We start from the raw sequence: 54,261 nt of genomic DNA, 5'->3' as shown, positions 1-54,261 counted from the left end.
GCGCCTATTCGGAGACGCTGCTCGCAGAGCTTAAAATGTTGAAGGATCGGCTGGCGCCGGGCGTGAAGCTGTCGCGCCTGCACTGGGGGGGCGGCACGCCGACCCTGATGCCCGCCGACATGATGCGCCGCGTCGCTGAGGCCGTCTTCGAGGCGGTGCCGATGGGCGAAGGCGCTGAATTCTCGGTCGAAATCGACCCCAACGAGATCGACGACGCGCGCATGGACGCGCTCGCGCAATCGGGGATGAACCGCGCCTCGATCGGGGTGCAGGATTTCGATCCGCAGATCCAGGAAGTGATCGGTCGCGACCAGAGCTATGAAATCACCAAGCGTGCGGTCGATATGATTCGCACCCGCGGTGTCGAAAGCCTGAACGCCGACATCCTCTATGGCCTGCCCTTCCAGGATAACGCCCGGATCGCGGAATCGGTGCAAAAGCTGCTGTCGCTCGGTCCAGATCGCGTGGCGCTTTACGGCTATGCGCATGTGCCGTGGATGGCGCGGCGCCAGACGCTGATCCCGTCCGAGCACCTACCGACCCCGCAAGAGCGCCTCGACCTGTTCGAGACCGCGCGCAAGCTCTTCGTCGCCGACGGCTATGACGAGATCGGGATCGACCACTTCGCCCTGCCAACCGACGGGCTGTCGAAAGCGCAAAAGGCCGGCAAGCTGCGCCGCAACTTTCAGGGCTATACCGACGACCTCGCCGAAGCGCTGGTCGGTATGGGTGCCAGCTCGATCTCGCGCTTCCCGCAAGGCTTTACGCAGAACAACCCCTCGACCGGCGCCCATACCGGGGCAATCCGCGCGGGGAAATTCTCGACCTCGAAGGGCCATGTCTTCACGCAAGACGACAAGATGCGTTCGCGGCTGATCGAAGCGCTGATGTGCGACTTCAAGGTCTCGACCGATGAGCTCGTGCGCGATTACGGTGCCGATCCGGTCCAGCTGGCCAAGGAGTTCGGCGCCTGCGCCGAAAAGTTCGAGGATTGCGTGCGCGTCACCACCTCGGGCCTCGAAATCCCCGAAAAGGGCCGCCCGCTTACCCGCATGATCGCGCGTCATTTCGACGCCTACGACCTGTCGAAAGCCGGACACAGCTCGGCCATCTGAGCCCGCGACAAAGCGCAATGAATATATCCCCGTCGGACGCCTCCGGCGGGGATATTTATTGGCAAAATGAAAACAGTGTTGCGCCCCCGCTGGCTGCGCATCCGGCTCACCAGAGGGGCGCGCCTTCACTTTGCACGGTCATCGGCGTCCCCGCCTGTTCCGCCCGCCCAGAGTGCACGCGCGTGGTTAAAGAAATCTGAAGCCCCTTCATTTTGCCACAAAATATCCTCGGGGGTGAATTGGCGCAGCCAAGAGGGGGCGGAAAGCCCCCGGCTCCGTCACCGCCCCGCGGTTTCGACGAAGTCGATCAGGCGTGGCAGGCAGAGGCTGTGCAGGTCGTAGCCTTCGACAATGGCCTGACGCGCGGCGGCCCGCAGTGGGGCGAATTGCTCGGGCGCTGCGAGCGCCTCGGTGAGCGCGCGCGACCAGCCGGGGATGTCGAAAAAATCGACCAGCCAGCCGTTCTCGCCGTCGCGGATCACTTCACGCACCGGCGCGGTATCAGAGGCCACGATCATGCAGCCCGCCGCCATCGCCTCCAGCAGCGACCAGCTCAGCACGAAGGGATAGGTCAGGTAGGCGTGGCAGCGCGAAACCTGCAGGAGCGACAGGAAGGTCTCGTAAGGCACGCGGCCAAGGAAATGGACGCGGGTCGGGTCGATCCGGTCGCCTTGCTCCTCAAGGAATTTCTGTTTCCAGCTCACGCCGTCCTTCGGGGCGCCGCCGTAGCTTTGGCCCTCAGCGCCGACGATCACCACATGCGCCTTGGGGCGCGCGGAAAGCACGTCGGGCAGGGCGCGCATCAGGATGTGATAGCCGCGGTAGGGTTCGAGCGAACGGCTGACAAAGCTTAGCACCTCGTCGCCCGGAGCGAAGACCAGATCCGTGCCCGGGATCGCCAGCCGCGCCGCGGGGTTCGGACAGACACGGGTGGTGTCGATGCCGTCATGGCAGACGGTGATCTTGGCGCGCAGCTCGGGCTGGAAGGTCGCGGCCTGGAACTCGGTCGGCGCGAGCGCGGCATCGGCCTGCACCATCGACTGGATCAGATGCGCCGAGCGCGCGGTGGTCAGTATCCGGCTGTCGAAATCGGGGCGGCGGAATTCCGGGTCGAAATCGGTGTCGAGACCGGTCGTGCGATACATCATCTCGGCATAGATCAGCAGCCGCGCCTCGGGCCAGATCTCCTTGAGGAACAACGTCTCGCCCCAGCCGGAATGGCCGACGATCACGTCGGGCACATAGCCCTTTTCGTCGCGCAGCTGGCGGGCGGCGCGGGCGGCGCGCAGGCCACGCTCGGCGACCTCGGCATACATGAAGGTCAGGCGCGAACTCATCTCGACCGGCTCGGGGCTGCGGTATCTTATCACCGGCACCGGAGAGGGGCGGTTATTCGTCTCGGTCGTCAGCGCCAGAACCTCGTGGCCGCGCCGTTGCAGCGCCGGAGCCAGATGCGGGAACTGGCCGGGAAAGTTCTGATGGACGAAGAGGATCTTCACCCCAAAGCCTCCGAGCGCGCGTACTGCGGGCCGAGCGCGGCGGTGATCAATTCGCGCGTGTAATCGCTTTGCGGGGCCTCGAAGACCTGCGCGGCGGGGCCTGCCTCGACGACATCGCCGCGCTTCATCACCAGCACCTTGTGGGCGAGCGCGCGCACCACGCGCAGGTCGTGGCTGATGAACAGATAGGCCAGCCCATAGCGGCGCTGCAGCGTGCGCAGAAGGTCCACGATCTGCACCTGCACCGTCATGTCGAGCGCCGAGGTGGGTTCGTCCAGAACCACCACCTTGGGCCGCAAAATCATCGCGCGGGCAATGGCGATGCGCTGGCGCTGGCCGCCGGAGAACTCATGCGGGTAGCGGTGCATCGCGGTGGGGTCGAGCCCGACTTCTTCCATGATTTCCGCCACCATCTCGCGCCGGTCACGACCGGGTTCTACGCCGTGCACGGTGAGCCCCTCGGCGATGATCTGCTCGATCGTCATCCGCGGCGAGAGGCTGCCGAACGGGTCCTGAAACACGATCTGCATGTCGCGGCGCAGCCGGCGCAGATCGCGCGCACCCCAGCCCGAAATATCCTGCCCGAGATAGCTGATCGGGCCCTCGGACGCGATCAGCCGCATGATCGCGAGCGCCAGCGTCGTCTTGCCGGAGCCACTTTCACCAACGATGCCGAGCGTCTCGCCCGCGCGCACCGACAGGGTCGCGCCGTTCACCGCCTTGATATGGCCGACGGTGCGGCGCAGGAGCCCGCGCTGCACCGGGAACCAGACACGCAGATCGCGGGTTTCCACCAGCGTCTCGGCTCCCTCGGGCACCGGATCGGCCAGCCCTTTCGGCTCCGCCGCCAGGAGCTTGCGGGTATAGGGATGCTGCGGATTGGCAAAGATCTCTTCGACCGCGCCCTGCTCGACGATCTCGCCGTTTTGCATCACGCAGACCCGGTCGGCGATGCGCCGCACGATGCCCAGATCGTGGCTGATGAACAGCAAAGACATGTTCTCCGAGCGCTTCAGATCGGCCAGCAGGTCAAGGATCTGCGCCTGAATGGTCACATCCAGCGCAGTTGTCGGCTCGTCCGCGATCAAAAGCTCTGGCCCGTTCGCCAGCGCCATCGCGATCATCACGCGCTGGCGCTGCCCGCCCGAAAGCTGGTGCGGATAATCCGCGAGCCGGGTCTCGGGGTTCTGGATGCCGACCTTGGTCAGCAGCTCCAGACAGCGCGCGCGCGCAGCTTCGCCCTTGAGGCCCTGATGGACCGCAAGGCTTTCACCGATCTGGCGCTCGATCGTGTGCAAGGGGTTCAGGGACGTCATCGGCTCCTGAAAGATGAAGCTGATGTCATTGCCTCGCACCGCGCGCAGCGTGTCGTCCGAGGCGCCGACCATCTCGCGCCCCTCATAGCGGATCGAGCCCGAAAGCTGCGCATTCGGGCCGAGCAGAGACACGCTCGACAACGCCGTGACCGACTTGCCCGAGCCGCTTTCGCCCACCAGCGCCACGGTCTCGCCGCGCGCGATGGCGAAGGAGACGCCCTTGACCGCCTCGATCAGCTTGCCGTCCTGCCGGAACGCGACGCGCAGGTTTTCGACCTCGAGAACCGGGCTCATTTGAAGACCTTTCTCGGATCGAAGGCGTCACGGATACCCTCGAAGATGAAGACCAGAAGCGACAGCATCAGGGCAAAGGTGAAAAATGCGGTAAAGGCGAGCCAGGGCGCGTGCAGGTGTTGCTTGCCCTGCAGCGCCAGCTCGCCAAGGCTCGGCGCGGAGCTGGGCAGGCCGTAGCCGAGGTAGTCGAGCGAGGCCAGCATCGAGATTGTGCCAGTGATGACGAAGGGCAGCATCGTCAGCGTCGCCACCATCGCATTGGGCAGGATGTGGCGGAACATGATGACCCGGTCGCCCACACCCAGCGCGCGCGCGGCGCGGACATATTCGAAATTGCGCGCGCGCAGGAACTCGGCGCGCACCACGCCCGTCAGCGCCGGCCAGCCGAACAGGATCGCGACGAACACCAGAAGCCAGAAGCTGCGCCCGAGGATCGCAAAGAGGATGATGATGACGTAAAGCGAGGGCGTCGACGACCAGATCTCCAGCGCGCGCTGAAAGATGATGTCGGTACGCCCACCGAAATAGCCCTGCACCGCGCCCGCCGCGATCCCGATCAGCGAGCCGACGACGGTGACGATCAGCGTGAACAGGATCGAGGTGCGGAAGCCATAGATCACGCGCGCCAGCACGTCGCGCGCGGTGTCGTCGGTGCCCAGCCAGTGATCGCCATCGGGCGCCGAAGGGGCGGTGCCGACGTTGTTGATCGTGCGGTAGTGATAGGGGATCGGCGGCCAGAGCATCCAGCCGGTCTCGACCGGTTCGCCCTCGACCGTTCCCGCGGCGCGGGCCTCGGCGATGAAGCCCTCGGGGTCGTCCCAGCAGGCCTCGGCACCGCCGGTCACGATCAGGCATTGCACCGCCTCGTCGCGATAGACCGCCTCGGTGCGGAAATCGCCCCCGAACTCGGTCTCGGGATAGAATTTATAGGCCGGGAAATAGAGGCTGCCGCGAAAGCTCATGACGATCGGTTTGTCGTTCGCGATCACCTCGGCAAGGAGCGAGGCGACGAACAGCCCGAGGAACAGCCAGAGCGACCAGAACGCGCGGCGGTTGGCCTTGAAGTTGCGCCAGCGGCGCTGGTTCAGCGGCGAGAGCGCCATCAACCCGCCCTCCGCTCGAAGTCAATGCGCGGATCGACCAGCACATAGGTCAGGTCCGACAGGATATTCACCACCAGCGAGATCAGGCCAAAGACGTAGAGCGTGCCGAAAATGACAGGGTAATTCCGCTCAACCGCCGCCTGGAAGCCCAAAAGCCCCAGCCCGTCGAGCGAAAAGATCGTCTCCACGATGATCGACGAGCCGAAGAACACGCCCAGGAACGTGGCCGGGAAGCCCGCGATCACGATCAGCATCGCGTTGCGGAAGACATGGCCGTAAAGCACGCGCTTTTCGGTCAGGCCCTTGGCGCGGGCGGTCTGGACGTATTGCTTGTTGATCTCGTCGAGGAAGGAGTTTTTCGTCAGCAGCGTCATCGTCGCGAAGCTGGAGATCGTGATCGCCGTCACCGGCAGCACGATGTGCCAGAGGTAATCAAGGATCTGGCCGATCAGGCTGAGCTGGTCGAAATTGTCCGAGGTGAGCCCGCGCAAGGGGAACAGTTTCCAGAACGAGCCGCCCGCGAACAGCACCATCAGCATCACCGCGAACAGAAAGCCCGGGATCGCATAGCCGATGATGATCGCCCCCGAGGTCCAGGTATCGAAGGGCGTGCCGTCCTTCACCGCCTTGCGGATGCCGAGCGGGATCGAGACCAGATAGGCCAGCAGCGTCGACCACAGCCCCAGCGTGATCGAGACCGGCATCTTGTCGAGCACCAGCTCGACCACCGTCTGCGAGTGGAAGAAACTCTTGCCGAAATCGAAGCTCAGGTAATTCCCCATCATGATGAAGAACCGCTCAAGCGCGGGGATCTTTTCGGCACGGCATTCGGGCGCGCGCACCGAGGGCGTGCCGGTGAATGCCGGCTCGCAGACCAGCCGCGAGAACCCCATGTCGATTTCCAGCTGCGCGAGCTGATCGGGCGAGATGCCGCGCGCGCCCTGATAGCCGCTGTCCTCGACACCGCCCTGCCCGCCGCCCGCATCGCCGCCGCCCGCGAAGTTGCGCAGGCTGTCGGCCTCGCCTTCGATGCGGGCAATGACCTGTTCAATCGGGCCGCCGGGCACGAATTGGGTCAGGGTGAAATTGACGATCATGATCCCGATCAGAGTCGGGATGATCAGAAGCAACCGCCTCAGGATATAGGCGCCCATGCGCTGCCCTGTCCTCTTGCCTCGGTCGCGGGTCTCAGAAGGCGCCCGCTTGTTTCAGTTTCTCGGCTTTTTCGGCGTTATACCACCAGAAGTCGGTCTCGCCCAGAGCATAGGGCGGCAGCACTTCGGGGTGCTCGAACATGTCGTAATAGGCGACGGTGTGGCTGGCCTTGTACCATTGCGGCACCCAGAACCGCAGCGCCCGCAGCGCCCGGTCGAGCGCATGGACACGCGGCACCAGCTCTTCGCGGGTGTTCGCCTCTTCGACGAGGCGGATCATCTTGTCGACCGCCGGATTGGCCAGCCCCATCGCGTTGAACACATCCCCCACCGAGGCCGAGCCGAAATATTGCTGCAGGTCGGCGCCCGGCAGCAGGTCTTGGCCGACATGGCTGGTGATCAGGTCGAAGTCATGGCTGCGGCGGCGGTTTTCATATTGCGCGTCGTCCACGCGCTCGTGGACCGCGTCGATGCCGATCCGGCGCAGGTTCTCGACGAAGGGGTTGATGACGCGGTCAAAGGTCTGGCTGTCGTTGAGGATGGTGATGCGCAGCACCTCGCCGGCGGCATTGCGGCGTAGCCCGTCATTGCCCACGCTCCAGCCCGCCTCATCCAAAAGCTTGCCCGCACGGCGCAGGTTCTTGCGGTCGAACTGGTCGGCGCTGGAGACCGGCGCCATCACCGCTTCGTCGCTCAGGATGCCATCGGGCAGATCGGCAGCCAGCGGCTCTAGGATCGCCAGCTCCTCGGCCGAAGGCGTGCCCGAGGCGGCCAGATAGGAGTTTTCCCAGATCGAGTTGACCCGGCTGTAAAGCCCGTAGAACAGCGTCGCGTTCGACCATTCGAAATTGAACGCGAGCCCCAGCGCCTCGCGCAGGCGGATGTCTTGCAGATGCGGGTGGCGCAGGTTGATCAGGAAGGCCTGCCCCGAAGCCACGTCGCCCGAGGGCAGCTCGACCTTCTGCACGAGCCCCTTGGTGAAGGCCGGGAAATCATAGCCCGTCGCCCATTGGATCGAGGAGGCCTCGTTGCGGAAGGTATAGGCGCCCGCCTTGAACGCCTCGAAGGCCGAGTTGTAATCGCCGAAATACTCGATCCGCACGGTGTCGAAATTGTTGCGCCCGCGATTGATCGGCAGGTCTTCGCCCCAATAGTCGGGGTTACGCACCCAGCTGACCGAGCGACCGTCCTTGGAGGCGCCGAATTTGTAGGGCCCGGTGCCGATCAGCGGCACGTCCGAGGCCTTGTCGAGGCTGATCTTGTCGCGCTCGAACTGCGCGCGCGACAGGAGCGGCAAGCCGCCCGCCGCCTGAATGATGTCGCGGCGCGGATAGCCCGGCTGGAAGGTGAATTTCACGCGCCGGTCATCGAGCTTCTCGACCGAGGCAACCTGCTGCGCGAGCACCGCGCGAAACGACGACAGCCCGAAATCCCGGAAGGTTTCATAGGAGAAGACGACGTCATCGGTGGTGGCGAGGGTGCCGTCGGAAAAGCGGATACCCTCGCGCAGGGTAAAGATCGCCCAGTCTTTCGAGGCCGGGTATTCGACGCTTTCGCAGAGCAGGCAATAGGCCTCGCCCACGGTGTCGGCAGTGCCGGTCAAAAGCGATTCATGCGCTGCCGAGGCCCAGGCAGCGGCGCGACCTTCGAGCGTGTAGGGGTTGAAATTGTCGAACCCGCCCGAGGTCCATTCGGAAATCTCGCCGCCCTTGGGCGCCTCGGGGTTCACATAGGCAAGATGGGTGAAATCGGGGCTGTAGCTCAGCGTGCCGAGCGTGGCGACGCCATGGGCAACGATGGTGTCTTCGGCGCGCCCGGCCTGCGTCAGCCCCAGCCAGAGCCCCGCCCCCAGCATCAGCGCCAGCCCCGCGCGGCGCAGCCCCGCCGCCGGGTCCCGCCCCGAAATCGCAATCGCCGCTTTTGCCATGACTTCCCCCTGTGCTTTCCCGCGAAGGTAAAGGGGCGGACGGGCGGGCTTCAAGTTGCTTTCGCGTGAGCCGGGCGTGAGAGCAAAGAAAAAGGCCGCGCCCTGCGGCACGGCCTTTCGCGAAATCTGTTGCGGATCGCTTACTGCAGCGACTGCAGGTAGGTGATCACGTCGTTGCGGTCTTCCGCCTTTTTCAGGCCCGCGAAGGACATCTTGTTGCCCGGGACATCGTCTTTCGGGCTGGCCAGATAGGCGTCCAGACGCTCCAGCGTCCACTCGCCGCCATGGGCGATCATCGCGTCCGAGTAGCCAAAGCCTTCGACCCCAGCGACAGCGCGGTTGACGACGCCATCCAGATGCGGGCCGGTCGCGTTCGAACCGTCGAGCTTGTGGCAGGCTTTGCACTTGCCAAAGACTTTCTCGCCCTTGGCCGCATCGCCTTCGCCGAGAACCAGCGCGACTTCTTCTTCGGCCGCGGCCTCTTCTTCGGCCCCGCCCTCATCAAGCAGGCCGCCCGGCTTGTCGGTCATCATCGCATGCTCGGCGCCTTCGGCACCATGGGCATCCCCACCGATATGGTAAAGCGACCCCGAGACCCAGGCCGCGAGGAGCAGGAACAGGAAAGCGCCCAGCACGCTGCCCGCAACTTTCGTGATATTCATCGTGTTGAACATAGCTCTTCCCTGAATTGGCTGTTCAGTTTGGGGCATGTATCCCGGTTGGGCCGTTCATTTCAAGGTAGATTCTCGGACCGCTAGCGCTATTTCACGACCAACACACCGGTTTTCCGGCCCGATCCGGGCTCAATCGCTCAGGGTTTGAGCGTCGCGAGCCAGCCGATCAGGTCGCGCCGGTCCTCGTCCTTCTTGAGCCCGCCGAAGGACATCGCCGTTCCCGGCAGCATCCGGCGCGGCTTGACCAGATAGGCATCGAGCAGTTCCGGCGTCCAGGCGCCATCAAGCCCGCGCATCGCATCCGAATAGGGAAACCCCTCGACAGAGGCGGTCTTGCGCCCGACCACCCCGTTCAAGGGCGGCCCCGAGACCGTCTGGCCGGTCACGTCATGGCAGGTCGAGCATTTGCGATCGAAGATCACCGCCCCCTTGTCCTGATCGGCCGCAGCCAGATCCAGCGCAAGGGCAGGCATCGCGGGCGCGAAAAGCGCTGCGACGAGGGTAGAAAAACGAAACACGCGGGTCGGTCGATCAAAATGGAACATTTCTAAATTATGGGATTGCCGCGCCGCCGCGACAAGAGGCGCTTGTGCGACACAACGCCCGCCCCACGCGGGAATTTGCCGGTATTGGCGCTTTTCTCGCGCGGCGCGGGCAGTTATAGCGCGAACAGGCGGAAGGAGATTGTCATGAACGCACGCAGGATCGAAGGCATCACGGGGCGCATCGCTTTTCAGGGCGAGCCCGGCGCCTATTCGCATCAGGCCTGCCATGACGCGCGCCCCGACATGGAGGCCGTGCCCTGCCGCACCTTCGAGGATGTGATCGAGATGGTCCGCAAGGGCGAAGCCGATCTCGCGATGCTGCCGGTCGAGAACTCGACCTATGGCCGCGTGGCCGACATCCATCACCTTCTGCCCGAGAGCGGGCTGAAAATCATCGACGAGGCCTTTGTGCGCGTCCATATCAACCTGCTCGCGGTCAAGGGCGCGACGCTCGCCGATGTGAAGACCGCGATGAGCCACACCGTCCTGCTCGGGCAGGTGCGCAACTTCCTGCAAGAGCACGGGCTGCGCCGCGAAGTAGGCGCCGATACCGCGGGCTCGGCCAAGATCGTCGCCGAACAGGGCGACAAGTCGGTCGCGGCGCTGGCCTCGGAACTGGCCGGCGAGATCTACGGGCTCGACGTGCTCGCGCGCCATATCGAGGACAAGCAGGACAACACCACGCGCTTCCTCATCATGTCGCGCCAGCCCGACCTGAGCCGCCGCGCCGGCAAGATGATGACCACCTTCGTCTTCCGCGTGCGCAACATCCCGGCCGCGCTGTACAAGGCGATGGGCGGCTTTGCCACGAATGGCGTGAACATGACCAAGCTGGAAAGCTACATGGTCGAGGGCAATTTCACCGCGACCCAGTTCTACGCCGATATCGAGGGCCATCCCGACGACGAAAACGTCAAGCTCGCGCTGGACGAGCTGCGTTATTTTACCTCGTATCTGGAAATCCTCGGCGTCTACCCGGCCGACCCGCTGCGCGACGAGCGTTAAGCGACGCCGGCGGCGCGGGCGCGGTCTTCCAGCTCGCGGGCGAATTTCGCGACGCGCTCCTCGAACTTGCGATCGAGCCGTTTGCGGCCGAGCTTGGCCGATTGCACCATCAGCCGCGCCGGCAGCGAGCGCGGTTTGACCTCCAGACCGATCACCAGACGGCTGCGCCCCGGCATGGTCTGTACCAGCTCCAGCGTCAGCTCCAACGCGAAGCTCGGCGAGATGGCGAGGTAGTCGAGCCGCGTGGGCGGCGCGTAATGGCGCACATCGGCGATCATCTGGCGGCGCTTGCCGCGCAGCCGAAACGCCACATCCCAGGACATCCCCGCCCCCGGCGCCGCCAGCGTATCAAGCCGCGTCACCTCGGCGCCGCGCCGCCGGGCAGCGGCCTCGAAGCCGGGAAAGTCCGAAAGCTGGGCGAAGACAAATTCCACCGGCGCGGCGATGTCGGTGCGGGTCGAAAATTTCATGTGAAGGCTACTCGTGAGGACAGACGACAGAGGCGATATTCGGGGCGGAGACTGGCCTTAATCGAGCCGATCCGCAAGCCAGAGCCGCAGCAACCAGCCCGCAATCGCACCTTTACGTGGCGCTCGGATCATCGGGTCGGCCCCGGCAAAGACATCGGCGAGCCGACTACGCGAGACCCAGAGCGCGTCTTCGATCTCGGTCGGATCGAGGCGGATCTCGTCCGACACCGCCTCGGCGACGCAGCCCAGCATCAGCGAGGCCGGAAACGGCCAGGGCTGCGAGCCGACATAGCGCACCGCGCCGACCTGCACGCCGGTTTCCTCGACCACCTCGCGGCGCACGGCGTCCTCAAGCGTTTCGCCCGGCTCCATGAAGCCCGCGAGGCAGGAAAACATGCCCTCGGGCCAGCCCGGAGAGCGGCCCAGCAACACCCGGTCGCCACGCGTCACCAGCATGATCGCGACCGGATCGGTGCGCGGGAAATGCTGCGTGCCACAGTCCGGGCAGCGCCGCATCCAGCCCGCCTCGGCCCAGTCCGACGCCACCCCGCAGCGCGCGCAGAACCCATGCGCCCGGTGCCATTCGAACAGCGCACGCGCCGAGGCCGCGAGTTCGGCCTCACGCGGGGAGAGCGCCATCATCCGGCCGCGCAACTCGGCAAAGACAGAGCCCTCGGGCATATCGGGATGGTGCTGTTCGCTCGCATCGAAAAAGGCGCGCGCGTCGGGCAGGTCCACCGCCGGGGTCCAGAGCGAGAGGTTTGCGGCAAAGCGAGGGGCCTCGCCATCATCGAGGCCCAGAAACAGCATCTCGCCCGGCGCATCGGACAAGGCCGGATGCCCCGGCGCAAGCCATTCAAGCCCGCCACCCGCGGCAAAGGCCGGACGGCCACGCCAGAACGGCAGCACCCGCGCCTCGGGATGGGCGGCAAGGCGCACCAGCGCTCCGGCATCGCGACGCAGATGGGCGGCGCGCTCAAGGCCCGATCCGGCGAAGGCTAGCTCTGCACGTGGCGGCATGGTCATGATACCCTCCTGTTCCGAGGCCCAGACTTGGCACGGCGCGCCGGCTTTGGCCAGTGCCGGAACGGCGGCCAGAATGTTGGAAAATGAAAGGTTGTTCTACCTATGGTTGAGCGATATACAGGTTGAACAGAATTTCGATCGCGGCCCATAAACCCCAGCGGCGAAACGAGGGACAGGATATGGCAACCACCTCTGCCCGGGCGCACCCCGGTCAGGATTGCACGGATCGGGTGACGATCGCACTGCGCGTTCTCGAAACGACGGATCTGCACGGCCATATCCACGGCTACGACTATTTCAACGACTGCCTCTGCCCCGCCACCGGCTTTGCGCGCATCGCCACGCTGATTGAACAGGCGCGCGCCGAGGCGCCGAACACGCTCTTGTTCGACAATGGCGATTTTCTGCAAGGCACGCCGCTGGCGCAGTATTTCGGGCTGGCGCGCAGCCTGGCCGCGCATGAGCGTCACCCGATGATCGCCGCGATGAACCTTGCGGGCTATGACGCGGGCACGCTGGGCAATCACGAGTTCGACTACGGGCTCGACTACCTGCAGCAGGTCGTGGCGGGCGCGAATTTCCCGATGGTCAGCGCGAATATGGTGACGCGGCCGGGCCCGACGCCGCAACAGGACGAAACGCTTTTGCCGCCCTGGGTCGTGCTGGAGCGCGAGATGCGGGCCTCGGACGGGGCGCTGCACCGGCTGCGGATCGGGGTGATCGGCTTCCTGCCGCCGCAGACCGAGCTTTGGGCGCGCGATGCGCTCGACGGCAAGGCCCGGACCCGCGCCTATCTTGAGGCCGCGCGCGCCCATCTGCCCGCGCTGCACGCGCAGGGCGTCGATCTGGTGGTCGCGCTGGCCCATACCGGCATCGCGCCGCTGCCCGAAGGGCTCGACCCCGAGAGCAAGGCGCTCGAACATGCGGCGCTGGCGCTGGCGGGGCTTGATAGGATCGACGTGCTTTTGTGCGGCCATACCCACCTGCCCTTTCCCGATCCCGGGATGACGCCAAACGCCGGCATCGACCCGCTGCGCGGCAGCCTTCTGGGCAAGCCCGCGCTCAGCGCCGGACGCTGGGGCTCGCATCTGGGTGTGCTTGACCTGACGCTGACGCAAGCCCCGGACGGGCGCTGGCGCATCGCGGATTTCGAGACCGCCCTGCGCCCGATCCGGATCGGCGGCGCGCCCGACCGCCCCGAGCCTCTGCCCGAGGCGCCCGAAGTGCTCCTGTCGGTCGCCGACGCGCATCAGGAAACGCTGGGCCATCTGCGTCAGGAGGTCGGGCGGCTGACCTCTCCGGTGAACTCGTTTTTCTCGCTGGTCGCCCCAGATCCGATCATGAGCTTTCTGGCCGAGGCGCAGGCGCAGTTCGCCCGCCTGCGGCTGGCCGGGCGCCCCGAGGCGAAGCTGCCGATCCTCTCGGCGGTGGCGCCGTTCAAATGCGGCGGGCGGGGCGGCCCGGGCTATTTCATCGACCTGCCCGCCGGGCCCCTGGTTCTGGCCAATATCGACGATGTCTATGTCTATTCGAACTCGGTGACGGCGCTGCGGCTGAACGGCGCGCAGGTTCGCGAATGGCTGGAACGCGCGGCGGGGATCTTTGCGCAGGTCACCCCCGGTGCGCAGGATCAGCCGCTGATCGACCCCGAGTTTCCCTGCTACAATTTCGACATGCTCTTTGGCCTGAGCTACCGGATCGACCCGAGCCAGCCCGCCCGCTACGCGCCCGACGGGCAGATGCGCGCGCCCTGGGCTCGGCGGGTGGATGACATTCGGCTGAATGGCCTGCCGATCCGCGACACACAGGAATTCATCCTGGTGACCAACTCCTATCGCAGCAGCGGCGCAGGCCATTTCATCGCGCCCGATCATCCCCTCGTACCGCTGGGCCGCCCGGTCCTGAGCCGCGACCTGCTTGAGGACACGATCCGCGCCAGCGCCTCGCTGGCCCCGCGCCCAACCGAGGTCTGGCGCTTTGCACCCCTGCCCGGCACTTCGGCGATCTTCGAGACCTCGCCCCGCGCCGCGCCCTGTCTGCCGCTGGCGGATGGCCCCGAAATGCAGCCGCTTGGGCAGACGACCGAGGGATTCTTGCGCATGCGCCTGTTTTTCGACGCCGAAACTTCTGCGATGCGCACCATTTCCACGCAGTGCGCCTGATTTTTAGGCAACTCCGCCGGGTTTCCGGAACTACCCTAGCGTCACCCCCCTGCCCGAGATTTCCGCGCCCCCGCGCAGGGCGCAGGATCGCCCCTGCAAGCGGCCCCTGGCGGCCGCGTAACCATGACGGGGAGTAAGAAATGTTCGAAGGCAAACTGGGTTTCGGCGCGTCGGCACTGGGGCTGATGCTCGCCATGGCCGCACCGGCGGCAGCGGAAACCGCGATTCATTTCGGGCTGGACTGGAAATTCGAGGGCCCCTCGGCGCCCTATTTCCTGGCGATCGACAAGGGTTTCTACGGTGAAGAAGGCCTGAGCGTCGAAATCACCGAGGGCACCGGCTCGGTCAACGCGATCCCGCCGGTGGCGACGGGCGCAGTTCCGATCGGTTTCGCCGATATCAACTCGCTGATGAAATTCCTCGACCAGAACCCCGACGCCCCGGTCACCGCGGTGATGATGATCTACGACAAACCGCCGTTTGCCGTGGTCGGGCGCAAGTCGCTGGGCATCGAGACGCCGAAAGACCTTGAAGGCAAGATCCTCGGCGCGCCGCCGCCGGATGGCGCCTGGGCGCAGTTCCCGATCTTCGCCGCCGAAAACGACCTTGATGTGAGCAAGATCACCGTCGAGCCGGTCGGCTTCCCGGTGCGCGAGCCGATGCTGGCCGAAGGCAAGGTCGCGGCGGTCACGGGCTTCTCGTTCTCGTCGACGCTGAACCTCAAGCGCCTCGGCGTGCCGCTGGAAGATCAGTCAATCCTGCTGATGGCCGATTACGGCGTCGATCTCTATGGCAACGCGATCATCGTGAACACCGACTTCGCCAAGGCCAATCCCGAGATCGTCACCGGCTTCCTGCGCGCCACCGCGAAGGGCTGGAAAGCCGCCGTGGCCGAGCCGGGCGTCGCCGTCGAGGCGCTGATCAAGCGCAACCCGGCCGCCGATGCCGCGCTGGAAACCGAGCGTCTGCAGATGTCGATCGACGCGAACGTGCTGACCGATTTCGTCAAGGCGAACGGCATCGGCTCGATCGACCCCGAGCGCATGGCCGGTGCGATCGAACAGATGAAGATGGTCTACGAGTTCACCAACACGCCGGATGCGGCGGCCTATTTCGACGCTTCCTACCTGCCGACGGATGGCAGCCTGATGCTCGAATGAGACAAGACGGAAGGGGCCTTCGGGCCCCTTCATTCTGCCTGCCCGCCGAAGAGGTAAAATGAAAAGCTTTCTGGACATCAAGGGCGTGCACCACGCCTATAAAACCCGCAACGGTCCGCTGCCCGTGCTTGAGGGACTCGACCTCGAAGTGCCCAAGGGCGAGTTCTGCGCGGTGGTCGGCCCCTCGGGCTGCGGGAAATCGACGCTGACGCGGCTGGTCTCGGGGCTGATGCGCCCCGATCGCGGCGCGGTGGTGCTGGACGGGCAAGAGGTTTCGAGCCCGCGCAAAACCGTGGGCATGGCCTTCCAGAACCCGGTGATGCTGGAGTGGCGCTCGATCATCGAGAACGTGATTCTGCCGCTGGAGATCGTGGCACCGCGGATGCCGCGCGCCGAGCGCGAGGCCCGTGCCGAAGAGCTGCTGTCAATGGTCGGCCTGAAAGGCTTTGAGAACAAGCGCCCCTCCGAACTCTCGGGCGGCATGCGCCAACGCGCCAGCCTCTGCCGCGCTATCGTGCATCGCCCCGATGTGCTGATCATGGACGAACCCTTTGGCGCGCTTGACAATTTCACCCGCGAAGACCTTTGGCAGACGATGCGCGACCTGCGCGCGGCCGAGCCCTTCACCTGCGTCCTGATCACCCATGACCTGCGCGAAAGCGTGTTTCTCGGCGACCAGGTCGTGGTGCTGACGGGGCGCCCGGCGAAAACGCAATACGTGCTGGATGTCGATCTGCCCGCGGATCGCACGATCGACGTGCTCTACGAACCCAAGGCCGTCGAGATGCTGCACCTCTTGCGCGACCAGATCCGCATTGCACAGGGCCGCGACGGGGAGATGCACTGATGAACGAGAACCTGCAGAAAATCGTCGTGCCGCTGACCGCGATCGTGCTGTTCCTCGCGATCTGGGAGCTGATCGTGCAGGTCAACGGCTGGCCGAATTACGTGATGGCCTCGCCGTCCGACCTGCCCGAAGCCTACGCGAAATACTGGAAACTGTTTTTCACCATGGGCTGGCAGACGCTGTGGCGCACGGTGCTGGGGCTGTTGATCGCGGTAGTGGTCGGCACGCTGCTGGGCATGATCATGGGGTTCTCGCGGATCGCGCGCGACGGGCTTTACCCGCTGCTGGTGGGGTTCAACGCGATCCCGAAGGCAACGCTCGTGCCGGTTCTGGCGCTTCTGTTCATCGGCCAGCATGATTTCAACACGGTGCTGATGGCCTTCCTGATCTCGTTCTTCCCGATCGCGGTCTCGGTCGGCATCGGGCTCTCCACGCTCGAACCCGAGTATCGCGACATCCTGCGCGCGCTCGGCGCTTCGAAATTCACCGTGTTCTGGAAGATCGCCCTGCCGAAAACCCTGCCCGAGTTCTTCGGCGCGCTGAAGGTCGCGGTGACGCTGGCCTTCATCGGCACCAACCTCGTGGAAATCGTCAGCCCGCATGGCCGCGGCCTTGGCGCGCTGTTCAAATCGGGTGAGACCAACGGCGACTATCCCCTGATGTTCGCCGTGCTGATCGCGCTCGCCGCCCTCGGCATCGTGCTCTACTACGCGGTGGTTGCGCTCGAGAAGATCTTTGCCGGCTGGGCCGAACGCCCCGCCCACTGAACCCGGGCAGGGGGACGCTGCCCCCCCGTCCTTCGGACTCCCCCCGGAGTATTTCGGGCTCGATGAAACCCTTCCCTCTTTCACTGAGCCGAAAATACTCCGGGGGTGAATGGCCGTGAGGCCAGAGGGGGCAGCGCCCCCTTTTCCCGTTTTCCCGGCGCACGTCGGCATGTCTTGCGAATCCGGCCGCGCTTGCCTATATCGGGCCGCGAGAGGTTGGCGCGGGCGAGCGCCTCGCCAACCCGGTCAGGTCCGGAAGGAAGCAGCCGCAACGAGCCCCGCTTGGGTCGCTGTCCAGCCTCTCACCCCACCCCCTCGATCGGTTTGACTTGGACGCCCCGCCGACTAGACTGCGGCGGACCCATGAGGAGCGCCCCGATGTCCGATCTGCCCGCCGAACCCCAGACAGCCGCCGGCTATCAGGTTCTGGCCCGCAAATACCGCCCCGCGACCTTTGCCGACCTGATCGGGCAGGATGCGATGGTGCGCACGCTCAAGAACGCCTTCGCCGCCTCGCGCATCGCGCAGGCCTTCATCATGACGGGCATTCGCGGCACCGGTAAAACCACCACCGCGCGGATCATCGCCAAGGGGCTGAACTGTGTCGGGCCCGACGGCAAGGGCGGCCCCACCACCGAGCCCTGCCTTGAGTGCGAACATTGCAAGGCCATCGCCGAGGGCCGCCATGTCGATGTGATGGAGATGGACGCCGCCTCACGCACCGGCGTCGGCGACATCCGCGAGATCATCGAAAGCGTGCATTACCGGGCGGCCTCGGCGCGCTACAAAGTTTACATCATCGACGAAGTGCACATGCTCTCGACCAGCGCCTTCAACGCGCTTCTGAAAACGCTCGAAGAGCCGCCAGCGCATGTGAAATTCATCTTCGCCACCACCGAGATCCGCAAGGTTCCGGTGACGGTTCTGTCGCGTTGCCAGCGCTTTGACCTGCGCCGGATCGAGCCCGAAGTAATGATCGGCCATCTGCAATCCGTGGCTGGCAAGGAAGGCGCGGCTATCGCCCATGACGCGCTTGCGCTGATTACCCGCGCCGCCGAGGGCTCGGTGCGCGATGCGATGTCGCTTCTGGATCAGGCGATCGCGCATGGCGCGGGCGAGACCACGGTCGATCAGGTGCGCGCGATGCTGGGGCTGGCCGACCGGGGCCGGGTGCTTGACCTCTTTGAAATGATCCTGCACGGGCAGGCCGCCGAGGCGCTGGCCGAGTTGTCGGGGCAATATTCGGATGGCGCCGACCCGATGGCGGTCTTGCGCGATCTGGCCGAGATCACCCATTGGATTTCCGTCATCAAGATCACCCCCGAGGCCGCCGAAGACCCGACCGTGCCGCCCGAAGAGCGCGTGCGCGGCCAGGGGCTGGCCGAAAAAGTGCCGATGCGGGTGCTGACGCGGCTGTGGCAGATGCTCCTGAAGGCGATCGAAGAGGTGGGCGCGGCACCGAACGCGATGATGGCGGCCGAGATGGCGGTGATCCGGCTGACCCATGTCGCCGACCTGCCGACGCCCGAGCAGCTGATCGCGAAGCTCGGCAAAGGGCCCAATCCGACGGGCCCCGGCGCGGGCGGTCCGGGTGGCGCGCCTGCGGGCGGGCCTTCGGGCGGCGCGGGGCGCGGCCCGGCGATGGGCGCAGGCCCGGTGCATGGGCTGACGATGCGGTCCTTGGCGCCGGCCCGCGCGCAGGGCGGGGCTGCGGCTGTGGCGATCGCACCGCAGGCCGAGCATCCGCTTGCGCGCTTTGCGACATTCGAAGACGTGGTCGAACTGATCCGGCGGATGCGCGACATGACGCTTCTGGTCGAGGTTGAAGGCCACATCCGGCTGGCGAAATACGCGCCGGGCCGGATCGAGTTCGAGCCGACACCCGACGCCCCGCGTGACCTTGCTGCGCGGCTTGGACAGCGCCTTCAGGGCTGGACCGGCGCGCGCTGGGGGGTCTCGGTCGTGGCCGAGGGCGGCGCCAAAACCATCGCCGAGGCCCGCGACGCGACCTTCCGTGCCGCCGAGGCCGAGGCGCGCGAAAACCCGATGGTGCAGGCGATCCTCGCGGCCTTCCCCAAGGCGAAAATCACCGATATCACCAGCGCCGAGGAGCTGGCCGCCGAGGTCGATGCCGAAGCGCTGGCTCCGGTCGAAGATGAATGGGATCCTTTCGAGGACAATTAAGGAGAGCGCAATGCTGAAAGGTTTGGGCCAGCTTGGCGACATGGCCAAGATGATGAAGGCCGCCAAGGAAATGCAGGAGCGGATGGCGAAACTGCAAGAAGACCTTGGCTCGATCGAGGTTACCGGCGAGGCCGGCGCCGGGCTGGTCACCGCGACCGCCTCGGCCAAGGGCGTGCTGACCGGGCTGTCGATCGACCCGTCGATTCTGCAGGCCTCGGAAAAGGAAGTGGTCGAGGACCTGATCCTCGCCGCGATCAAGGACACGCAGGCCAAGGCCAAGGCGCGCGAGCAGGACGAACAGCGCAAGCTCCTGCGCGAGCTGGGCCTGCCCGAGAACATGGATCTGCCGAGCTGATCGGCGGCCCGACGATGAGCGCAGGTGACGAGATCGAGGCCCTGATCGCGCTGATGGCGCGGCTGCCGGGGCTGGGCCCGCGCTCGGCACGGCGTGCGGTCTTGCACCTGATCCGCAAGCGGGGCGCGCTGATGGCGCCCCTCGCCGCGGCCATGGCCCATGTCGCCGAAACCGTGCGCGAATGCGCGCGCTGCGGCAATATCGCGACCGGCGACATCTGCGAGATCTGCACCGATCCGAAACGCGCCACCGGCGAGCTTTGCGTGGTCGAGGATGTCGCCGACCTCTGGGCGATGGAGCGCGGTCAGGCCTTCAAAGGCCGCTATCACGTGCTGGGTGGCACGCTCTCGGCGCTTGATGCGGTGGGCCCCGAAGAGCTGGGAATCCCGCGCCTTGTCGCGCGCGTCCGCGACGAGGGGCTGGGCGAGGTGATCCTTGCCCTCAACGCCACAGTCGAGGGCCAGACCACCGCCCATTACATCGCCGAGGCGCTCGAAGGCACCGGCGTCTCGATCACCAGCCTCGCGCAGGGCGTGCCGATCGGCGGCGAGCTGGATTACCTTGACGACGGCACGATCCAGGCGGCCCTGCGCGCGCGCAAGGCGTTCTGATGGCGACCAGCCCCGAGACCGAGGCCTTCCTGCGCGAACAGCTGGGCGACCAGATCCGCACCCGCAAGATGTTCGGCGAATACGCGGTCTATGCCGAGGGAAAGACCGTCGCGCTCCTGTGTGACGATGCGCTTTTCGTGAAACAGATCCCCGCGGCGACCGACTATCTCGCCGCCCTGCCCGACGGCCCGACCGAGGGCCTGCCCTATCCCGGCGCACGGATGCATTGGCGTATCGACGCCGACCTCTGGGAGGATGCGGACTGGCTCGCCGGCCTGATCGCCGTAATCGCCCGCGCCCTGCCCGCACCGAAACCGAAACAGCCGCGCAAACGGGCAAAGCCCCAGAGCTGAGGCGCAATCCGCGCCGCCGCCACCGCCGCCCATTGATCCGCCCCGCCCCGCCCGCTATCACGGGGAAAACCCCCTTTCGCGCGAATTCCCATGAACCGTCTTTACCACGTGCCCCTCTCGCCCTTCTGTCGCAAGGTCCGGCTGACGCTGGCCGAGAAGAAGATCGAGGTGGAGCTGGTCGAGGAACGCTATTGGGAGCAAAACCCCGATTTCCTGCGCCGCAACCCCGCCGGCAAGGTCCCGGTGCTGAAGATCGACGGCAAGATGCTGACCGAAAGCCAGGCGATCTGCGAATATCTCGAGGAAACCCACCCCGAGCCCGCGCTAATGCCGAAAGGCGCCGATGCACGCTTCGAGGTGCGCCGGCTCTGCGCCTGGTTCGACGACAAGTTCAACACTGAGGTCACCCGCAAGGTGATGGGCGAGCGGGTCTGGAAGAAGGTGATGAAACAGGGTTACCCGGATTCGAAGACCGTCAAGGAGGGGCTCGGCGCGATCAAGTATCACCTCGACTACCTCGGCTGGCTCCTCGACCAGCGCCGCTGGCTCGCGGGCGACATGATGACGCTTGCCGATTTTACCGCCGCCGCCCATCTGAGCTGCCTCGACTATATCTCGGACGTGGACTGGAACCGCTCGGAAGCGGTGCGCGACTGGTATGCCAAGATCAAATCGCGCCCGGCCTTCCGCTCGCTTCTGGCCGACCAACTGCCGGGCCTTCCGCCCGCCCCGCAATATGCCGAGCTTGATTTCTGATCCCGGCGCGGGGCCGCTCCCGGCTTTCAGTTTGCCCCAAATATCCCGGGGTGAATTGGCCGCGGGCCAAGAGGGGCAGCGCCCCTGCCCCGCCCCGAAAGGAGCGTACCGGTGCAGGATCTGAAATCCCGGCTGATCGACCAGGCCCTGTCCGAAGGCTTCTCCAAGGCGCGCATCTGCCGCCCCGACGCCGTGCCCGAGATCGCCGCGCGGCTGCAGGCCTTTGTCGCGGCCGGGCGACATGGCCAGATGGGCTGGATGAAAGAGCGGATGAGCTGGCGCGGCGCCCCCGACCAGCTCTGGCCGGAGGCACGCTCGGTGATCATGCTGGCCGAGACCTACACGCCCGACGAAGACCCGATGGCGGTGGTCGGCCTGCCCGATCGCGGCGCGATTTCGGTCTACGCGCGCGGACGCGATTACCATGACATCGTGAAGAAGCGCCTCAAGCGCGTCGGGCGCTGGCTGCTGGATCAGGCCGAGGGCGAGGCGATCAAGGTTTTCGTCGACACCGCGCCGGTGATGGAAAAGCCTCTCGGCCAGGCCTCGGGGCTCGGCTGGCAGGGCAAGCACACCAACCTTCTCGCGCGCGATCTGGGCAGTTGGTTCTTTCTGGGCGCGATTTTCACCACGATCGAACTTCCCCCCGATCCGCCCGAAGACAGCCATTGCGGCAATTGCACCGCCTGCCTCGACGCCTGCCCGACCGGCGCCTTTCCCGCGCCCTACCAGCTCGATGCACGACGCTGCATTTCCTACCTCACGATCGAGCACAAGGGCCCGATCGCGCAGGATCTGCGCGCGGCGATGGGCAACCGGATCTATGGTTGCGACGATTGCCTCGCCGCCTGCCCCTGGAACAAGTTCGCCGCAGAGGCGCGCGAGATGCGCTATGCCGATCAGGTCGGGCACCCGCCACTGGCGGAACTGGCCGCACTGGACGACGCCGCATTCCGCGCGCGGTTTTCCGGCAGCCCGATCAAGCGGGTCGGGCGCGACCGGATGCTGCGCAACGTGCTCTATGCCATCGGAAACTCCGGTGATCCCGCGCTGACTGACGCCGCGCGCCCGCATCTTGCGGACCCCGATCCGGTGGTGCGCGAAGCCGCGCAATGGGCGCTCGAGCGGCTGGGGGCTGCGCCATGAGCGACACCGCCCGCGGCATCCTGTTCAAGATCGGCTCGGTCGCGCTGTTCGTCGCGATGTCGGCGATCCTCAAGGCCACGGCGGGCGAAGTGCCCCCCGGCGAGCAGGTGTTTTTCCGCTCGCTCTTCGCGATCCCGATCACGCTGGTCTGGCTGGCGAGCCGGGGCGATCTGCGCCACGGGCTCAAGGTCGCAAGCCCGATGGGCCATGTCTGGCGCGGGCTGATCGGCACCTGCGCGATGGGGCTGATGTTTGCCGGCATCGGCATCCTGCCCCTGCCCGAGGCCACCGCGATCGGCTATGCCGCGCCGCTCCTGGTGGTGATCTTCGCCGCGATGTTCCTCGGCGAAGAGGTCCGCGCCTTTCGGCTGACGTCGGTGGCGCTGGGGCTCTTGGGGGTGCTGATTATCCTCAGCCCGCGACTCTCGGGCGTAGGAGACTCGCGCGCGGCCTTTGGCGCGATGGTCGCGCTGATGGGGGCGGTGTTCGCGGCGCTGGCGCAGATCTTCATCCGCAAGCTGACGAAGACCGAGACCACCTCGGCCATCGTGTTCTGGTTTTCCTGCACGGCAACGGTGCTGTCCTTCGCAACCCTGCCCTTCGGCTGGGTGATGCCGCCGCTCTGGGCCATTGCGCTTCTGGTGCTGGCGGGGCTGATCGGGGGCGTGGCGCAGATCCTGCTGACCTCAGCCTATCGCGCGGCGGATGCCTCAATCGTGGCGCCCTTCGAATATGCCTCGATGCTGATGGCGCTGGCGGTGGGCTACCTTGTCTTCGACGAGGTGCCGACGCTGGTGATGCTGGGCGGCGCGGCGCTGGTGATCGCGGCCGGCGTCCTGATCGTCTGGCGCGAGCGGCAACTGGGGATCGAGCGCGCCCGCCAGCGCCGCGCCATGAGCCCGCCCGGCTGACCACTGCCGGCCATTCACCCTGCGGCACCATGCCCGGTCGCTTTTTCCGGCGAACCGTGCTAGGTTTCCCTCCCGATGGGGATGAAATGGAGGCCAGACATGACCAAGCACATCATCGACCACAACGAGCCCAAGGCCGAAGGCACACGGGTGAAGGAATTCCTCGACATCGACCGCAAAAGCGGCGTGCACCCGGCGGTGAAAGAACTGTCGCAGCGCCCGGCCGACCGGGGCGATACGAAAACCAAGGAATTCCTGCGCATCGAGCGCGGCGAAGAAGCCTGATCCCGGTTTTCCATGAGAAAAGGGCGCGCCCTGCGGCACGCCCTTGATTTTTGGTAGCGCGGGGCCCGCCTGACGGGCCCCCGACGCGATCAGCTACGCACCAGCTTTTCGTAGCTTTCCGCGATGTCGCGGGTCAGCGCACCCACTTCGAAGTGGAAATCGCCGATCTGGCCCACGGGAGTTACTTCGGCGGCGGTGCCGGTCAGCCAGCACTGCTCGAAGCCCGTGAGTTCCACCGGCTCGATATGGCGCTCGTGGACGGTGATGCCTTTTTCCTTGAGCATGCCGATCACAGTCTGGCGGGTGATCCCGTTAAGGAAGCAATCGGGCTTGGGCGTGTGCACTTCGCCGTTCTTCACGAAGAACACGTTAGCGCCGGTCGCCTCGGCCACATAGCCGCGATAATCCATCATCAGCGCATCCGAGCAGCCTTTGTCTTCGGCGGCATGCTTGGACATGGTGCAGATCATGTAGAGACCGGCGGCCTTCGCCTCGGAGGGGATCGTCTTCGGATCGGGGCGGCGCCATTTCGAGATGTCGAGCTTGGCGCCCTTCATCTTGGCATCGCCATAATAGTTGCCCCATTCCCAGGCCGCCACGGCCAGACGCACCGGGTTGTTGCGCGACGCGACACCCATATCCTGCCCCGCCCCGCGCCAGGCCAGCGCACGAACATAGGCATTGTCCCAGCCATTGGCCTTGAGCACGTCGTATTTCGCCTGCTCGATCTGCTCCACGGTATAGGGGATCTGGAAGTCGAGCAGGTTCGCCGATTTGTGCAGGCGCTCCGAATGCTCAACCGATTTGAAGATCTTGCCGTTGTAGCAACGCTCACCCTCGAAGACCGAGGAGGCGTAATGCAGTGCGTGCGTCAGAATGTGGACCTTGGCGTCACGCCACTCCACAAGCTTGCCATCCATCCAGATCTTGCCATCGCGATCATCATAAGCCCCGGCCATTTTATCCTCCTTCGGATCATCCGGTTTTCGAAAGTTGCGCAGATTTGGTCCGCATTGGACATATTATTGCGCGAAATCGACGGATGGGTAACAATTGATTCTTGGAAAGTCAACAAGGCTGACATAAAGTCGGAAAAAAGTGAGAGGAGATCATGGCCGACATTCCGGCGACTGGGGGCGAAACGCTCCTGTTCCTGACCGACGAGCAGCTGCGCAAGGGGATCGAGGCGATGTTCTTCGCCTATCGCGGCTTTACAGCCGACCCGGACAGGATCCTTGAAGAGCATGGCTACGGGCGCGCGCATCACCGCGCGGTCCATTTCATCAACCGTCAGCCCGGGCTGACGGTGACGACGCTGTTGGACGTGCTGGGCGTGACCAAGCAGAGCCTCAACCGGGTTCTGCGCACGCTGATCGAGGACGGTCTGGTGGAAAGCCGCGTCGGCACCAAAGACCGGCGCGAACGGCGCCTGCACCTGACCGACAAGGGCGCGGCGCTCGAACGCGAGCTGTCCGAGGCACAGCGCGGGCGGATGCGCGCGGCCTATCGCGCGGCCGGCCCGCAAGCGGTCGCGGGCTTCCGGCAGGTGCTCGAGGCGATGATGGACCCGCAGCAATTGCGCCATTACCAGTCGATGCGGGACGGCGGCTGATGACCCTTGCCAACGCACCGCATCTGCTGATCGTGGATGATGACGAACGGATCCGGACGCTTCTGCAGAAGTTCCTGATCCGAAACGGTTTTCTGGTGACCGCCGCACGTGACGCGGCGCATGCGCGCAAGCTCCTGACGGCGCTGGAATTCAGCCTGATCGTGATGGATGTGATGATGCCCGGCGAGGACGGGCTGAGCCTCACGCGGGACCTGCGCCGCAAGATCGCGACGCCGATCCTGCTGCTGACCGCGCGCGGCGAGACCCGCGACCGGATCGAGGGGCTGGAGGCGGGCGCGGATGACTACCTCGCCAAGCCCTTCGAGCCGAAGGAGCTGTTGCTGCGGATCAACGCGATCCTGCGCCGCGTGCCGCAAGAGGCGCAAACTGGCCCGAAATATCTGCATCTGGGCGCGCTGCGCTATGACCAGGACCGGGGCGAGATGTGGTCGGGTGACGAGCCCGTGCGGCTGACCGCCACCGAGGGCGCGCTGATGCGGATCTTCGCTGCGCGCACGGGCGAGGTGATCAGCCGCGCCGAGCTGATCGACGAGCTGGGTCGCGACCGCCCGGGCACCAGCGAAGAAGGCGCAGGCGACCGCGCGATCGACGTCCAGATCACGCGTCTGCGCCGCAAGATCGAGCCCGATCCGCGCGAGCCGCGCTATCTGCAGACGGTGCGTGGCATCGGCTATCTGCTGGCCCCGGACTGAGTCGCCCCGCCCCGGCCTGCCCCTGCGGGCCGCCGGGGATTTGAGCACCCCGGCACCGTTAGCGCCGGTCATTCCGCCGCGCGGTGGCCTCAGGCGAAAAATATTCGCGCAATGCGGCAATTAGGCCCCCGGCTCAACCGAATGCATGCTGGACTGACAAGGTTGTGATTGCTAAAGAGCGGCCATGTTCGGCGGCACTTCGGTGCGGCCCGGACCGTCGTATCGGCCTCATTCAGGCCCGGGAAGGGAGAATGCACGTGTCCCACGCAGAAGATAACGCAGGCACCCGGAGGGATTTCCTCTATTTCGCCACCGCCGGCACCGGCGCTGTCGTCACCGGCGCAGCGGTCTGGCCGCTGGTCAACCAGATGAACGCCTCGGCGGACGTGAAAGCGATGTCGTCGATCTATGTCGACATCTCGGGCGTTGAAACCGGCACCCAGCTGACCGTGAAATGGCGCGGCAAGCCGGTGTTCATCCGTCGCCGCACCCAGGACGAAATCGACGCCGCGCGCGCCGTGGACCTGGGCGAACTGATCGACCAGACCGCCGAGAACGCGAACAAGCCGGGCGCCGACGCCTCGGATGAAAACCGCGCTCTGGACGAAGCTGGCGAATGGCTGGTGATGATCGGCGTGTGCACCCACCTGGGCTGCGTTCCGATCGGCAACGGCTCGGGCGATTTCGGTGGCTGGTTCTGCCCCTGCCACGGTTCGCACTACGACACTTCGGGCCGCATCCGCAAAGGTCCGGCGCCGCGCAACCTCGACATTCCGGTGGCCCAGTTCACCGATGAATCGACCATTCTGCTGGGCTGAGGAGGAACTCTATGGCTGGCATCCCGCACGACCATTACGAGCCCAAGACGGGCATCGAGAAATGGTTGCATAACCGTCTTCCCATCGTCGGTCTGATCTATGACACCATCATGATCCCGACGCCGAAAAACCTGAACTGGTGGTGGATCTGGGGCATCGTCCTCGCGTTCTGCCTCGCGCTTCAGATCGTCACCGGTATCGTTCTGGTGATGCATTACACGCCCCATGTCGACCTGGCCTTTGCCTCGGTCGAGCACATCATGCGCGACGTGAACGGCGGCTATATGCTGCGCTACATGCATGCGAACGGCGCCTCGCTGTTCTTCCTTGCGGTCTACATCCACATCTTCCGCGGCCTCTACTACGGTTCGTACAAAGCTCCGCGCGAAGTGACCTGGATCGTCGGCATGGTGATCTATCTCGCGATGATGGGCACCGCCTTCATGGGCTACGTGCTGCCCTGGGGTCAGATGTCCTTCTGGGGTGCCACCGTGATCACCGGCCTGTTCGGCGCGATCCCGGGCATCGGCCCGGACATTCAGGCCTGGCTCCTGGGCGGGCCGGCCGTGGACAACGCCACGCTGAACCGCTTCTTCTCGCTGCACTACCTGCTGCCCTTCGTGATCGCGGCCCTCGTCGCCGTCCACATCTGGGCCTTCCACACCACGGGCAACAACAACCCGACCGGTGTCGAAGTGCGTCGCGGCTCGAAAGCCGAAGCCGAGAAAGACACCCTGCCCTTCTGGCCGTATTTCGTGATCAAGGATCTCTTCGCCCTGGCGCTGGTCCTGCTGATCTTCTTCGCGGTCGTGGGCTTCATGCCGAACTACCTCGGCCACCCCGACAACTACATTGAGGCGAACCCGCTCTCGACCCCGGCGCATATCGTGCCCGAATGGTACTTCCTGCCGTTCTACGCGATCCTGCGGGCCTTTACCGCTGACGTCTGGGCCGTGATCCTGGTCAACAAGATCACCTTCGGCATCGTCGACGCCAAGTTCTTCGGCGTGATCGCGATGTTCGGTGCGATCATCGCGATGGCGCTGGCGCCCTGGCTGGACACTTCGAAAGTCCGCTCGGGTCAGTTCCGTCCGATGTTCAAATGGTGGTTCTGGCTGCTCGCGATCGACTTCGTGGTGCTGATGTGGGTGGGCGCGATGCCGACCGACGGGATCTATCCCTACATCTCGCTGATCGGTGCGACCTACTGGTTCGGCTACTTCTTCGTGATCCTGCCGGTGCTCGGCCTGATCGAAAAACCGCTGCCGATGCCGGCAACGATCGAAGAAGACTTCAACAACCACTACGGCACCTCGGCCGAGTAAGGAAAAGGACTAGGATATCATGAAAAAGCTTCTGATTTCTGCCGTTTCCGCGCTCGTTCTGGGCACCGGTGCGGCGATGGGCGCGGGTTCGGAAGGGCACATCCACGATGTCGCCTTCTCGTTCGAAGGCCCGTTCGGCAAGTACGACCAGCAGCAGCTGCGTCGCGGCTTCCAAGTCTACCGCGAAGTCTGCGCGGCCTGCCACGGCATGAAGTTCGTGCCGCTGCGCACGCTGGCTGACGAAGGTGGCCCGCAGATGGATCCGGCCTGGGTGCGCGCTTTCGCGGCCGAGCTGGACGAAGTCTACGATCCGGAAACCGACGAGACCCGTCCGCGCAAGGAAACCGACATGTTCCCCACCCGTCGCGGTGATGGCATGGGTCCGGACCTTTCGCTGATGGCGAAGGCCCGCGCGGGCTTCCACGGCCCCTACGGCACGGGTATCTCGCAGCTGGTGAACGGCATCGGTGGCCCCGAGTACATCGTCTCGATCCTGACCGGCTACACCGGCGAGGAAGTCGAGATGGCTGGCTCGATCTTCTACGAGAACACCGCCTTCCCGGGCGGCCTGATCTCGATGCCGCCGCCGCTCTCGGACGAACTGATCGAGTATGAAGACGGTCACGAGGCCTCGGTCCATCACATGGCCGAAGACGTCTCGGCCTTCCTGATGTGGGCCGCCGAGCCGAAGCTCATGGCGCGCAAGCAGTGGGGCTTCGTGGGTGTGCTGCTGCTGACGCTGCTGACCACCCTGCTCTACCTGACCAACAAGCGCCTCTGGGCGCCGCACAAAGGCAAGCACGCCTAAGCGTCCGCCTTGGTCTGAACTCGGGAAACGCGCCCTTCGGGGCGCGTTTTTCTTTGCCATGGTAGCGGCACCCCGGATCGACTAATGTGTCCGCAACCAACAGGAGAAACCATGACAACCACCCGCGCCCCGCGCCTCTGTGTTCTGATCGACGCGGACAATGTGCCCGCGCAATACGCAGAAGCCATCTTTCAGGAAATCTCGGGGCTCGGCGAAGCCAGCGTGCGCCGGATCTATGGCGACTGGTCGTCAAGCCGGCTGAGCGGCTGGGCCAAGAAGGTCAACACGCTCGGCATGGTCGCCGATCAGCAATTCTCGAATACCAAGGGAAAGAATGCCTCCGATATCGGGCTGGTGATCGCGGCCATGGACTTCCTGCATTCGGGGCTGTTCGACGGCTTTGTGCTGGTGTCTTCGGACAGCGACTTCACCCGGCTTGCCTCGCGCATCCGCGAACAGGGGCTGGACGTTTACGGCATCGGCGAGAAAAAGACCCCGGAGGCGTTCCGCAACGCCTGCAAACGTTTCATCTATGCCGAGAACCTCGGCGATGAAAGCGCCCCCGCTCCGGCAACCGGCACCGGCGGCGAGGCGGCCCCCGCGCCCCAGTCCAGCAGCGAGAAGCTCCCGCCGAGCAAGGCCATCCCGCTTGTGATCGCCGCTATGAAGCGGATCGGGCTGGAAGAAGAATGGTATTCGCTGGGCCAGCTCGGCCAGTTCATCTCGCAGGCAAATCCCGATTTCGACACCCGCACCTATGGCAGCGCGAAACTCTCGGACCTGCTGAAGAAAACCGGGCGCTTCGAGGTCAAGAAAGGCGAAGGCAACCACCTTCTGGTGCGCGACAAGGCCTGACATCCGGCACGGCGCCCGGGCGTTGACAATCCCGGGCCGACCGCGCTTTCCTTGGTTCATTCGTATCAAGGAATTTCATCATGTCGAACCCGCCGCGTCTGGCCTTGCTGATCGACGCCGAGAACCTCAACAGCACCTGTGCCGACGAGCTGATGCGCCACGCCAGCAAGAGCGGGCAACCAATCATCCGCCGTGCTTATGGCCATGTCGATCACGCGCATGGCTGGACCAGCGTCGCGGGCCTGCGCTTCGTACATGTCAACTCGGCCAAGAATGCCGCCGATATGGCGCTCTGCATCGAGGCGCTGGACCTGTTCCATCGCGGCCTCGCCGATGCGTTCGCGATTGCCAGCAGCGACTCGGATTTCCTGCATCTCGCGCTCTATCTGCGCGAACAGGGCGTGCCGGTTCATGGCTTTGGCGGCAGCGCCACCAAGCCGGAGACCCGTGCGGCCTACAGCAGCTTCACCGAGTTCGGAGGCGAGGTGGCCCCTGTGCAGCGCAAATCCACGATCAAGGCCGAGCTAACCGAGATGATCCGCCAGAATGGCGGGGCACTGAAGCTCACCCGGATCAACGAGCTGATGCGGCGCGCGCGGCCCGAGTTCAAGATTTCGGAGCACCCGACGACCAAGACCTGGCGCAGCTTCATCGCCGCGCATCCGGCAGCCTTCAAGATCAACGGAAGCGGGGCCGACACTTCGGTTCGAACGCTTTAGCGCACCCCGTACCGCGCCAAGAACATCTCGACGGCGCCGTCGATGATGCGGTCGCGGTCGCGCGGGTTACAGCAGCCGCTGACGCCAAAGATCAGCCGGTTGTGGATATCGACCTTGCACAGTTCGGCGAACTGGTCGGCGGCAAGTTCGAGATCGTCGATGCGCAGCTCGCCCTTGGCCACCGCCTTGCCGAGATAATCGACCATGTGGCGGCGCACGACCTCGGGGCCGGAATGATAGAACTCGTGGCCAAGCTGCGGGAACCGGTCGGCCTCGGCGACGCAGAGCCGGTAGGTCTGCAGGGCGAAGGGCGAGGACATGTACTCGATCATCCGCTCGGCGGCAAAGCGCAGCACCTCGGCCACGGGCATCTGCTCGGGCTCGATCAGGGCGGCGGCCTCATCGGCCTGACGCGCGCATTCGCATTTCGCGACCTCCATGAACAGGAGCCGCTTGTCGGGGAAATAGCTGTAGAGCGTGGCTTTCGACACGCCCGCCTCGCGCGCGATGTCGTCGACCGAGGCACCCTCGAACCCGTCACGCAGGAACACCGCCCGCGCGCCCTCGAGCACCTGGTCGAATTTGCGGCCCTTGCGGATCTCCGGCTTGTTGGATTCGACGTCCATCGGTCCTCCTGAACGATATGGTGCAGAATAGCGCGCCCGCGGCACTTCGGGCAAGCTGGAGTGACGTAACGAATATTCGCCCGGGGAGGCCTCAGCCGATCTGGCCGCGCCGACCGCCGGTCTGGGCGCGGTCGAGCAGCAGGTGATCGAGGATGACGCAGGCCATCATCGCCTCGGCCACCGGCACCGCGCGGATGCCGACGCAAGGGTCGTGGCGGCCCTTGGTGATGACCTCGACCTCTTCGCCCGCCGTGTTGATCGAGCGGCGCGGGGTCAGGATCGACGAGGTGGGTTTGACCGAGAAGCGCAGCACGACCGGCTGGCCGGTGGTGATGCCGCCCAGGATGCCGCCGGCGTGGTTCGAGAGGAACTCCGGGCCGTTCGGGCCCATCACGATCTCATCGGCATTGTCGACGCCGGTCAGCTCGGCCGCGGCCATGCCCTCGCCGATCTCGACGCCCTTCACCGCGTTGATCGACATCATCGCGGCGGCCAGATCGGTGTCCATTTTCGCATAGATCGGCGCGCCAAGACCCGCCGGGCAGCCCTCGGCCACCAGCTCGATCATCGCGCCGACGGAATTGTGGTTCTTGCGGATCGCGCCGAGGTAATCGGCCCATTCGTCCACGGCCTCGGCATCGGGAATGAAGAACGGGTTGCGCAGGATCTCCTCGCGGTCGAACCGCGCGCGGTTGATGTGCTTGGCGCCCATCTGGATCATGTAGCCGAAGATCCGCAGACCGGGCACGAGCTGCGCCAGCACCGCCTGCGCGACGCCCCCGGCCGCCACCCGCGCGGCGGTTTCGCGCGCCGAGGACCGGCCACCGCCGCGATAGTCGCGGATGCCGTATTTCTGGTGATAGGTGATGTCGGCGTGACCCGGACGGAACTGGCGCGAGATCTCGCCGTAATCGCGGCTGCGCTGGTCGGTGTTCTCGATCATCAGCTGGATCGGCGTGCCGGTGGTCTTGCCCTCGAACACCCCCGAGAGGATACGCACCTGATCGGGCTCCTGACGCTGGGTGGTCTGTTTCGACTGACCGGGGCGGCGGCGATCGAGGAACACCTGGATGAACTCTTCGGAGATCTCGATGCCGGGCGGGCAGCCATCGACGGTGGCGCCCAGCGCAGGCCCGTGGCTTTCGCCCCAGGTGGTAACGCGGAAGACATGTCCGAAGGTGTTGAAGCTCATGATCGCTCTCCTTTGCCCTCCGATTAGCGGCGCGGGGGCCAAATTCCAAGCGCTTTCCCCTTGCAAGCGCCCGCATCGGGGCTATGTTTCGCGCTACCTCGGGGTGCCGAGGGGCCTCGCGCCCCCGGCTGAGATGCGCAAGCGAACCCGTTGAACCTGAACCGGTTAAGACCGGCGGAGGGAAGGTTTCGGCAATCCACCCGGATTCGCTCCCTGACCCCGCCCGTCAGCAATGGAGCGAATGAAATGAAGAAAACTCTGATGCTTGCGGGTCTTGTTGCGGCTGCCAGCCCTGTGCTGGCCGAAGACAAGCCCGTGCTCACTGTCTATGCGCCCGACTATTTCACCTCGGAATGGGGCCCCGGCCCGAAGATCGAGGAAGGATTCGAGGCGACCTGCAACTGCGACCTGCAGTTCGTGGCGGGCGACGTGCTGCCCCGGCTGTTGCTGGAAGGCGACAAGACCGAGGCCGATGCGGTGATCGGGCTGAATACCGACGTGACCGCGCGCGCGCGCGCCACCGGCCTTTTCGCGCCGCACGGGCAGGACACCAGCGTCCTGACCCTGCCGATCGCGTGGACGGATGAGGTGTTCCTGCCCTTCAACTGGGGCGAAACCGCCTTTGTCTACGACAAGACGAAGCTCGCCAATCCGCCCGCCTCGTTCGACGACCTGCTGAACGCGCCCGACGATCTGAAGATCGCGATCCAGGACCCGCGCAGCTCGATCTCGGGGCTGGCGCTCTTGCTCTGGGTCAAGGCGATCTATGGCGATCAGGCCCCCGAAGCCTGGACGAAACTGGCGCCCAAGGTGCTGACCGTGACGCCCGGCTGGTCCGAGGCCTACGGGCTCTTTACCGATGGCGAAGTGGATATGGTGCTGAGCTACACCACCTCGCCGGCCTATCACATCGTTGCAGAGGGCGACGACACCAAAGCCGCCGCGATCTTTTCCGAGGGCCATTACTTCATGACCGAGCTGGTCGGCCAGCTGCGCACCACCGACACGCCCGAACTCACCCAGAGCTTCATGGATTACATCCTCTCGGACGGCTTCCAGTCGATGATCGCCACCGCCAACTGGTCCTATCCGGCCGTCATCAAAGAGGGCTTCCTGCCCGAGGGCTTCGCCGCCCTGCCGCGCCCCGAAAAGACGCTGTTCTATTCGGAAACCGAGGCCGAAGCCCTGCGCGCCCCCGCGCTTGAGGAATGGCTCGCAGCCTTCGGCAACTGATCCCGGCGGCGCTGTCGGCAAGCCTGCTGGCAGCGCTCGTGCTGGGCACACTCGGCGCGGTGACAATCCGCGCCGGGGGCTTTTCGGCGCTTGGGCCGCGCGACCTTGACGCGCTGTGGTTCACGGTTTGGCAAGCGGCGGTCTCGGCAGTGATCAGCTGCGCGCTGGCGGTGCCGGTCGCGCGCGCCCTGCACCGGCGGCGCTTTGCCGGGCGGGACCTGCTGATCTCGCTGATGGGCGCCCCCTTCATATTGCCGACAATCGCCGCCGTGATGGGGCTGATCGCGGTCTTCGGGCGGCGCGGGCTGGTCAATGGCGCGCTCGACGCGCTCGGCCTGCCGGGCATGACCATCTACGGCGCGCATGGGGTGATCCTTGCGCATGTGTTCTTTAACCTGCCGCTGGCCACGCGGATGGTGCTGCACGGTTGGCAAGCGATCCCGTCTGAACGTTTCCGGCTGGCCGCAAGCCTCGGCTTCGCGCCTGCCGGGGTCACCCGCCATCTTGAACGTCCGATGCTGCGCGCGGTCCTGCCCGGCGCGTTTCTGGCGATTTTCCTTGTCTGCCTGACCTCTTTCGCGATTGCCCTGACGCTGGGCGGCGGGCCCAAGGCGACAACCGTCGAGCTGGCGATTTATCAGGCCTTCCGCTTCGATTTCGATCTTGGCCGCGCCGCCACGCTGGCGCTGATGCAGGTGGGGCTGTGCCTTGGCGCGCTGGCGATCTCGGCGCGGCTGACCCTGCGCGCAGGCTTTGGCGCGGGACTGGATCGCCCGCCGGTCGCTGGCCTCACAGGCGGCCCCTTCACACGGCTGATCGACAGCACGGCCATCGCCGCTGCGGCGCTGTTCCTGCTGGTGCCGATCACCCTGATCCTCGCGCGCGGCGTTCCGGGCCTTGCCGACCTGCCCGCCTCGATCTGGGCCGCCAGCGCCACCTCGCTCGGGCTCGCGGCCGCCTCGACGGTGCTGACGATCCTGCTCGCGCTGCCGCTGGCTCTGGCCGCACCGCGCACCCGCTGGGCCGAGGCCGCCGCGATGCTCCCGCTCACCGCCTCGGCGCTGGTGATGGGCACCGGGCTTTACCTGATTGCACGCCCCTTCGTCGCCGCCTCTAGCCTCGCGCTACCGGTCACGCTGATCGCGAATGCGGCGCTGTCGCTGCCCTTCGCGGTGCGGCTCCTAATCCCAGAGGTGCGCGTGCTGCAAGCCGATTACGACCGGCTCGCGGCATCGCTGAACATGAGCGGCTGGGCCCGCCTGCGGCTCCTGACGCTGCCGCGCCTCGCCCGCCCATTGGGTTTTTCCGCAGGGCTCGCCGCCGCCTTCTCAATGGGAGACCTCGGCGTCATCACGCTGTTTTCCGACGGCCGCACCCAGACCCTGCCGCTTGCGCTTTTCCAACTGATGGGCGCCTATCGGATGGATCAGGCCGCCGCCGCCGCGACGCTGCTGATCGCACTCACCTTCGGGCTCTTCTGGCTTCTGGATCGGATCGGACATCATGCTGACCCTCGATAACCTCCGCCTCGAACAGGGTAGCTTCCGCCTCGCCGCCGATCTCTCGGTTGCCACCGGCGCGCGCGTCGCGGTGATCGGCCCTTCAGGCGCGGGAAAATCCACCCTGCTCGCGGCGATCACGGGGTTTCTGGCGCCCGCCTCGGGCCGCATCCTCTGGGCCGGGCAAGACATCACCCGCACCGAGCCGGGCGCGCGACCGCTCTCGATCCTGTTTCAGGATCAGAACCTGTTCCCACATCTGAGTGTGACGCAAAACATCGGCCTTGGCCTCGATCCGCGCTTGCGGCTCTCACCCGCCGATCACGCCCGCATCGAAGCTGCGCTGGAACGGACCGGCCTCGCGGGCCTCGGCCCTCGCAAACCCGCCGAGCTGTCCGGCGGGCAGCAAAGCCGCGTGGCGCTCGCGCGCACGCTTTTACGCGCACGCCCGCTTCTGTTGCTCGATGAGCCCTTCTCGGCGCTCGGCCCCGCGCTCAAGGCCGAGATGCTCGCGCTGACCGCAGAGCTTGCCGCCGAGCAGGGCACGACCCTCCTGATGGTCACACACGACCCCGAAGACGCCGCCGCGCTCTGCCCGCAGACACTCCTTGTGGCCGAGGGTCTCGCCCATCCGCCGCAAGACACCGCCGCACTTCTGGCGAACCCGCCGCCCAGCCTGCGCGCCTATCTCGGCGCCTGATTTCATCGAGCGAAAAATACTCCGCCGGGTGAATTTGCCGTCAGGCAAAGAGGGGGCGCGCAGCCCCCTCTTCCGGTCTCAGTAGATCACCACCGAGCGGATCGACTCGCCGCGATGCATCAGGTCGAACGCCTCGTTGATCCGTTCCAGCGGCATGGTGTGGGTAATCATCGAGTCGATCTCGATCTTGCCGTTCATGTACCAGTCGACGAATTTCGGCACATCGGTACGGCCCTTGGCGCCGCCGAAAGCCGTGCCTTTCCAGACCCGGCCAGTGACCAGCTGGAAGGGCCGCGTGGAAATCTCGGCCCCCGCCGGCGCCACGCCGATGATGACCGACACCCCCCAGCCGCGATGCGAGCATTCCAGCGCGTCACGCATCACCTTGGTGTTGCCGGTCGCATCGAAACTGTAATCGACGCCACCGATCTGGTCCTTTTCCGTCTTGGTCAGGTCCACGATCGCCTGCACCACCGAGCCCTCGATCTTCGAGGGGTTCACGAAATGGGTCATGCCGAATTTCTTCGCCATCTCGGCCCTGGAATCGTTCAGGTCGACGCCGATGATCATGTCAGCGCCCGCCATCCGCAGGCCCTGAATGACGTTGAGCCCGATCCCGCCCAGCCCGAACACGGCGGCGGTCGAGCCGATCTCGACGCCGGCGGTATTGATCACCGCGCCGATGCCGGTGGTGACGCCGCAGCCGATGTAACAGATCTTGTCGAAGGGCGCGTCATCGCGGACCTTGGCCAGCGCGATCTCGGGCATCACCGTGTGATTGGCGAAGGTCGAGCAGCCCATGTAGTGATAGATCGGCGTGCCATCGAGCATCGAGAACCGCGTCGTGCCATCGGGCATCAGGCCCTGACCCTGCGTATTACGGATCGCGGTGCAGAGGTTGGTCTTGCCCGACAGGCAGCTCGGGCATTCGCGGCACTCGGGCGTGTAAAGGGGAATCACGTGGTCGCCGGGCTTCAGCGTGGTCACGCCGGGCCCGCAAGCCACCACGACACCCGCCCCTTCATGGCCCAGAATCGAGGGGAAGATGCCCTCGGGGTCGGCTCCCGACAATGTGAACTCGTCGGTGTGACAGATGCCCGTGGCCTTGATTTCAACCAGAACCTCGCCCTCTTTCGGGTCCTCAAGGTTCACTTCCATGATTTCCAAGGGTTTTCCGGGGGCAAGCGCCACTGCGGCACGGGTTCTCATTACAATGTCCTCCATGTATGATTTGGCCGAAAGCCTGCCCTTGAGCGGGCTCAAAAGCAAGGAATGGGTGCGACCAGATGTTGAGAGTTTACGTCATTGCCGCCGCGGTTTTGCTTGCGGCCTGCCAGCCAGCGCCTCACCAAGAGGCTCCGGCGCCGGTGCTGCCCGCGCCGCAACTGACCCCGCCCGTCACCACCACCGCCGGCGGCCTCGAAGAGCGTCAGCCCGACACCTGCCATGCCGCCGATTACCTCTCGGTGCTGGGCCAGCCGCGCAGCGCGCTCGATTACCTCGTGATCGACCGGCCCTATCGCATCGTCGAATGGCGCGGTTTTGAGGATCAGAACTACAACCCGCAGCGCGTCGTGTTCCGTCTCGATGCCGCTGGCAACATCTGGAACATCGATTGCGGCTGAACCGGCCCCTTACGCTTCTGGCGCTGATCTTCGGCGCGGGCTCCGGGTGTAGCCTCGGACAACCTGCGCCGGTGCCGCCCGAACCGACGCCCAATCCGGTGCTCGGGTCCAGTTGCGGGGCCGAGGATTTGCAGGATCTGCTCGGCCAGCCCGCCGAACGGCTCGCCACGATGAAACTCGCCGCCCCCACACGGATCCTGCGTCCCGGCATGGCGGTGACGATGGATTTCGTGCCGGAGCGGCTGAATATCGTGATCGGCGAGGACGGGCTGATCGAGGCCGTGCGCTGCGGCTAGGCCCCGGCCTCAGTCCTTCTTGTAATCGTCATGGCAGGATTTGCAGGTCACGCCGACGCGCTGCACCGAGGCCTGCACCGCCTCGAGCGAGCTGGTATCAATCGCCATCGAGGCCTCGACCAGCGCCTCGGCCTTGGCCGAAAACGCCGCGAAATCCTTCCAGATCGCATCCTTTGCGTCAGACGCCGGATCATGCGCCTCTTTCTCGAAGAGCGGCGCCACGGTCACCGCGGCGGCCTGCACGCCCGCGGCCGCCTCCGCCGCCTGCGTCGGGCTGTAATCGAGCGTGCCCTTCGCCATGTTGCCCAGCACCTTCATATGGGTGCGGAACTGCTCCATCGTGTCGATCCGGGCCTTCACGTCAGGATTGTTGACCATCTCCTTGGCCAGAACCGCCCCGGCGAACGGAGCCGAAACGGCGGCAACAAGGGCAAGAACGGCAAGCGGGCGGGCATGATGCATGGGAAATCTCCTTCGGGTTGCCCGAAAGATAGCGCGCGCCTGCGGCAAGGTCAGCCCGTGGCGGGGCGCAGGGCGCTAAAATTCGCGTGACCCGGCGACGAGAGGCTGAAATGCGAGGGGATAATGCCCCGGCGGCGCGAACTGGGTGGGGGCTATTGACCGCACCGCCGGGGACTTAGCGATTTCCGCTGTCTTCTTTATCGCGGTCGAGTTGGGCGGTTTTCGGCAGCGATCACGACCATTCATGGGTCATTTTCGGGCAAAATCTCGTCACACGGGCCGGGCGCGGGGCTTGAACCGATGCGGGCTTGATTTGCCCTCGCACCGATGTACCCTTTTCCCATGACCGTTCAGAACCCGCCTCCGTTTCCCAATTCCTCCGGCGCGCCCACGCAGGTCGCCTTCGACCGGATCGAGTTGGGCCGCATTCTCGGCCTTTACGGGCGGATGGTGGCGGCGGGCGAGTGGCGCGACTACGCGATGAGCTTCCTGCGCGACCGCGCGGTGTTTTCGGTGTTTCGCCGCGCCGCCGAACACCCGCTGTACCGCATCGAGAAAATCCCCGCGCTGCGCCAGCGTCAGGGCCAATATGCGGTGATCGGGATGGACGGACGCGTGCTCAAGCGCGGGCATGAACTGGTGCCGGTTCTGGCCGTGCTCGAACGCAAGCTGATCCGCCCGATCGACTAGCGCGGGGCGCAGCGGCTTGTCTTGAACCCGCGCAATGCTTTATCAGCGAACGCAACGACGGCGGCGCCAGGCAAGGCGCCCCAGATCCAAGCGGAGCGCCCCTTCATGGCCAAGGCAAAATCCGGCACATCTCTGACGCTGCGCGAGCGTCTGCAGGACTGGACGGTCGCCCTGGTCGTGGGCCTGCTGCATCTCTTGCCCTATCGCTGGCGGGTGCCGCTGGCGGGGTGGCTCGCGGCAGAAATCGTGGCGCCCCTGACCGGCATGCGCCGTCGCATCGCCACCAATCTCGCGCTGGCACGCCCCGACCTGCCCGAGGCCGAGCGCCGCCGCCTGATCCGCGCGGTGCCCGACAATCTCGGGCGCTTCATGATCGAGCTGTTCTCGCCGCGCGATTTCCTGAGGGTCGTCGCCGAGACCCCGTTCGAGGGCCCCGGCCTTGCCGCGATCGAACAGGCCACCGCCGAGGGGCGCGGCGTGATCGCGGTCTCCGGGCATTTCGGCAATTACGACGTGTTTCGCTCCGGCATGATCCAGCGCGGCTACAAGGTCGGCGGGCTCTATCGGCCGATGAACAACCGCGCCTTCAACACCCGCTACGTGCGCACCATCGAAACGCTGGGCAAACCGCTGTTCCGGCGCGGCCGGCAGGGCTTTGGCGAGATGCTGCGCTTCCTGCGCAAGGGCAACATGCTGGCTATCCTGCATGACCAGCACATGGGCAAGGGTGAACCGCTGAGCTTCTTCGGTCAGCCCGCCTATACGGCGCTGTCTGCGGCGCAGCTGGCGCTGAAGCATGACGCGCTCCTGGTGCCGGTCTACGCGGTGCGCCAACCCGACGGGATCTCGTTCAAGGTGGTTCTGGAAGAGCCGATCGCGCATAGCGACGAGCGCACGATGATGCAGGCGCTCAACGACAGCCTCGAGGCGCGGGTGCGCGCGCATATGGGCCAGTGGCTCTGGACGCATCAGCGTTGGAAAACGCAGGAGCGCGAGAAACGCAAGGCTCGCAAGGGCTGAGGCCCGGCAAACTGATGCGGAACGGGCATCCGGGTTTGCGCGCGGGCACAAAATCTGCGACAGGAAGTGCGAGATTTTTGCCGGGCGCGCTTTGCGCCCGCCCGACCGGAGACCGCCATGACCTCGCCTTCCACGCCCCCCTTGCCGCGCGTCGTCTCGATCGGGTTCAACAAATGCGGCACCCGCTCTCTGGCCGAGCTGTTTCGCGGCGCGGGGCACCGGGTCATCCATCACAAGGTGCGCGACCGCTGGCCGGTGCCGCGCCGCATCGGCCGGGTGATGAAGGACAACCTTGCCGAGGGCCGCAAGGTCTTCGACAGCGTCGAGAATTACACCTTCTATTGCGATCTGATGATCAATGACGGCACCGAGACCTGGGAGGGCGCGAGCGCCTTCCGCGAGATCCTGCGCGACTATCCCGACACGATCCTGCTGATGAACCTGCGCGACCGCGAGGCCTGGATTGCCTCGCGGCTCAAGCATGGCCATGGTGAATTCGCGCAGCGCGAGCTGAAGGCGCGCGGGCTGAGCGACATGGAGGTTCTCAAGGACCAGTGGCGCGCGGAATGGGACGCCCATCTGGCTGATGTCCGCGGCTTCATGGAGACCCATCCGGGCCGCTACCTTGAATTCAACCTCGACACCAACACCGCCGAGGAACTGGCCGCCTGGCTGCCGGAATACCGCCTGAACCCGGCCGATTTCCACGACATCGGCCGCAGCCGGGGCCGCAAGATGTCGGGCTTCACGCGCTGGCTCAAGCGCACCGTGTCGCATCTGCGCCCGCGCTTCCTGCGCTGAGGAGCTGCGATGATCATCAGCCACGCCCATCGCTACATCTTTCTGCACAACCGCAAGACGGCGGGCAGCTCGATCACCGTATCGCTGGCGCGTGGGCTGGGACCGGAAGACCTCCAGATCAGCGGCCTGCCGGAAACGCTGGCGGCGGGCATCGCCCTGACGCCGCGCGTCCTGCGCGAGGCGAACCGGCACGCGCACGGGCTCTTGCCACTAGCAAGGCTGGTCAGCAAGCGTGGCTATGCGCGTCTGGTTGCGCGCTCGCTCGACCATGCCTATCGGCCGCTCCTGGGGCGCAAGCCACCGCACAGCCCCGCCGCCACGCTGGCGCGCGCCTTCCCCGAGGCATGGGCCAATTACGCCAAGATCTGCGTCGTGCGGAACCCCTGGGACAAGACCGTCTCGGATTACTTCTGGCGCATCAAGCGGCTGAACAGGGCGCCCAGCTTTCCCGAATACCTGCGCGCACTTGAGGCCGGGAACAGCCTGGGCGGGATCGTGCCGCTCGAATTTCACGACAACTGGCCGCTTTACACGATCGACGACCAGATCGTGGCCGATCACGTGGTGCGCTACGAAACCCTGATCGAGGGGATGCAGGGCGCGCTCGATGCGATCGGGCTGGGCTGGGATGGCTGGCTGCCGCGCGCCAAGACCGGCACGCGCAAACATTCGCGTGGCACAGGCGGCTATCGCGAGATGTATGACGCCGATACCGCCGCCATCGTCGGGCGGCTTTATGCCAAAGAGGCCGAGACCTTCGGCTACCGCTTCTGACACGCGGGCTTCTGCGTTGCGCGCCGTGGTGCCTCCGGTGTAGGGATACAGCCATTCCGCCGCGCCGGCACATGAAGGACGATTTCGCATGAAGAAACAGGTCATCTGCATTCGCTGGGGCGAGAAATACGGCGTCGATTACGTGAACCGCCTTTACGCGATGGTCGCGCGCAACATCACGCCGCCCTTCGACTTCTATTGCATCACCGATAATTTCGACGGGCTCGCCCCCGGCATCAAGCCGATCGCGCTGCCCGATCTGGGCTGCGAGATGCCCAAGGTGCGTCAGGGCATCTGGGGCAAGTCGCGGCTGTGGCGGCCCGATCTGGGCGGTCTCACGGGGCCGGTTCTGTTCATGGATCTCGATCTGGTCATCACCGGCAATCTCGACGGGTTCTTTGAACATGGCGACCCCGAGGACGTGATCCTGACGCGCAACCCCAACACGCCCTTCGAGCGGCTGGGGCAGACCTCGCTGTTCCGCTTCCCGATCGGCAAGCTCGAACCGCTGCGCGCCGAATTCCTCGCCGATCCGCAGAAGACCGCCGAGACCTATGTCTTCGAGCAACGCTTCGTGACGCGGCGGGCGCCGGGCGGGGTGACGTTCTGGCCCAAGGGCTGGGTCGCCACGTTCAAATGGCATTGCGTGCGCCAGTTCCCGCTGAATTTCTTCCTGCCGCCCAAGCTGGCGCCGGGCACCAAGGTGGTGATCTTCCCCGGCGGGCTCAATCCGCCCGACGCGATTGCGGGGCGGTGGAACGTGCGCACCCGCGTGATGGGGCGGCTTGAGCATATCAAGGCGGGGATGCGCGGCGAGCGCGAGGGCAGCCTGTTTCGCCACATCCGCCACTTCATCCTGCCCGCGAAATGGGTCGAGGACGCCTGGCGCGAGTGATCAGCCCAGGAGCCGCGCGGCGCAATCGCGCGCAAGGGTGTCTTCGATCAGGTCAGCCTCGATGCTGCCCACCGTGCGCAGCACCTTGCGACGATATTCGTCGGTCTTGGCGACAAGGTTCGGGCCGCGATTGATCTTGGCATCCAGATCCGCCTGCGAGCGCGTGTAATAGTGGTTCAGCTGCACGGCGGCGGTCGAGTAGAAGCCCGGCTTGTCGCGCTCGGCAAAGCTGCTTTTGTGGCCCGCGTCATTCCAAGTGTCCTGCGTGCCCTCGGTCTCCATCGAATGGATGCGCAGCGCGCTCAGCCGGCAGGGATCGACCAGCATCTTGAAGGCGCGCAGCCCCGGTGCATCGCCCATCGGGTCGCGCGCCCGCATCAGGTAGTTGCGCAGGACCCCGCCTGCGGGCGGCGTGGCATGGCCCGAGGTGCCGAACATGTGCCAGGGCAGCGAGACATTGGGAATATCGCCCAGCGGCGCCAGCGCCACGTCGAAACTGTCGCCCCCCGTCGGGATCAGGAATTCATCGACGTCGATGAAGGCCATCCAGCGATGCGCACCGCCGAAATTTCCCGCCGCATGGGCATAGGCCAGCACCTGATTGTGGATCTCGCGGCCAAGCCGGATATCGCTGAGCCGCTGCGCCCAGGGGATCACCGTCAGCGCCTCGGGCGGCAGAGCCGCGCGCAGCTCGGCCAGCGTGTCGTCCTGGCTCGCGTCGTCGTAAATGTAGAAATGCCGCGCGCCGGCTGCGTGGTGCAACCGCGCCCATTCGCCGATATAGCGCGCCTCGTTCTTGACGATCGCGACAATCGCCAGCCCCGCCCGCCCCGGCAGCGCCTTGGGCGCGGTCAGGCCGAGCTTGGAAATCTTGGCGCGGCTGAGCAGTTTCTTCAGCATGGGCCCTCCTGGTGGCCGGAACGCATCAAGGCAAAGCCTCGCCCCACTCTAGGCGTGAAACTCTTTCGAAAACAGATCGGGATGACGGGCGCACAGGCGCACCAAATCGCGATAGCGCGCACCACGCAGACGGGGGTTTGCCCGCGCGCATTTGAGGAATTCGATCGCAGCCGGCGGCAGGCTCTCATTCTTGCGCGGCGGCACCACGATGCCTGCGATCCGCTCCTCGCTGACACCCGCCAACTCCAGCAGATAGCGCCCCATCAGTTTGCCCGGCCCGATCTCATCCGCCATATCAAGGGTCTTGAGGCGTTCGCCCAGAAAGCCACGCAACTCTTCGACGATGCGCGCGGGCCCGCCGAGGTCGTCGTGCTTGACCGCCCAATCCGCGAAAGGCTCCGTCACGCGCCGCATCTTAAAGGCCTGATTATAGGCGCTCACGCGCCAAGGTGCCGGGTCGCGCGTGTAGAGCACATAGGTCACCTCATAGCCCGACAGCGCCGCATCGAGCCGCTTGACCCAAGCAGCACAATCGACGCCGCCCGGCGGATCAAAGATCTTGCCGGATTCGATCCCGACCATGTTTTCATCCGAGATCAGCAGGGTCTCGAAATCCATCGCGTCGATCTTGCGCACCATCTCGCGCATCGCCACGCCATGGCGCCATTTGAACCAGAACTTGCCGCCGCTGCGCATATAGCGCAGCGCGTTCTTGCGCAGTTTCAGGGTCAGTTCGTCCTTGGGCGAGACCGCGACGCCCGGCCCCAACCTGTCAGCATTGGCCGCAAGCATCGCCTGGATCGTCGTCGTGGCGGTCTTGGGAAATCCGAGATGCACGACGAGGCGGCGCTTTCCGGTGGCAGTCGGGGCGGAAAACAGCGGAGATGACGACATCAGTTGTCCTGCAAAGCTTAAGTCGCGCGCACAATACCGATTCCGGCCAGCGCGTCCAGTTGGCAGACGGCCTCATGCCCGATTTCGTTCAGCCCCAGCGGCGCAGGCCCAGATACGCGCCCTCACCTGCGGCGGAGATGCGGGCGCGGGCTTCGGCGATGGGCTCATAAGCGACGCTCATGGTGTGGCCGTTCGCATGGATCAGGGTCTCGGCGTCACAGATCAGCGCGACATGGCCTTTCCAGAACATCAGATCCCCGCGTTCAAGCGGCACGTCCTCGGCCAAGGGCGCGCCAAGGCCCTGCCATTGCTGGTCGCTGTCGCCCGGACAGGCGCGCCCGCAGGCGGAAAAGGCGATCTGCACCAGCCCCGAACAATCAATCCCCTCGCGCGAGTTGCCCCCCCAGAGATAGGGCGTGCCCAAGAGGCTTTCGGCCACGGCGACCGGGTCCTGCGCCCAGTCGCCCAACGCACGCAGATGCTGGCGCGGCACGAACCCCAGATCGGTTTCCATCAGCGGGCCTTCGTCATCGAAGACGGTCAGCCGCGCGCCGAGGCTCAGCCCCATCACCTCGCCACGCTTGATCGAGGCCTCGCGGTAGATATGCGTGGCGGGGGCGACGACCCAATGCGTGGCCGCCTCGGGCCGGCCCAGCGCGGCCGAGGCAACCCAGCCGCAATAGCCATCGGCCGCAGCCCGCACGAAGGTCCAGGCCATGCGCCGCTCGATGATCAGCACATCCGCCCCGAACAGAAGCTGCCGGTCGCGCGCACCGTCAGGGGCGGCGCAGAGGTCGGTCACGGGCTGAATAATGCGCGCAGGCTCGCCCTCGGTGAAGACCAGCGCCTCAACCTGACCACGCAGCGAAGCATGGGCGATGCGGCCGGAAAACGGCGTAAGACGACGATCGCGGGCGGTCATCAGGCGCCCTCACCGGACAGGATCGCGGCCTCGATCGCGGCGAGGATCGCGCGCGCCCCCTGCCCTACGCCGCCCTTAGGGCGACCGGGTGCGGCGGCGGGCTGCCAGCCGTAGATATCGAAATGCGCGAAACGCGCGGTTTCGGTGACGAAACGGCGCAGGAAGAGCGCCGCGGTGATCGAGCCTGCCATGCCGCCCAACGGCGCGTTGTCGAGATCGGCGATCGCAGGCTCGATCAGGGTCTCGTAGGGCGCCCAGAACGGCATCCGCCAGAGCGGGTCGGCCTGCGTCGCAGCCCCCGCCGCCAACGCGCCCGCCAGTACTTCGTCATCGGTGTAGAAGGGCGGCAGATCGGGGCCCAGCGCCACCCGCGCGGCCCCCGTCAACGTCGCCATGCAGAAAATCGCGTCGGGGCGCGCCTCATCGGCGAGGGCCAGCGCATCGGCCAGCACCAGGCGCCCCTCCGCATCGGTATTGTTGACCTCGACGCTCAGCCCCTTGCGCGAGACCAGCACGTCTTGCGGCCGGAACGCCGCCCCCGACACCGCGTTTTCGACCGCCGGGATCAACACGCGCAGTTGCAGCCGCAGCCCCAGCCCCATGATGATCCGCGCAAGCCCCAGCACCGTGGCCGCGCCGCCCATGTCCTTTTTCATAAGCCCCATCGACGAGGCGGGTTTGATATCGAGCCCGCCGGTGTCAAAACAGACCCCCTTGCCGACCAGCGTGACCCTCGGCCCGGCCTCGCCCCAGCGCAGGTCGATCAGGCGCGGCGCGCGCGGCGAGGCGCGCCCGACCGCATGGATCAGGGGGAAGTTGTTGGCCAGAAGCGCATCGCCCTCGGTCACCTCGATCGCGGCGCCGAAGCTGGCGGCAAGGGCGCGGGCAGCGGCCTCCAGCTCATCGGGGCCCATGTCGTTCGCAGGCGTGTTGATCAGGTCGCGCGTCAACGCCTCGCCCGCGACAAAGGCCTCAAGCCGCGCGGCATCGACGCCCTCGGGGCAGACCAGCCGGGCCTTGGGCGCCTCAGCGGGTTTGTAACGGGAATAGCGATAGGTTTCCAAGAGCCACCCCAGCGCCGCTTCAAAGCGGGCCGCCTCGGGCAGGTGATGGAATTGCCAATCGCCTTCGGGCAGGGTCGAGACAGCCTTGGCCAGCGCAAAGCGCACCCGCGCCGGGGCCTTGGCCGGGCCAAGCCCGATCAGCGCGGCGACAACATGGCCCTCGGCATCCGGCAAGAGGCAGGTTTCGCCCGCACGACCGGAAAACCCTTGTGCCAGCGCCCAGTTGGCATGGGCCGTCGGCAGGTCGTCCAGCGCCTCGGAAAGATGATCTTGCGGCACAACGATCAGGGGCAGCGCCGCGTCTGACGCGGTAACAAAACGCAATTCGGGATGGTCGAGGGGGTAGGCGGCGGGCATCGCTCTCTCCGGCTGTTTCCGCGCCAGCCTAACGCAGCAGGCGCGACCCGCAAGCCCCCGTCAGACACCCATATCCGCCAGATCCCAGACCGCCGTCAGCCCGCGATCGCCGATCCGCATCAGCCGTGCCAGAACGGCCGCCGTCGCCGGCCCGTTTTCCTGCTGCACACAGTCGATCAGATCGCGCGCGACCCGCGCCAGCATCGGTAGTCCGACCTGCCGCGCCAGAGGCAAAAGCCCCTCGATCGCCGCCTGCAACGCGTCACCGCTTCCCGTTCGAACCAGCCGCTCAACGATGCTGAGCTGCACCGCGAGATCCTCCATCGTCGCGGAGATCAGTTGCTCAGCCCCGGCAGGCCCCAGCTTGGCGTAAAGCGCGATGATCCGGTCGGAATCGAGCCGCACCCCTTCTTCCCAATTGCATTGAGTGACCTGCGCCACCTCTCACCCTCCTTCACCCAAAGGCCCACCACGGCCCGTCCTTGCCGCACAGGCTGCGTGCAAGGTCTCAAGAATTCCTTTCCGGCCCGCACAATTCCCTGCGTAAAACCCCTCGAAATTTCTGAAACTGCGCCCTATCTATCTCCGAGCGAACCTGGAGGACCCCATGAAGGAACACGTCAGACCCCTGCCGAGCTATCTGGTGGAGCGTTATCAAGGCTGGCAGGCCACCACCTACACCGAGAACCGCGCCTGGTATCGGCGCCTTGCCGATGAAGGGCAGCGCCCCCGCGCGATGGTGATTTCCTGCTGCGACTCGCGTGTTCATGTGACCAAAATCTTTGGCGCCGATCAGGGTGAATTCTTCATTCACCGCAACATCGCCAACCTCGTGCCCCCCTATAACCCCGATGGCGATCACCACGGGACCTCGGCGGCGATCGAATATGCTGTGCGTAACCTCAAGGTCGCACACTTGATCTTGTTGGGCCACTCCAATTGTGGTGGCGTAGCGGGCTGCTGCGCATTGTGCGAAGGCAACGCTCCCGATCTGGAAACCCCCGACTCCTTCGTCGGCACCTGGCTGAACCTGCTGCGCCCCGGCTATGAGCGCGTCAAGGACATCCCCGAAGCGCAGCGTCAGCAGGCGCTGGAGGAAGAGGCGGTCAAGATCAGCCTTGAAAACCTGATGACCTTCCCCTTCGTGCGTGAAGCCCTCGATGACGACCGGATGACGCTGCACGGGCTGCGCATCGATATCGGTGAGGGCAAGCTTTACGAATACGACCCGAAGGAAAATAGCTTCGCGGCGATCTGATCGGACCACGCGCTTTCACCCGGCATTAAGCATTCCTGCGCGATGCTGGGGGTATGAAACAGCTTGACCGACTCGTGACCCTGCGGCTGCCCCTCGATCTGCTCCAACAGATCGAGCAACAGTCCCGAGCTGCCGCGCGCAGCCCCTCGGAGATGATCCGCAAGGCCCTGGAAACGGGGCTTTGCGCCGACAGCGCCAGTGCCGCCCGCCCGCTGCATGCAGCCCTTGGCGAGATGATCGCCGAAGCGGGCGGTTGGCTGACCCTTCAGATGCGATTGCGTCGCGCGGGATATGTCTTGCGCCTGCACGAGGACGACCGGCTAGCGCTGCATGACTGGCCGGGCGACCATTTCGTCGATTGGCTCGACGTGCTGGGCTTCGACTATGCGGCCCTGCGGCTGCGCTATCGCGCGCCCTTCCCCGGTGCGCTGCCCCGCAAACCGCCGCCCTGCTTCAAATCGAAACGCGTCGCCTGAGCCACCGCGTCAGCGCAGGATCTGGTCGATCGGCCAGGTAATCTCGGTCTCCGTGCGCAGGGTTTTCGCCGCGCCCTTCGCGAGGTCGAACTCCCAGGCAATGACGCCGCGCTTGTCATCGAGGTCGCGGGCCGTCGGCGCGGGCGTGGCCGTGGTCTCGATCGTCAGGTCCTCTTGCTCGGAATAGGGCAACCGGTCGATCACGCGCACAGCCCAGTCGCGACCGCTGTCGTTCGACACCTCGATCTCGACCACCTCACGGCGGGTGTTCGAGCGCGAGATCACGCCCTTGTCGCCCTCCAGCGTCTCTGGCATCAGCCGCGTCGCGCGCAGCGTTTCGATCGGGCCAAGCCCCACGCGCATCTCGTCGCCCGCGCGCACGAAGGGCAGATCGGTGCGCCCAATCAGGCTGCCGTCCTGCCAGATCATCGCCGAACCCGGAAAGAAGAACGTGCCCTCGGGCGCCTCGCCCTCGATCACGCGATAGGCATGGTCGTCGTAAAGCGGCGCGACCTCGGCCAGCATCGTCGCGGGCACGCGGGTTTCCTGCCATTCGACGCGGAAGCCCTCGACCCCGTCGCGCAGGTCGCGCGGCTGGGCGATCTCGAAGGTCGGAATCTCACCCAAGAGCTTCAGTTCGAGGATCATCTCAGGCGCGGGGGCCGCCTCGAAAAAGGCGCCATCCGCCTCGGCCATCATCTCGCGCGTCGCCGCCTTCGAAGCGGTCAGCGCGATCGGCCGGTCGGGCGTCGCGTGCAAGAGCCGCGGCCAGACCTCTGAGGGCGCCGCCCGGTCGGCAGGCCGCGCCGCCGAGATCGTCAGCGCGACATCGGTCCAATCCTCGCCGCTGTGCTGATACAGCTCGAAATACTGGCTGACGCGCAATTCGCCCGCGGCCTCGTCGTAGCGCAGGTCATAGCTCGGCTGCCAACCGGCCTGCGGCACGAAGCTGGAAATCTCCAGCGTGCCGCTCCCCGACACCCAGAGCATCAGCGCCGCCTTGTCATTCGACGGGTGTTCAAGCGCCGCCAGCGCCTGACGCGCCTTTTCCAAAGCCTCGCGATCGGGGCGCAGCGCCAGATCGGCGGCGCGATACTCGGCCTCGGCGGCAATCGCGGCCTCGGTCGCGGCCAGCGTGCCCGCCCCCACCGCATGCGCCAGTGCCGCCACTTGATCTGCGCTCTCGGCGCTGGCCTCAAGCCCCTGCCAGAAGCCGATCTGGGCGCGGGCCGCCTCGGCGCGGGCATGGATGCGGCGCAGATCGTCCTCCTTGACCGCAAGCGCGGCTTCCAGCCGCTCGACCTCCGCGCGTGCCGCCTCGATCGCGGGCGAAATCGCGCCCTCGCTGGCCGGCAAACGCCCGTCAATCAGCGTGGCGCCGCCCACCTGCACCCCCTCGCCCGCGAAACGCAGCGTCGAGATATCGGTGCCGCGCGGCAGGTCGGGGATCAGGATCTGGCGCGTGCCCTCGCCCGCGACCTCGACCCGGCGCGAGACCTTGGCGCCCTGCGGGTAGACGGTGACGTGATCGGGGTGTGCCGCCAGTTCGAGGATCTGGGCATTGAGGGCGGCGGGCGCGGTGGTCATCGCCAACGCAATCAAAAGGGCACGCATGATACTTCCTCCGGAACCAATGGCCGAAGGGTCAGCGCCGCGCGTCCAAAAAGCAAGAGGGCGCCGAAGCCGGCGCCCTCACATTTGGGTCATGTGGCGGTGAACCGCTCAGCCTTTTTTCAGGCAGCGGTTGCCCAGCGTTTCCGCGATCTGCACCGCGTTCAGCGCCGCGCCCTTGCGCAGGTTGTCCGAGACGCACCACAGGTTCAGGCCGTTCTCGATCGTCGAGTCCTGACGGATCCGCGAGATGAAGGTCGCGTAGTCGCCCACGCATTCCTTCGGCGAGATATAGCCGCCGTTTTCGCGCTTATCGACGACCATGATGCCCGGCGCTTCGCGCAGGATGTCACGGGCCTCGTCTTCGTCGAGGAACTCTTCGAACTCGATGTTCACCGCTTCCGAGTGACCGACGAACACCGGCACGCGCACGCAGGTCGCGGTCAGCTTGATCGAGGGATCGAGGATCTTCTTGGTCTCGGCGGTCATCTTCCACTCTTCCTTGGTGGAACCGTCGTCGAGGAAGACGTCGATATGCGGGATCACGTTGAAGGCGATTTCCTTGGTGAACTTCTTCGCCGGCACTTCGGCGGTCGGGTTGTAGACGGCCTTGGTCTGCTCCCAAAGCTCATCCATGCCGTCCTTGCCCGCGCCCGACACCGACTGGTAGGTCGAGACGACGACGCGCTTGATGCGCGCACGGTCATGCAGGGGCTTGAGCGCCACAACCAGCTGCGCGGTCGAGCAGTTCGGGTTCGCGATGATGTTTTTCTTGGTGTAGCCCTCAACGGCCTCGGCGTTCACTTCCGGCACGACCAGCGGCACGTCCGGGTCGTAGCGATAGAGCGACGAGTTGTCGATCACGACGCAACCCTGCGAGGCGGCGATCGGCGCGTATTTCTTGGTCGCATCCGAGCCGATAGCAAAGAGCGCGATATCGTAGCCCGAGAAGTCGAAGCCTTCGATATCCTTGGTCTTCAGGGTCTTGTCGCCGTAGCTCACCTCAGTGCCAAGGCTCCGGCGCGAAGCCAGAGCAACAACCTCATCGGTGGGAAACTGGCGCTCGGCCAGAATGTTCAGCATTTCGCGGCCCACATTACCCGTGGCACCGGCGACGACGACTTTATAGCCCATCAGGACCTCCTTGCTCAAAAGAACGAGGCCGCTTAGCGAAAACCGGGGGGTTTGGAAAGGGATTCGTTACGAATTGTGCAAGGTGATGCGGGAATCCCGCGCCTTGAGCGCCTCGACCATGGCGGCCTCGGCGGCGAAATCATGGGGCACCTTCTCGGCCGAACGCGAGCCCGAAAGCGAGAGCGAAGCAAAGAAGTCGAAGCCGTAGAGCGACAGCGCCGTCAGATCCGAGCGCGCGAGCAGGTCGATCATCATCGCGCCGGTGGTGGGCTGCGCGCCCAGCCGCGTCTTCAGCGCCGCGTAATCGGCCAGCGGATGCAAGTAGAAGCCGGGGCTGGTCGCCGTGGCGTAATCCAGCCGCTTGCGCTTGTGGCTCATCCACAGATAGCGCCCTGCCCCGATCCGTGCGCGCTCCGCCGGAGGCAGGCTGGTCGCCAGCGCGAGCCAGTCGGTGCGTCGCCCGTGGCTTTCGGCTGCCGGCATCGGCGCGCGGTTGATCCGCACCACCAGGTCATGCCCGTCGATCGCCGCGCCATGCTGGGTCTCGGCCAGCGCGCGCGCATTGCCCACCAGCGCCACGCGCTTGCCCGCCAGATCCGCCAGCAGCGCCTCTTGCGGCACCGAAAGCGCGGCGAGGGGCGCCTCGCGGCGCAGCGTGCGCGCGATCAGGAAGGCCAGCGGCGAGAGGGTGCGGGGCATGGGCGTCATGCCTCCGGCTTGTCGCGGCTGAAGGCGTAGATCGCAAGCCCGATCACGACCGGCAGCAGGAAAAACAGGAACAAAAGCCCATAGGCCTCGGCAGGCTCGCGCCCCTGCGAGGCGGCCTCGAACACCGGGCGCGAGCCAAATTGCGCCAGCGCCACGCCGAGGATCGAGAACATGTTCAGGAAGGTCACGCCGCGCCCGACCAGATGCGGCGGAAAGAACGCGCGGCCATGCGCCATCAGCACCGGGAAGGAGGCGCCAAAGAAGCCAACCGCCGCGAGGATCGCCGTCACCTGCCAGAGGCTGCCCGCGGGCATCAGCCACAACGCCCCCAGCGAAAGCGCCAGCACCGCGTTCCCCGCCAGCGCCACGCGTCGATGCGAGCCAAGCAGCTTATCGGCCGGGCCATAGGCGAAATTGCCAAGGATCATCGCGACCCCCATCACCAGCGTCACCTGCCCGATCCCGGCGGCATCGGCGCCAAAGACATCACCCAGATACGGCCCCGCCCAGAGCCCGCGAATGCCCGCGGCCGCGGTGTAATTCGCCATCGTCAGCGGCAACAGGAGCCACAGCCCCGGCATCTTCAACAGGTCCAGCACCGAGCCTTCGCGCCCGCCGGGCCGCTCGACGCGCTCGGGGTCGCGCACGAAGGCCAAGACCCCCGCCGCCACCACGATGGTGATCGCCGCCAGCGCCCAGAGCGTCGCGCGCCAGCCGATCGCCTCGACCGTCGCCGCCAGCGGCGCCGCCCCCATCAGGTTGCCAAGCGAGCCGACGCCGATGATCCCCGCCGCAAGCGTGCCGAAAAGCTCAGGGCGGAAGCTGCGCGCGAAATAATAGTACGACGCCATCAGCACCGGCGCGCAGCCGATCCCGATCAGGATCATCGCGGCATGGATGCCCGCAGGCCCCGTCGCCATCGCGAAAACCGCCGCACCTCCGCCGCCGCCAAGGCCCAGCAAGACCCCCGCCGTGCGGCGCGGGCCGATCCGGTCCAGCGCCTCGCCGACCGGGATCTGCATCACCCCGAAGGCCACGTACCAAAGCCCCAGCGACAGCGCGAGATCGCCCGGCCCCGCGCCCAGTTCCTCTTTCAGGACAGGCGTCAGCACCGCGAGGCAGGCGCGGTAGAACTGGCTGAGCACATAGCCGAGCACGAAGAAGGTAAGGGTCAGGCGCATCTCTCTCCCCGGGGCCGCGTGGCTCCGCCGCATCGGGGCAAGCTGTCACCCGCGCGCGCCCGGCGCAAGGCCATTTCCGCGCGTGCCCTTGCGCCCCGCGCCGCCGCGCCGCAGGATGGCCCGAGGAGGTGCCCGATGGACCTGACCCGGCTGATGCTGCGGCTGTATTTTGGCGATCTGATGCTTGGCCCGGGCAAGGCCACGCTGCTGGAGGCAATCGGGCGCGAGGGCTCGATCTCGGCGGCGGGGCGCGCGATGGGCATGAGCTACAAACGCGCCTGGCAGCTGGTCGAGGAGATGAACGCCCATTTCGCCGAGCCGGTCGTCGAAAGTTCGCGCGGGGGCGCGAAGGGCGGCGGCGCGCGGCTGACCAAGGCGGGCGCGGCGCTGGTCGCCGATTACCGCGCGCTGGAGGCCAAGCTGCAAAGCGCCGGCGCCGAGGAAATCGCGCGGATCGGCGCCATGGTCGCCACACCGAAATCCGGCTGAGCCAAGAAAAAACGCGAGGCCCGAAGGCCTCGCGTCCGTGTCTGGATCGTTCGGCCCGATCAGGCCTTGGAGGTCTCGGCCTCGATCGTGGCGCTGGTGCGTTGCGGCGCGGCGATCTCGATCCGGCGCGGCTTCAGCGCCTCGGGCACCTCGCGAACAAGGTCGATATGCAGCATGCCGTCCTGATGGGCGGCGCCCGTGACCTTCATGTGATCGGCAAGGGCAAAGCGGCGCTCAAAGGCGCGGGTCGCGATGCCGCGATGCAGATAGGTGCGGGCGGGTTCGTCTTCGGATTTGCGGCCAGTCACGATCAGCGCGCCCTCGCGCAGCTCGACGCCAAGCTCGGCATCCGAGAACCCGGCGACCGCGATCGAGATGCGATAGGCATTCTCGTCGGTCTTTTCGATGTTGTAGGGCGGGTAGCTGGGCTGGGCCACATCGGCCGCCAGCACGCGATCCATCAGGTCCGCCACGCGGTCAAAGCCAACGGTGGCGCGATAGAGCGGGGACAAATCAAAACTACGCATTGCATCCTCTCCTGAGCGATGTCGGTTGGGCCTCCCCGGACGGGGCAGGCATCTCCGGGGCCCGTCATGGCGCCCCGACAAGAGAGAGATGGGAGGTGGAAAACCCGAGTTCAAGACCCTGCGCGAACCGGCGCAAAGCGAGTTCAGGGGCGCACGAACTTGGCCCCGCCCGAGCTGCTGACCTGCGCGTCCTGCGGATCGGGGTTGCGCAACCGCAGCGCCGCGCGCAGATCGGCCAGCCCTTCGAGCATGGTGCCGATCGCGACGTTTTCTTCGTTGTAAAGCGTCTTGGCCGAGATCACCGAGACGATCTCGGGGTGGCCCGAGCGCATCGAGAACACCGGCGCGCCGGAGGTGCCGAAATCGGCGACGCAATCCATCACCAGCACATCGGTATCGCGCGCGATCACCT

The 54,261-nt window shown here is 65.8% G+C and carries 59 protein-coding genes, 1 other RNA gene and 1 riboswitch (2 of these 61 only partly in view); of the genes, 35 read left to right on the top strand and 25 right to left on the bottom strand.

What is annotated here, in order from left to right:
* Positions 1–1,115, top strand: partial view of an oxygen-independent coproporphyrinogen III oxidase gene (gene hemN / locus CLN94_RS01645; protein ID WP_096430363.1) — the 3' portion only. 241 nt of this gene lie to the left of the window's left edge; the window shows 1,115 of its 1,356 coding nt (coding positions 242–1,356); the start codon falls outside the window, past its left edge; the stop codon is at positions 1,113–1,115.
* A 278-nt stretch (positions 1,116–1,393) separates the two neighbouring features.
* On the opposite strand, the gene CLN94_RS01640 is transcribed toward hemN, so the two are convergent.
* From CLN94_RS01640 to CLN94_RS13880, 7 genes are all read right to left on the bottom strand, one after another.
* A complete protein-coding gene (locus CLN94_RS01640; RefSeq protein ID WP_096430360.1) occupies positions 1,394–2,614 on the bottom strand; it encodes a glycosyltransferase in 1,221 nt (406 codons plus the stop codon).
* Positions 2,611–4,224: an ABC transporter ATP-binding protein gene (locus tag CLN94_RS01635; protein ID WP_096430357.1), complete on the bottom strand. Its 1,614-nt coding sequence runs from the start codon at positions 4,222–4,224 to the stop codon at positions 2,611–2,613. The genes CLN94_RS01640 and CLN94_RS01635 overlap by 4 nt, the downstream gene beginning before the upstream one ends.
* Positions 4,221–5,327, bottom strand: coding sequence for an ABC transporter permease (locus CLN94_RS01630; RefSeq protein WP_096430354.1), 1,107 nt, complete (start codon positions 5,325–5,327; stop codon positions 4,221–4,223). Before CLN94_RS01630 ends, CLN94_RS01635 begins: the two co-directional genes overlap by 4 nt.
* Positions 5,327–6,481 (bottom strand): microcin C ABC transporter permease YejB, encoded by a 1,155-nt coding sequence (locus CLN94_RS01625; protein ID WP_096430351.1) that lies wholly within the window; start codon positions 6,479–6,481, stop codon positions 5,327–5,329. Before CLN94_RS01625 ends, CLN94_RS01630 begins: the two co-directional genes overlap by 1 nt.
* A 34-nt stretch (positions 6,482–6,515) precedes the next feature.
* Positions 6,516–8,408, bottom strand: a complete 1,893-nt coding sequence (locus tag CLN94_RS01620; RefSeq protein WP_096430724.1) for an extracellular solute-binding protein — start codon at positions 8,406–8,408, stop codon at positions 6,516–6,518.
* 140 nt (positions 8,409–8,548) lie between these two features.
* A complete protein-coding gene (locus CLN94_RS01615; RefSeq protein ID WP_096430349.1) occupies positions 8,549–9,082 on the bottom strand; it encodes a c-type cytochrome in 534 nt (177 codons plus the stop codon).
* 137 nt (positions 9,083–9,219) lie between these two features.
* Complete coding sequence (locus CLN94_RS13880) at positions 9,220–9,627, bottom strand: c-type cytochrome (protein WP_179300203.1); 408 nt, start codon at positions 9,625–9,627, stop codon at positions 9,220–9,222.
* 168 nt (positions 9,628–9,795) lie between these two features.
* Here CLN94_RS13880 and CLN94_RS01605 point away from each other — a divergent pair, with 168 nt between their 5' ends.
* Positions 9,796–10,632 (top strand): prephenate dehydratase, encoded by an 837-nt coding sequence (locus CLN94_RS01605; protein ID WP_096430722.1) that lies wholly within the window; start codon positions 9,796–9,798, stop codon positions 10,630–10,632.
* Here the strand turns inward: CLN94_RS01605 and CLN94_RS01600 are convergent.
* The gene (locus CLN94_RS01600) at positions 10,629–11,102 is read right to left on the bottom strand and encodes an SRPBCC family protein (RefSeq protein WP_096430343.1); all 474 of its coding nucleotides are present in this window, start codon (positions 11,100–11,102) and stop codon (positions 10,629–10,631) included. The genes CLN94_RS01605 and CLN94_RS01600 overlap by 4 nt on opposite strands.
* A 57-nt stretch (positions 11,103–11,159) precedes the next feature.
* Positions 11,160–12,122 (bottom strand): NAD(+) diphosphatase, encoded by a 963-nt coding sequence (nudC, locus tag CLN94_RS01595; protein ID WP_096430720.1) that lies wholly within the window; start codon positions 12,120–12,122, stop codon positions 11,160–11,162.
* 185 nt (positions 12,123–12,307) lie between these two features.
* Here nudC and CLN94_RS01590 point away from each other — a divergent pair, with 185 nt between their 5' ends.
* From CLN94_RS01590 to CLN94_RS01530, 13 genes are all read left to right on the top strand, one after another.
* Positions 12,308–14,290, top strand: coding sequence for a bifunctional 2',3'-cyclic-nucleotide 2'-phosphodiesterase/3'-nucleotidase (locus tag CLN94_RS01590; RefSeq protein WP_096430340.1), 1,983 nt, complete (start codon positions 12,308–12,310; stop codon positions 14,288–14,290).
* Between the two features lie 185 nt (positions 14,291–14,475).
* Positions 14,476–15,450, top strand: a complete 975-nt coding sequence (locus CLN94_RS01585) for an ABC transporter substrate-binding protein (RefSeq protein ID WP_096430718.1) — start codon at positions 14,476–14,478, stop codon at positions 15,448–15,450.
* 58 nt (positions 15,451–15,508) lie between these two features.
* Positions 15,509–16,297 carry an ABC transporter ATP-binding protein gene (locus CLN94_RS01580; RefSeq protein WP_096430337.1) on the top strand — a complete coding sequence of 263 codons (789 nt, stop codon included), beginning with the start codon at positions 15,509–15,511 and terminating at the stop codon, positions 16,295–16,297.
* The gene (locus CLN94_RS01575; RefSeq protein ID WP_096430335.1) at positions 16,297–17,064 is read left to right on the top strand and encodes an ABC transporter permease; all 768 of its coding nucleotides are present in this window, start codon (positions 16,297–16,299) and stop codon (positions 17,062–17,064) included. Before CLN94_RS01580 ends, CLN94_RS01575 begins: the two co-directional genes overlap by 1 nt.
* A 210-nt stretch (positions 17,065–17,274) precedes the next feature.
* Positions 17,275–17,371, top strand: an RNA gene (gene ffs / locus CLN94_RS01570) — signal recognition particle sRNA small type.
* A 71-nt stretch (positions 17,372–17,442) separates the two neighbouring features.
* Positions 17,443–19,248, top strand: coding sequence for a DNA polymerase III subunit gamma/tau (locus CLN94_RS01565; protein WP_096430332.1), 1,806 nt, complete (start codon positions 17,443–17,445; stop codon positions 19,246–19,248).
* A 10-nt stretch (positions 19,249–19,258) separates the two neighbouring features.
* Positions 19,259–19,603 carry a YbaB/EbfC family nucleoid-associated protein gene (locus tag CLN94_RS01560; RefSeq protein WP_096430330.1) on the top strand — a complete coding sequence of 115 codons (345 nt, stop codon included), beginning with the start codon at positions 19,259–19,261 and terminating at the stop codon, positions 19,601–19,603.
* Positions 19,604–19,617: 14 nt separating this feature from the next.
* Positions 19,618–20,214: a recombination mediator RecR gene (recR, locus tag CLN94_RS01555; RefSeq protein WP_096430328.1), complete on the top strand. Its 597-nt coding sequence runs from the start codon at positions 19,618–19,620 to the stop codon at positions 20,212–20,214.
* Positions 20,214–20,567, top strand: a complete 354-nt coding sequence (locus tag CLN94_RS01550) for a TfoX/Sxy family protein (RefSeq protein WP_096430325.1) — start codon at positions 20,214–20,216, stop codon at positions 20,565–20,567. The genes recR and CLN94_RS01550 overlap by 1 nt, the downstream gene beginning before the upstream one ends.
* A 90-nt stretch (positions 20,568–20,657) precedes the next feature.
* Entirely contained in the window at positions 20,658–21,323 is a 666-nt protein-coding gene (gene fzlA / locus CLN94_RS01545; RefSeq protein ID WP_096430322.1) for an FtsZ-binding protein FzlA, read from the top strand.
* A 111-nt stretch (positions 21,324–21,434) separates the two neighbouring features.
* Positions 21,435–22,469 (top strand): tRNA epoxyqueuosine(34) reductase QueG, encoded by a 1,035-nt coding sequence (gene queG / locus CLN94_RS01540; RefSeq protein ID WP_096430319.1) that lies wholly within the window; start codon positions 21,435–21,437, stop codon positions 22,467–22,469.
* Positions 22,466–23,380: a DMT family transporter gene (locus tag CLN94_RS01535; protein ID WP_096430316.1), complete on the top strand. Its 915-nt coding sequence runs from the start codon at positions 22,466–22,468 to the stop codon at positions 23,378–23,380. Before queG ends, CLN94_RS01535 begins: the two co-directional genes overlap by 4 nt.
* A 99-nt stretch (positions 23,381–23,479) precedes the next feature.
* Positions 23,480–23,665, top strand: coding sequence for a hypothetical protein (locus CLN94_RS01530; protein ID WP_096430313.1), 186 nt, complete (start codon positions 23,480–23,482; stop codon positions 23,663–23,665).
* A gap of 89 nt (positions 23,666–23,754) precedes the next feature.
* Here CLN94_RS01530 and CLN94_RS01525 read toward each other — a convergent pair whose 3' ends face one another.
* Positions 23,755–24,624 carry a branched-chain amino acid aminotransferase gene (locus CLN94_RS01525; RefSeq protein WP_096430311.1) on the bottom strand — a complete coding sequence of 290 codons (870 nt, stop codon included), beginning with the start codon at positions 24,622–24,624 and terminating at the stop codon, positions 23,755–23,757.
* A 152-nt stretch (positions 24,625–24,776) separates the two neighbouring features.
* Here CLN94_RS01525 and CLN94_RS01520 point away from each other — a divergent pair, with 152 nt between their 5' ends.
* The 7 genes from CLN94_RS01520 (at position 24,777) to CLN94_RS01490 (ending at position 30,515) form a co-directional block, all read left to right on the top strand.
* Positions 24,777–25,277 (top strand): MarR family winged helix-turn-helix transcriptional regulator, encoded by a 501-nt coding sequence (locus CLN94_RS01520; RefSeq protein WP_096430308.1) that lies wholly within the window; start codon positions 24,777–24,779, stop codon positions 25,275–25,277.
* Positions 25,277–25,990 (top strand): response regulator, encoded by a 714-nt coding sequence (locus tag CLN94_RS01515; RefSeq protein WP_096430305.1) that lies wholly within the window; start codon positions 25,277–25,279, stop codon positions 25,988–25,990. The genes CLN94_RS01520 and CLN94_RS01515 overlap by 1 nt, the downstream gene beginning before the upstream one ends.
* A 257-nt stretch (positions 25,991–26,247) precedes the next feature.
* The gene (petA, locus tag CLN94_RS01510) at positions 26,248–26,808 is read left to right on the top strand and encodes a ubiquinol-cytochrome c reductase iron-sulfur subunit (RefSeq protein WP_096430716.1); all 561 of its coding nucleotides are present in this window, start codon (positions 26,248–26,250) and stop codon (positions 26,806–26,808) included.
* A gap of 11 nt (positions 26,809–26,819) precedes the next feature.
* Complete coding sequence (gene petB / locus CLN94_RS01505; protein WP_096430302.1) at positions 26,820–28,133, top strand: cytochrome b; 1,314 nt, start codon at positions 26,820–26,822, stop codon at positions 28,131–28,133.
* Positions 28,134–28,149: 16 nt separating this feature from the next.
* On the top strand, positions 28,150–28,941 hold the full coding sequence (locus CLN94_RS01500) for a cytochrome c1 (protein ID WP_096430299.1): 792 nt from the start codon (positions 28,150–28,152) through the stop codon (positions 28,939–28,941).
* A 111-nt stretch (positions 28,942–29,052) separates the two neighbouring features.
* Complete coding sequence (locus CLN94_RS01495) at positions 29,053–29,796, top strand: NYN domain-containing protein (protein WP_096430296.1); 744 nt, start codon at positions 29,053–29,055, stop codon at positions 29,794–29,796.
* Positions 29,797–29,876: 80 nt separating this feature from the next.
* Positions 29,877–30,515 carry an NYN domain-containing protein gene (locus CLN94_RS01490; protein WP_096430294.1) on the top strand — a complete coding sequence of 213 codons (639 nt, stop codon included), beginning with the start codon at positions 29,877–29,879 and terminating at the stop codon, positions 30,513–30,515.
* Here CLN94_RS01490 and CLN94_RS01485 read toward each other — a convergent pair.
* Positions 30,512–31,141: a TetR/AcrR family transcriptional regulator gene (locus CLN94_RS01485; RefSeq protein ID WP_096430292.1), complete on the bottom strand. Its 630-nt coding sequence runs from the start codon at positions 31,139–31,141 to the stop codon at positions 30,512–30,514. The genes CLN94_RS01490 and CLN94_RS01485 overlap by 4 nt on opposite strands.
* Before the next feature lie 91 nt (positions 31,142–31,232).
* Complete coding sequence (gene aroC, locus CLN94_RS01480) at positions 31,233–32,333, bottom strand: chorismate synthase (protein WP_096430290.1); 1,101 nt, start codon at positions 32,331–32,333, stop codon at positions 31,233–31,235.
* An 89-nt stretch (positions 32,334–32,422) separates the two neighbouring features.
* Positions 32,423–32,533: riboswitch (TPP riboswitch) on the top strand.
* 46 nt (positions 32,534–32,579) lie between these two features.
* Between aroC and CLN94_RS01475 the strand changes: the two genes are divergently transcribed.
* From CLN94_RS01475 to CLN94_RS01465, 3 genes are read left to right on the top strand one after another with little or no spacing between them, the layout of a single operon-like run.
* Positions 32,580–33,566, top strand: coding sequence for a thiamine ABC transporter substrate-binding protein (locus CLN94_RS01475; protein WP_096430288.1), 987 nt, complete (start codon positions 32,580–32,582; stop codon positions 33,564–33,566).
* Complete coding sequence (locus CLN94_RS01470) at positions 33,542–35,086, top strand: ABC transporter permease family protein (protein ID WP_096430286.1); 1,545 nt, start codon at positions 33,542–33,544, stop codon at positions 35,084–35,086. Before CLN94_RS01475 ends, CLN94_RS01470 begins: the two co-directional genes overlap by 25 nt.
* Complete coding sequence (locus tag CLN94_RS01465; RefSeq protein WP_096430283.1) at positions 35,070–35,765, top strand: thiamine ABC transporter ATP-binding protein; 696 nt, start codon at positions 35,070–35,072, stop codon at positions 35,763–35,765. The genes CLN94_RS01470 and CLN94_RS01465 overlap by 17 nt, the downstream gene beginning before the upstream one ends.
* A 78-nt stretch (positions 35,766–35,843) precedes the next feature.
* Here CLN94_RS01465 and CLN94_RS01460 read toward each other — a convergent pair whose 3' ends face one another.
* A complete protein-coding gene (locus CLN94_RS01460; RefSeq protein ID WP_096430280.1) occupies positions 35,844–36,974 on the bottom strand; it encodes an S-(hydroxymethyl)glutathione dehydrogenase/class III alcohol dehydrogenase in 1,131 nt (376 codons plus the stop codon).
* 77 nt (positions 36,975–37,051) lie between these two features.
* Here CLN94_RS01460 and CLN94_RS01455 point away from each other — a divergent pair, with 77 nt between their 5' ends.
* Both CLN94_RS01455 and CLN94_RS01450 read left to right on the top strand, forming a co-directional pair.
* A complete protein-coding gene (locus tag CLN94_RS01455; RefSeq protein ID WP_096430277.1) occupies positions 37,052–37,390 on the top strand; it encodes a hypothetical protein in 339 nt (112 codons plus the stop codon).
* Positions 37,381–37,686 carry an I78 family peptidase inhibitor gene (locus tag CLN94_RS01450; protein ID WP_179300202.1) on the top strand — a complete coding sequence of 102 codons (306 nt, stop codon included), beginning with the start codon at positions 37,381–37,383 and terminating at the stop codon, positions 37,684–37,686. The genes CLN94_RS01455 and CLN94_RS01450 overlap by 10 nt, the downstream gene beginning before the upstream one ends.
* Positions 37,687–37,695: 9 nt before the next feature.
* Here CLN94_RS01450 and CLN94_RS01445 read toward each other — a convergent pair whose 3' ends face one another.
* A complete protein-coding gene (locus CLN94_RS01445) occupies positions 37,696–38,148 on the bottom strand; it encodes a c-type cytochrome (protein ID WP_096430271.1) in 453 nt (150 codons plus the stop codon).
* A gap of 342 nt (positions 38,149–38,490) precedes the next feature.
* Between CLN94_RS01445 and CLN94_RS01440 the strand changes: the two genes are divergently transcribed.
* From CLN94_RS01440 to CLN94_RS01420, 5 genes are all read left to right on the top strand, one after another.
* Complete coding sequence (locus CLN94_RS01440; protein ID WP_096430268.1) at positions 38,491–38,838, top strand: DUF2794 domain-containing protein; 348 nt, start codon at positions 38,491–38,493, stop codon at positions 38,836–38,838.
* A gap of 105 nt (positions 38,839–38,943) precedes the next feature.
* A complete protein-coding gene (locus tag CLN94_RS01435) occupies positions 38,944–39,858 on the top strand; it encodes a lysophospholipid acyltransferase family protein (RefSeq protein ID WP_096430265.1) in 915 nt (304 codons plus the stop codon).
* Between the two features lie 117 nt (positions 39,859–39,975).
* Complete coding sequence (locus CLN94_RS01430) at positions 39,976–40,659, top strand: sulfotransferase (RefSeq protein ID WP_096430262.1); 684 nt, start codon at positions 39,976–39,978, stop codon at positions 40,657–40,659.
* Between the two features lie 9 nt (positions 40,660–40,668).
* Positions 40,669–41,433 (top strand): sulfotransferase family protein, encoded by a 765-nt coding sequence (locus CLN94_RS01425; protein ID WP_096430258.1) that lies wholly within the window; start codon positions 40,669–40,671, stop codon positions 41,431–41,433.
* 88 nt (positions 41,434–41,521) lie between these two features.
* Positions 41,522–42,328 carry a glycosyl transferase gene (locus CLN94_RS01420; RefSeq protein ID WP_096430255.1) on the top strand — a complete coding sequence of 269 codons (807 nt, stop codon included), beginning with the start codon at positions 41,522–41,524 and terminating at the stop codon, positions 42,326–42,328.
* Here the strand turns inward: CLN94_RS01420 and CLN94_RS01415 are convergent, their stop codons facing one another.
* From CLN94_RS01415 to CLN94_RS01395, 5 genes are all read right to left on the bottom strand, one after another.
* Positions 42,329–43,228, bottom strand: coding sequence for a glycosyltransferase family 92 protein (locus CLN94_RS01415; RefSeq protein ID WP_096430252.1), 900 nt, complete (start codon positions 43,226–43,228; stop codon positions 42,329–42,331).
* 48 nt (positions 43,229–43,276) lie between these two features.
* Positions 43,277–44,122: a hypothetical protein gene (locus CLN94_RS01410; RefSeq protein WP_143598858.1), complete on the bottom strand. Its 846-nt coding sequence runs from the start codon at positions 44,120–44,122 to the stop codon at positions 43,277–43,279.
* A gap of 88 nt (positions 44,123–44,210) precedes the next feature.
* Positions 44,211–45,044, bottom strand: coding sequence for a C40 family peptidase (locus tag CLN94_RS01405; RefSeq protein WP_096430246.1), 834 nt, complete (start codon positions 45,042–45,044; stop codon positions 44,211–44,213).
* The gene (locus tag CLN94_RS01400; protein WP_096430244.1) at positions 45,044–46,465 is read right to left on the bottom strand and encodes a leucyl aminopeptidase family protein; all 1,422 of its coding nucleotides are present in this window, start codon (positions 46,463–46,465) and stop codon (positions 45,044–45,046) included. Before CLN94_RS01400 ends, CLN94_RS01405 begins: the two co-directional genes overlap by 1 nt.
* Before the next feature lie 60 nt (positions 46,466–46,525).
* Positions 46,526–46,906 carry a hypothetical protein gene (locus CLN94_RS01395; protein WP_096430241.1) on the bottom strand — a complete coding sequence of 127 codons (381 nt, stop codon included), beginning with the start codon at positions 46,904–46,906 and terminating at the stop codon, positions 46,526–46,528.
* Between the two features lie 166 nt (positions 46,907–47,072).
* On the opposite strand from CLN94_RS01395, the gene CLN94_RS01390 reads away from it, so the two are divergent.
* Positions 47,073–47,723, top strand: coding sequence for a carbonic anhydrase (locus CLN94_RS01390; protein ID WP_096430239.1), 651 nt, complete (start codon positions 47,073–47,075; stop codon positions 47,721–47,723).
* Positions 47,724–47,776: 53 nt separating this feature from the next.
* Positions 47,777–48,199 carry a ribbon-helix-helix domain-containing protein gene (locus tag CLN94_RS01385; RefSeq protein ID WP_096430236.1) on the top strand — a complete coding sequence of 141 codons (423 nt, stop codon included), beginning with the start codon at positions 47,777–47,779 and terminating at the stop codon, positions 48,197–48,199.
* Between the two features lie 9 nt (positions 48,200–48,208).
* On the opposite strand, the gene CLN94_RS01380 is transcribed toward CLN94_RS01385, so the two are convergent.
* The 4 genes from CLN94_RS01380 to CLN94_RS01365 form a co-directional block, all read right to left on the bottom strand.
* Complete coding sequence (locus CLN94_RS01380; protein WP_096430233.1) at positions 48,209–49,813, bottom strand: DUF4139 domain-containing protein; 1,605 nt, start codon at positions 49,811–49,813, stop codon at positions 48,209–48,211.
* A 108-nt stretch (positions 49,814–49,921) separates the two neighbouring features.
* The gene (locus tag CLN94_RS01375) at positions 49,922–50,944 is read right to left on the bottom strand and encodes an aspartate-semialdehyde dehydrogenase (protein WP_096430714.1); all 1,023 of its coding nucleotides are present in this window, start codon (positions 50,942–50,944) and stop codon (positions 49,922–49,924) included.
* A gap of 66 nt (positions 50,945–51,010) precedes the next feature.
* On the bottom strand, positions 51,011–51,643 hold the full coding sequence (locus CLN94_RS01370) for a glycosyltransferase family 29 protein (protein WP_096430712.1): 633 nt from the start codon (positions 51,641–51,643) through the stop codon (positions 51,011–51,013).
* A 5-nt stretch (positions 51,644–51,648) separates the two neighbouring features.
* Entirely contained in the window at positions 51,649–52,833 is a 1,185-nt protein-coding gene (locus CLN94_RS01365) for an MFS transporter (protein WP_096430230.1), read from the bottom strand.
* A gap of 135 nt (positions 52,834–52,968) precedes the next feature.
* Here CLN94_RS01365 and CLN94_RS01360 point away from each other — a divergent pair, with 135 nt between their 5' ends.
* A complete protein-coding gene (locus CLN94_RS01360) occupies positions 52,969–53,322 on the top strand; it encodes a winged helix-turn-helix domain-containing protein (RefSeq protein WP_096430227.1) in 354 nt (117 codons plus the stop codon).
* Between the two features lie 59 nt (positions 53,323–53,381).
* Here the strand turns inward: CLN94_RS01360 and CLN94_RS01355 are convergent, their stop codons facing one another.
* Positions 53,382–53,849 carry an Hsp20 family protein gene (locus CLN94_RS01355; RefSeq protein ID WP_096430224.1) on the bottom strand — a complete coding sequence of 156 codons (468 nt, stop codon included), beginning with the start codon at positions 53,847–53,849 and terminating at the stop codon, positions 53,382–53,384.
* Positions 53,850–53,992: 143 nt separating this feature from the next.
* Positions 53,993–54,261, bottom strand: the final stretch of a protein-coding gene (locus CLN94_RS01350) for a trypsin-like serine peptidase (RefSeq protein ID WP_096430222.1). 517 nt of this gene lie beyond the right edge of the window; the window shows 269 of its 786 coding nt (coding positions 518–786); the start codon falls outside the window, past its right edge; the stop codon is at positions 53,993–53,995.

This window comes from Pseudothioclava arenosa, from assembly GCF_002358085.1.
Lineage (GTDB): Bacteria > Pseudomonadota > Alphaproteobacteria > Rhodobacterales > Rhodobacteraceae > Pseudothioclava > Pseudothioclava arenosa.
The sequence above is the reverse complement of the archived record's forward strand: the minus strand, read 5'-3'. Positions and strand labels throughout refer to the sequence as shown.

Excerpts from the sequence above, each read along its gene's own strand:
- CLN94_RS01400 (WP_096430244.1), bottom strand. The coding sequence starts at position 46,465 with ATGCCCGCCGCCTACCCCCTCGACCATCCCGAATTGCGTTTTGTTACC.
- CLN94_RS01530 (WP_096430313.1), top strand. The coding sequence starts at position 23,480 with ATGACCAAGCACATCATCGACCACAACGAGCCCAAGGCCGAAGGCACA.
- recR (WP_096430328.1), top strand. The coding sequence starts at position 19,618 with ATGAGCGCAGGTGACGAGATCGAGGCCCTGATCGCGCTGATGGCGCGG.
- CLN94_RS01600 (WP_096430343.1), bottom strand. The coding sequence starts at position 11,102 with ATGAAATTTTCGACCCGCACCGACATCGCCGCGCCGGTGGAATTTGTC.
- CLN94_RS01630 (WP_096430354.1), bottom strand. The coding sequence starts at position 5,327 with ATGGCGCTCTCGCCGCTGAACCAGCGCCGCTGGCGCAACTTCAAGGCC.
- CLN94_RS01430 (WP_096430262.1), top strand. The coding sequence starts at position 39,976 with ATGACCTCGCCTTCCACGCCCCCCTTGCCGCGCGTCGTCTCGATCGGG.
- CLN94_RS01410 (WP_143598858.1), bottom strand. The coding sequence starts at position 44,122 with ATGTCGTCATCTCCGCTGTTTTCCGCCCCGACTGCCACCGGAAAGCGC.
- CLN94_RS01635 (WP_096430357.1), bottom strand. The coding sequence starts at position 4,224 with ATGAGCCCGGTTCTCGAGGTCGAAAACCTGCGCGTCGCGTTCCGGCAG.
- CLN94_RS01585 (WP_096430718.1), top strand. The coding sequence starts at position 14,476 with ATGCTCGCCATGGCCGCACCGGCGGCAGCGGAAACCGCGATTCATTTC.
- CLN94_RS01590 (WP_096430340.1), top strand. The coding sequence starts at position 12,308 with ATGGCAACCACCTCTGCCCGGGCGCACCCCGGTCAGGATTGCACGGAT.
- CLN94_RS01535 (WP_096430316.1), top strand. The coding sequence starts at position 22,466 with ATGAGCGACACCGCCCGCGGCATCCTGTTCAAGATCGGCTCGGTCGCG.
- CLN94_RS01525 (WP_096430311.1), bottom strand. The coding sequence starts at position 24,624 with ATGGCCGGGGCTTATGATGATCGCGATGGCAAGATCTGGATGGATGGC.
- CLN94_RS01620 (WP_096430724.1), bottom strand. The coding sequence starts at position 8,408 with ATGGCAAAAGCGGCGATTGCGATTTCGGGGCGGGACCCGGCGGCGGGG.
- CLN94_RS01490 (WP_096430294.1), top strand. The coding sequence starts at position 29,877 with ATGTCGAACCCGCCGCGTCTGGCCTTGCTGATCGACGCCGAGAACCTC.
- CLN94_RS01390 (WP_096430239.1), top strand. The coding sequence starts at position 47,073 with ATGAAGGAACACGTCAGACCCCTGCCGAGCTATCTGGTGGAGCGTTAT.
- CLN94_RS01415 (WP_096430252.1), bottom strand. The coding sequence starts at position 43,228 with ATGCTGAAGAAACTGCTCAGCCGCGCCAAGATTTCCAAGCTCGGCCTG.
- CLN94_RS01355 (WP_096430224.1), bottom strand. The coding sequence starts at position 53,849 with ATGCGTAGTTTTGATTTGTCCCCGCTCTATCGCGCCACCGTTGGCTTT.
- nudC (WP_096430720.1), bottom strand. The coding sequence starts at position 12,122 with ATGCCGCCACGTGCAGAGCTAGCCTTCGCCGGATCGGGCCTTGAGCGC.
- CLN94_RS01550 (WP_096430325.1), top strand. The coding sequence starts at position 20,214 with ATGGCGACCAGCCCCGAGACCGAGGCCTTCCTGCGCGAACAGCTGGGC.
- CLN94_RS01455 (WP_096430277.1), top strand. The coding sequence starts at position 37,052 with ATGTTGAGAGTTTACGTCATTGCCGCCGCGGTTTTGCTTGCGGCCTGC.
- aroC (WP_096430290.1), bottom strand. The coding sequence starts at position 32,333 with ATGAGCTTCAACACCTTCGGACATGTCTTCCGCGTTACCACCTGGGGC.
- CLN94_RS01575 (WP_096430335.1), top strand. The coding sequence starts at position 16,297 with ATGAACGAGAACCTGCAGAAAATCGTCGTGCCGCTGACCGCGATCGTG.
- CLN94_RS01485 (WP_096430292.1), bottom strand. The coding sequence starts at position 31,141 with ATGGACGTCGAATCCAACAAGCCGGAGATCCGCAAGGGCCGCAAATTC.
- CLN94_RS01385 (WP_096430236.1), top strand. The coding sequence starts at position 47,777 with ATGAAACAGCTTGACCGACTCGTGACCCTGCGGCTGCCCCTCGATCTG.
- petB (WP_096430302.1), top strand. The coding sequence starts at position 26,820 with ATGGCTGGCATCCCGCACGACCATTACGAGCCCAAGACGGGCATCGAG.
- CLN94_RS01440 (WP_096430268.1), top strand. The coding sequence starts at position 38,491 with ATGACCGTTCAGAACCCGCCTCCGTTTCCCAATTCCTCCGGCGCGCCC.
- CLN94_RS01520 (WP_096430308.1), top strand. The coding sequence starts at position 24,777 with ATGGCCGACATTCCGGCGACTGGGGGCGAAACGCTCCTGTTCCTGACC.
- CLN94_RS01625 (WP_096430351.1), bottom strand. The coding sequence starts at position 6,481 with ATGGGCGCCTATATCCTGAGGCGGTTGCTTCTGATCATCCCGACTCTG.
- CLN94_RS01445 (WP_096430271.1), bottom strand. The coding sequence starts at position 38,148 with ATGCATCATGCCCGCCCGCTTGCCGTTCTTGCCCTTGTTGCCGCCGTT.
- CLN94_RS01425 (WP_096430258.1), top strand. The coding sequence starts at position 40,669 with ATGATCATCAGCCACGCCCATCGCTACATCTTTCTGCACAACCGCAAG.
- CLN94_RS01465 (WP_096430283.1), top strand. The coding sequence starts at position 35,070 with ATGCTGACCCTCGATAACCTCCGCCTCGAACAGGGTAGCTTCCGCCTC.
- CLN94_RS01560 (WP_096430330.1), top strand. The coding sequence starts at position 19,259 with ATGCTGAAAGGTTTGGGCCAGCTTGGCGACATGGCCAAGATGATGAAG.
- CLN94_RS01475 (WP_096430288.1), top strand. The coding sequence starts at position 32,580 with ATGAAGAAAACTCTGATGCTTGCGGGTCTTGTTGCGGCTGCCAGCCCT.
- CLN94_RS01580 (WP_096430337.1), top strand. The coding sequence starts at position 15,509 with ATGAAAAGCTTTCTGGACATCAAGGGCGTGCACCACGCCTATAAAACC.
- CLN94_RS01375 (WP_096430714.1), bottom strand. The coding sequence starts at position 50,944 with ATGGGCTATAAAGTCGTCGTCGCCGGTGCCACGGGTAATGTGGGCCGC.
- CLN94_RS01515 (WP_096430305.1), top strand. The coding sequence starts at position 25,277 with ATGACCCTTGCCAACGCACCGCATCTGCTGATCGTGGATGATGACGAA.
- CLN94_RS01380 (WP_096430233.1), bottom strand. The coding sequence starts at position 49,813 with ATGCGTGCCCTTTTGATTGCGTTGGCGATGACCACCGCGCCCGCCGCC.
- CLN94_RS01615 (WP_096430349.1), bottom strand. The coding sequence starts at position 9,082 with ATGTTCAACACGATGAATATCACGAAAGTTGCGGGCAGCGTGCTGGGC.
- CLN94_RS01365 (WP_096430230.1), bottom strand. The coding sequence starts at position 52,833 with ATGCGCCTGACCCTTACCTTCTTCGTGCTCGGCTATGTGCTCAGCCAG.
- fzlA (WP_096430322.1), top strand. The coding sequence starts at position 20,658 with ATGAACCGTCTTTACCACGTGCCCCTCTCGCCCTTCTGTCGCAAGGTC.
- CLN94_RS01360 (WP_096430227.1), top strand. The coding sequence starts at position 52,969 with ATGGACCTGACCCGGCTGATGCTGCGGCTGTATTTTGGCGATCTGATG.
- CLN94_RS01565 (WP_096430332.1), top strand. The coding sequence starts at position 17,443 with ATGTCCGATCTGCCCGCCGAACCCCAGACAGCCGCCGGCTATCAGGTT.
- CLN94_RS01435 (WP_096430265.1), top strand. The coding sequence starts at position 38,944 with ATGGCCAAGGCAAAATCCGGCACATCTCTGACGCTGCGCGAGCGTCTG.
- CLN94_RS01420 (WP_096430255.1), top strand. The coding sequence starts at position 41,522 with ATGAAGAAACAGGTCATCTGCATTCGCTGGGGCGAGAAATACGGCGTC.
- CLN94_RS01370 (WP_096430712.1), bottom strand. The coding sequence starts at position 51,643 with ATGCCCCGCACCCTCTCGCCGCTGGCCTTCCTGATCGCGCGCACGCTG.
- CLN94_RS13880 (WP_179300203.1), bottom strand. The coding sequence starts at position 9,627 with ATGTTCCATTTTGATCGACCGACCCGCGTGTTTCGTTTTTCTACCCTC.
- CLN94_RS01460 (WP_096430280.1), bottom strand. The coding sequence starts at position 36,974 with ATGAGAACCCGTGCCGCAGTGGCGCTTGCCCCCGGAAAACCCTTGGAA.
- CLN94_RS01470 (WP_096430286.1), top strand. The coding sequence starts at position 33,542 with ATGGCTCGCAGCCTTCGGCAACTGATCCCGGCGGCGCTGTCGGCAAGC.
- CLN94_RS01495 (WP_096430296.1), top strand. The coding sequence starts at position 29,053 with ATGACAACCACCCGCGCCCCGCGCCTCTGTGTTCTGATCGACGCGGAC.
- CLN94_RS01405 (WP_096430246.1), bottom strand. The coding sequence starts at position 45,044 with ATGACCGCCCGCGATCGTCGTCTTACGCCGTTTTCCGGCCGCATCGCC.